We start from the raw sequence: 57671 nt of genomic DNA on the forward strand, positions 1-57671 counted from the left end.
GGCGAAGCGTCCAGTATCCTGGCTCTTCGGTCGCGAGTACGTCCGCGATCTCGCGTGCCCGCGTCGGCCTCACTTCTGACGCCGGGCCGCCCCGAACGATTCCGAAAGCAGGAAGAGCCCTGAGTACGCGCCTCGACCACCGCAACCCCCTCGTGTTCGACACGCACGAGCTGGGTCGGCGTCCCGGTGCCCTCCAGCGGCTGTCCCGCACGGTCGAGGCCCCCGCGGACCTCGGCATCGACGGAGTCATCGGCGTACCCCAGGGCTCGCCCGTCGAGCTGGAACTCCGCCTCGAGTCGGTCATGGAAGGGGTGCTTGTCACAGGCACCGCCCGTGCGGCGGCCGAGGGGGAGTGCGTAAGGTGTCTGGAGCCGCTGCGCCAGGATGTCGCGGCGGACTTCCAGGAGATGTTCTCGTACCCCGACACCGACGACCGGGGCCACCGCAAGGCGGCCGCGGACGACGATGCCGAGGACGACGAGGACATGACCCCCCTCGAGGACGGCATGTTCGACCTCGAGCCCGTGCTGCGTGATGCGGTGGTGCTCGCACTGCCGATGCAGCCGGTGTGCCGGGAGGACTGTGCCGGGTTGTGCGCCGAGTGCGGCGCCAACCTGAACGAGAACCCGGACCACCACCATGACGCCGTCGACATCCGTTGGGCGGCACTGCAGGGACTCGCCGATTCACTCGGGACCGGCGAGAAGGACAACATGGGCGGCGCCGAAGCGGGCGTCGACGAGAAGCAGGAGAAGTAGCCGTGGCTGTTCCGAAGCGGAAGATGTCGCGCAGCAACACGCGCCACCGCCGGTCGCAGTGGAAGGCTGCGGTCCCCACCCTGGTTTCGTGTGAGCGTTGCCAGGAGCCGAAGCAGCAGCACATCGCGTGCCCGAGCTGCGGCACGTACAACAAGCGCCAGGTCCTCTCGGTCTGAGCGGGCTGGTGAGAGGCACCGTGTCTAGCCACAAAATGGCGGATGACGCCAAGAAGCAGGCGGAAAACACGGCCTCGTCCCACACGCTTCTGGAAGGGCGGCTCGGGTACCACCTCGAGTCCGCCCTTCTGGTGCGTGCGCTGACCCACCGTTCGTACGCGTACGAGAACGGCGGCCTGCCCACCAACGAGCGCCTGGAGTTCCTCGGGGACTCCGTGCTCGGCCTGGTGGTCACGGACACGCTGTACCGCACCCACCCCGACCTGCCCGAAGGCCAACTGGCCAAGTTGCGGGCCGCGGTGGTCAACTCGCGTGCGCTGGCGGAGGTCGGCCGCGGCCTCGACCTGGGCTCCTTCATCCGGCTGGGCCGGGGAGAAGAAGGCACCGGAGGCCGGGACAAGGCGTCCATCCTCGCCGACACCCTTGAAGCGGTGATCGGCGCGGTCTATCTCGACCAGGGCCTCGAAGCGGCGTCCGAGCTGGTGCACCGGCTCTTCGACCCGCTGATCGAGAAGTCCTCGAACCTCGGTGCCGGCCTGGACTGGAAGACCAGCCTCCAGGAACTGACCGCGGCCGAGGGCCTCGGCGTTCCGGAGTACCTGGTCACCGAGACCGGACCGGACCACGAGAAGACCTTCACTGCTGCTGCCCGCGTCGGTGGTGTCTCGTACGGCACCGGCACCGGCCGCAGCAAGAAGGAAGCGGAACAGCAGGCGGCGGAGTCCGCCTGGCGGGCCATCCGGGCCGCCGCGGACGAGCGTGAGGCGGCGGCGAAGGCCGCGGCCGAAGTCGGCGCGGACACCGGCACGGGCATCGGTGACGACACCGCTTCCGGTGACGGTTCCGGTCCCGCTCCGGGTTCCGCTTCCGCTCCCGAAGAGGTCGCCGACACCTCTTCGGTCTCCGAAGCCCCACAGGCCACGGCCTGAGCTGTTCGCTTCCACCCCGTCGCACCTCCAGTGCGGCGGGGTTTTCCCCATGACTCCACGACCCACGACCGCGCGTCCCGCGACCCGGCGACTCACGACCCCGCGACCCGAACCCGCGACACCCCAAGTGCCGCGAACCGTGACCGCGAGACCCGTGACCGTGTGACCCGCGAACCCCGCGACCCCGCGAACCCCCGCGAAGGAGAGCCGTGCCCGAGCTGCCCGAGGTGGAAGTCGTACGGCGCGGCCTGGAGCGCTGGGTCAGCGGCCGGACCGTCTCCGACGTCCAGGTCCTGCACCCGCGCGCCGTACGGCGCCACCTCGCGGGCGGCGAGGACTTCGCCGCCCGGCTGAAGGGGCACCGCTTCGGCGTCGCACGGCGGCGCGGGAAGTACCTCTGGCTGCCGCTGGAGGACACCGACGCGTCCGTGCTCGGGCACCTGGGCATGAGCGGGCAGCTGCTCGTGCAGCCCGAGGACGCGGCGGACGAGAAGCACCTGCGGATCCGTGTCCGCTTCGACGACGAGCTCGGCACCGAGCTCCGTTTCGTCGACCAGCGGACCTTCGGCGGGCTCTCCCTCCACGAGAACACCCCTGACGGGCTTCCCCTGGCCATCGCGCACATCGCCCGTGATCCGCTGGACCCCGACTTCGACGAGGTCGCCTTCCACACGGCACTGCGCCTGCGCCGGACGACCGTCAAACGGGCCCTGCTCGACCAGTCGCTGATCAGCGGCGTCGGCAACATCTACGCGGACGAGGCGCTGTGGCGCGCCCGCCTCCACTACGACCGGCCCACCGCCGGCCTCACCCGTCCCCGGTCGGCCGAGTTGCTCGGCCACGTACGGGACGTGATGACGGCCGCGCTCGCGGTCGGCGGCACCAGCTTCGACAGCCTGTACGTCAACGTCAATGGCGAGTCCGGCTACTTCGACCGGTCCCTGGACGCCTATGGCCGTGAGGGCGAGCCCTGCCGGCGGTGCGGCACTCCGATGCGCCGCCGCCCCTGGATGAACCGGTCCAGCTACTTCTGCCCGCGCTGTCAGCGCCCGCCGCGCACGTCGCCGCCGCGCACCTCGTCGTAACGCTCCCTGGCCGCGAGCACCTCCGGCATCCGGCCCTCGACGAGCTGGATCAGCCCGAGGAGCCGCTCGGCGACGTCCCGGCCGAGCGGCGTCAGCCCGTAGTCGACGCGGGGCGGGTTCGTCGGCCGGGCCTCGCGGTGGACCAGGCCGTCCCGCTCCAGGGCGTGCAGCGTCCGGGAAAGCATCTTCTCGCTCACCCCGTGACCCGCCGCCGCAGCTCGTTGAAGCGGCAGCCGCTCTCGTACAGGGCGCCCAGCGTCAGGCTGCCCCACCGTCCCGTCACATGCTCCAGCGTGCCGCGCGAGGGGCACTGCCGGGAGAAGACGTCGAACGCCGGACGATCATCCATGCTGGCCGGCGTACTGCGGACGCACTTCGCGTCGGCCTCGAATGATCAGAAGCCGAAAAAGTGAGAAACCGGTGCCGTGACCTGCGGTTGAGTAACGGATCAACGCTGTGACCTGCGACCTAGCCGTTGACCCTGGTCAACGCTGGTAGCCGTTGCACGGCCCAGAGACGGCCCGTGGGGAAAACCCGTGCGCTTCCACCACACCGTTCGGCATAGTCCTTCTATGTCCCGCGACCGTGCCGAAGAGAAGTGGGCGGCAGCTTGCCTCCGCCAGGCATTGCCAGGTGTGCAGGTGAATCCTTATGACGACGGCAGCCGACCAGGCATGCATGACTTCAACTTGATTCGCGATGGGCACAGGTTTGCTGCCCTGGAGGTCACGTCGGCGTCCGACGCCGAATCGGTAACCCTCTGGAAGATCATGCATCGCGAGAGGCGCTGGATTCACGACAGCCTGGTCGGTGGTCGGTGGTTGGATGGTAGGGCTGCTGCCGTCAGCGAGGGTTAAGCGGGTTCGCGCCGAGTTGCCGCGCTTGCTGGCTACGCTCGAAGATCTAGGTGTCACACACCTGAGTGAGTTCGATGGTCCCTCAGCGGAGTTTGTCGAGTCGGCGGAACGTCTCGGGGTGGTGTCGGCACATCAGTCAGCGACAGACTTCCCTGGCAGCATCTACTGCACTATCACTCTGCCGCCCGAACAAGCAGGCGGATGGGTGGCGGACACCGGAGACGCGCTTGCGACCTGGATCAGCGCATGGATATGTGAACCGCCTCAGGCGGACAACCTTGGCAAGCTGAGACGGTCCCAGGCGGAGGAAAGGCATCTGTTTGTGCTCCTCCCAGGCTTCACCACTGCTCCCTTCGAGGCTTTCGAACCTCTGATGAGGCATAACGGCCCACTTCCTACCGTGGCCCCTGAGCTGCCAGACGAGATCACGCATCTATGGGTCATGAGCCAGTGGGCCTCGGGTGACGGTTTTGCCTGGGCGCCGGATGCCGGGTGGCGCCGTTTCCGGAAGCTAGTGTGAGGTCGGCGGAGCGGCTTTGGGCGGGAGCTGCCATGGGGCGAGTGATCATGGACCCGTCCACCACGACGGGGCCCATGCCCTGTGTGGTTACTTCTTGCCCTGGGTCTTGCCGGGGATCTCGGTGAGCTGGGTATTTGCTGGTCAGGTGCCGTGGGCTCGTGCGCCTGGTGGTCGCCGTTGGTCGTCATTGGCCACTGTTGAGCGACCTCGGACGGCCCAGGCAACGGCCCGTTCGGCGGCCTACGAGCTGATGGGCAACTCTCGTGCTCGCTGGCGTGCTTGGGCTCGAACCTCCTTCAGGCGACTGTGGAACGCGTTGTGGCGGTTCTGGTCGAGGTTCAGCGGGAGATCGAGCTGGGAGATGAGCTGTGACTCCAGGTCCCATGGTTCGCTCTGCTCAATCCAGCACACCCGCGCGCTGTCCGCCATCCACTGGCTCAGGGTGGCTTCGCCGGCCTTGCCGAAGGTCATCCGCTTGCCGCTGCCCACGCGGCGCAGCTCAAGGCCGAGCAGGCATCCGAGGGTGAGCCGCAGTGTCGAGCCGGCCGCGTTGCCCCGATAGTGGTAGCGCACCCGCTTGCGAAGGTTCTGCGTGCTGGTCCGGTTCGCCATGAACCGCGGGGCTATACCGACGTACAGCAGGCGCCCAGCGTCCAGGTCGGGGTGGGGCGGCTGCTCGAAGTGCCACCCGTAGACCCCTGCCGCCGCCGGTACAGGACTCGGACGAACCAAGACCTCCTGCGCCGACCACAACTGATCGGGACTGACGAGAGCGGTAGCTTCCACGGCATCTCCAGGCGCGCGACGGCTGATCGTCGCGGGCTACTGGTCGCCGCTGACAGCGTCCCTCGCCTACGTAGCTGCGTGACATCAGCTTGGGAAGCTTAGGTCTTCTGGAGGCAGGCTCTCCACTGACCTGCGGCGGAGCGGTGTTCCATGGCTGGTGGTCTGTGGTTGAGTCCCCGCTGTTCCCCGGGAGTCCCCACAGGATCTGGCACGCGTATGGCACGCTCCGTGCCTTCCTTCACACCAACGTCCCAGGCGGCATCCGCTAGCGGATGCCGGAAGGAATGCTAAAGGAGTTCGCCCTCGACCCGGCGTCGGCGCAGCACACCCCGCCCACGGGCGCCGTATGGGGCGCGGATGGAAGCGCGTCAGCTCGCGCACCACGCTGGCGCTCTCCTGTGCCTCGATTGGCCGCTGCTGGCTTGAGGCGTGTGCCGGCTCGGCGGATGCTCGCGAGTGAGGGCTTGCGATTTCTTAGGAGCGGGTTTGTGGTGACGCGGAAGCGCGGAGGTGAGTCGGCGGCTGGGGGGTGCCGCGCTGCGGCGGGTCTGGGCTCGATGTTCGGTCGAACAAATCGCTCGGGGCGTGCCAGCGAGGCCGGGGAGGGGCCGCTCACGACTGAGGTCAGGCTTGCGTTGGTGATGAATGGCGGGGTGAGCCTTGCTGTATGGATGGGTGGTGTCACGCACGAGCTTGACCTGATTCGTCGGGCGTCACGTGTGGCGCGCGAGCGCAGGGAGCCCCAGGAGGCGGATTACCGCGGCGTCGCTGATGCCGACCGGGAGGTATTCGAGTTCTGGAAGAAGCTGCTCTGGGACGCACGCAAACATGTGCGGATCGATGTCATATCTGGGACCTCGGCTGGTGGTCTGAACGGTCTACTCCTCGCGACGGCAATCGCGCGAGAAGCGCCCTTGCCGAATCTGCGGAAGATGTGGGCTGACGAGGCGTCCCTTGAGAAGCTTCTTAACCGGGATCGCCCACCGAAGAGCGTCCTCGATGGAACGAAGTTCAGCAAGCTGATCCGCGACGCGCTCAACGAGATACCTACGGGGGCGGTTCCGTCCGAGGAGACCATTACGCTGTTTGTGACTGCCACGGCGCTGGATGGACGGTCCCGCCGGTATGCAGATGGTTTCGGCAGGCAGTTCGACGTCCGGGACCACAGGCGGATGTACCGCTTCAAAAACCAGCCGCGGGGGACCACGCCGGATGATATCCGCTCTTGGAAGTACGTCACCAAAGGTGAGGGCTGGGTTTTTGAGCCGGTGGAACGCCGTCAGTTCACTCCAATCTGGCAGGATGCGCTGTTGCACGCAGCTCGCGCAACCGCGAGTTTCCCCGTCGCATTTACGCCTGTCAGCGAGTTCCCGATGCTCCGCAAGCGGAACCGGCCCGAGCCGAAGTTTGACTACCCGGCCAGCAGCGTCATGGACGGTGGAGTACTCAACAACGCTCCCTTTGCTCCCGTTTTGGAGGAGATTACAAAACGCCGGGTTCATGTACAGCCGGTAGAGCGCGTGGTCGTCTACGTCGTCCCCTCCTCAGGCTTGTTGCCCGAAGAGAAGGTGAAGTCGCAAGAGCCGCAGGATATCTCCCCTATCACCACCGCGATGAGTGCGGTGAATTTTCCTACTGAGGCCGACTTCCGCGCGGGGACCGAGGAACTCACCCGATACATAGAAAGTGCGGGACGCGGAAACACAGATGACCTTTTCAAGCGTCTGGTCAAGGGTGGCCGCAAGCAGAACGTGGAGAGTCTCCGGGCGGCAGAATCAGTCTTCGACGAGTATCAGCGGTCGCGCATCAAGGGAGCGATCTGGGAGGTACTGACCAAGCATGTGAGGCTGCAGGAAGTGACCCCGCTAGTCACCCCACATGAGCTGGACGATAGGGACATCGAGAACATCCTCAAGTGCGGGGACTTCAATCATTGCTGGTTCCCCGCTTCGAAACAGGCCCTGGGCACTGTGGATTTCGAGGAATGGACCTGGGGTGTGGTACCTGCCGAGCGCGTCCTGCAGGTGCTCGGCGACCATCTGCACGACCGTGTGCTACGGGCAAGTGAACAGCAAGAACACGAAGACTTGTTGACGGACGCTCAGAAGCATCGCTGCATGGAGGGCGCCCAGGCGATCAATAGGTACCTGCGCAAGCTGCAGGCCGTCAGAGCAGCCCTTCATGCGAAGCTGGACCCTCAGCGCGGCGCTGGGCCAGGAATTGGGCCCCGTGACGTAGTGGATCTTCTGGACAGAGCCTTCACCAGCCTCACTCTACCTAAGACGGTTGGAGCGCTCGTGAAGGGCGCAGCGGAGGCTTATCTCGAGACGGTGCGAGCGACTGGACCCTCAGTTGCCTGGACGAGTGCGGAAGAGGTCGTTTCGGCCTGCCTGGTGGTGGAGGTGCTCACGCGGGCGTTTGCGCCTTTGGCGGAGCTCTACGCGCCACTGATTCCTCGCTTCCATTTCCTGCGTCTAGGCCCAGATCAAATGGGTCCGCTATTCGATATGGATTGGTTGGCCGACATCGGCGCCCAGAAGCTGTACGGGGTGCGGTTCCGGCACTTCGGCGCTTTCTTCGATGGTGACTGGCGGCGGTCGGATTTCGCCTGGGGGCGGCTTGACGCGGCCCATCACTTGCTGCCGCTGTTGCTGCTTGATGATGTCGACCACCTTGTCGAGACCGAGCTGCATGAGATGATCCTGAAGGCGGAATTTGGCGACTCGGCTGTGGAGCTCATGCGCGAGCGTGTTCAGAAGCTTGCCAGTACTTCGGACAGCCTTCTGTTGAGGAGCGGGGGCAGGCGTGTGGTTCAGCCAGTCAGGGAGGCGGGGAGGGTGGCCATCCGGCTGGCGCCGGCGACTCTGCGGTTGCCGCTTCGTCTGCTGTGGCTCTTGACGTGGTGGATGTGGCTCCGCGCCCCGTTGTCATCAACGGTGAGAGTCTTCTTGTCGGAGCTGAGGAATCAGTGGCGGAAACTGCGGCACCGAAGGATTCCTGTCGCAGGTCCGAATATCGAGCCGGTGCAAGCGCTGACCCTGGCAAGGGCGGCGAAGATTTCGCTGCGGGTTGTAGTGGCCCTCGCTGCACTCGCACCTCTGGGTTTGGGGTTGTGGGTCGGCTACTTCCTCCTGCCCAGATAGAGGTCGGTCCGGTCCAGGAGATACGCAGGGTGCCGCCGGGACTGAGGAAGGTGTCGGCTGCTGAGGGTTATAGTGGGAGGACGGGCGGCCCCGGTCCCGTTGCGGATTGGCCCGTGACTAGCTTTCGAGGCGCTGAAGTAGCGCCGCACCTGGGCGGGACGGCGCTGAAACGCGGAATCTGCGTGCACGGCGCCCCGGGATAAAGCAGCGGAGCCGGTCGTCGGGGCACTGGCAGCGTCGATGGGGACATGCTGTCTTAGCTAAGGCGCGTCGAAAGCCGCAACGCTCGCGTGCTGTGTGCCTCTCGCGGTGCAAAGCACTAGACGCTGGGTCGCACCAAGGAGTAAGCAGCGTTACTCATCGCAGTTAGGTTCTGGGTCGATGACCGCCTTCCGCCTATCTGTAATGAAATCCGTGTCGAGTACTGCACCCAGCGCTCGCGAGCGTTTGAGGTAAGAGTTGGGCGGCTGATCATTGGTTCGGAGTGGCTAGCGGCCAGACGCATTACTGTAGGTCGGGGGAGCGGCTTTGGGCCGGAGCTGCTTTGGCGCCAGTGATCATGGCCCCGTAAGCTTCTCGCGCGTCGGGCAGTCTGTGGACCTGCCCGGTAAAGCACGACGTTGGGGCCATGATCTTCGAGGCTCGCGCCAAAGTGGCTGCCTAAAGCCGCGGAACCGACCGCCCCAGCAACGACGTACCCCTTCTCTGGCATCAGGCGGCTGCATGCTTTGAGCGCGGCACGGGCGTCGGCCGGGCTGGAGCGGGACGGAGGCAGGAGCGCAGGCCCGGCCGGCGTCCGGGCCGCGCGCGGTGAGCGGAGCGAGCCGCCTTTAGCTGCGGTGGGGAACCCAAGTCGACGTTCAGCCCATCGGCGGCCTGGTCGATGATGAACTGACCGAGCAGGCCGTAGCCGCCTACGTGGCCAAGTACGCCACCAAGGCCGCCGAGACCACCGGCACGGTAGACCGTCGCATCGGCGAGCTGGCCGAGCTGGACCGGATCGACCTGCCCGACCACACCCGACGCCTAATCGAAGCCTGCTGGCACCTCAACGACACCTACCCCGACCGGCTGCTCGCCAACTGGTCCCACATGCTTGGCTTCCGCGGCCACTTCTCCACCAAGTCCCGCGCGTACTCCACCACCCTCGGCGCTCTCCGCCAGGTCCGCGCCGACTACCGCGCCCGCCAAGAGCGCCAGGCACGAGGGCTGCCCGAGGACCTCGATGACGCGGATTGCTCCACGCTCGTGCTCGCCCACTCGACCTACGCCGGACACGGCCACACCCCCGGCGAATCCTGGCTCGCACAGACCATCGCCCGGGACATCAGGGAAGGCCGTGAGATCGCGCGCGAAGTGAAAGCCGAACTGGACACCGAGGGGGAGTGGTGACTATGAAGCGACCGCTGCCCGAGCGCTATCTGACGCCCACCGATCTCGCCGATCTGCTCGGCGTGCCGATCGAGACCGTGTACCAGTGGCGCCGTAAGCGCACCGGTCCGCGCGGCTTTCGCGTCGGTCGGCACCTCCGCTACGACCCCGAAGACGTTCGCGCCTGGGTCGAGTCGCTCATGGAAAGGGCCGCCTGATGGCCGGACACGTTCAAGATCGCTGGTACAAGACGACAACCGGCCCTGACGGCAAGTCCGTCAAGGTCAAGAGCGACCGCTTCGGCGTCGGCATGCGCTACCGCGCCCGCTACATCGGGCCGGACGGCACGGAGAAGAGTAAGAGCTTCCCGGACAAGCAGAAGCGCAAGGCCGAGACGTGGCTGGCCAGCATTGAAGCCGACATGTCGCGTGGCGACTACATCGCGCCCGAAGCAGGCAAGGTGACCTTCGAGCAGTACGCCACCCAGTGGATGGGAACCCAAATCACGGACCCTGCCACACGCGAATCCGTCGAGATGCGGTTACGGCTCCAGGCCATACCGCACCTCGGGAAGCGGCCCTTGAGCTCGTTCAACCCGACGCACCTTCGCCTCTGGATGCGAACGCTCGAAGAAGCTGGCCTCTCGGCCTACCGGCGGAGTATCTTCGCGCACGTCTCGACCGTGTTCACCGCTGCCGTTGAGGACCGGATCATCAGGGCGAACCCATGCAGCGCCCGGTCCGTCAAGGCCCCGCGGCTCGATCCCCGCAAGGTCAAGCCCTGGCCCGCCGAGCGCGTGATGGCGGTCCGCGCGGCCCTGCCCGAGAGGTACCAGGCACTGGTGGACCCGGCCGCTGGCTGCGGCCTCCGTCAGGGTGAGGTGTTCGGCCTGGCGTCGAGGACGTCGACTTCCTCGGCGGCCTGGTCCATGTGGTCCGGCAAGTGAAGCTGCTGCGCAATCGACCGGTGTTCGCGCCGCCGAAGGGTGGCAAGGAGCGGGACGTCCCTCTGCCCGAGTCGATAGCCTTCGCGCTCGCCGCTCACCTGACAGGTTTCCCGGCCGCTGAGGTGACGTTGCCCCGGAAGACTTTGGACGGTCCTCCGGTAACGGCCGCCCTTATCTTCCGCAGCCCAGAAGGACTGGCTCTCAACCGGAACCGGTTCAACGACCGCCAGTGGCGTCCAGCTCTCCGCGCCGCCGGCCTACCCACGGGGCGGGACAACGGCATGCACGCCCTACGGCACTTCTACGCATCCGTGCTGCTCGACGCGGGCGAGAGCATCAAGGCCCTCAGCGAATACCTCGGTCACCACGATCCCGGCTTCACGCTGCGGACGTACACGCACTTGATGCCGTCCAGCCAGACCCGGACGCGGGCCGCCGTGGATGCGGTCTTCGGGGCCGCCAGGCTACGGATGACGGCCCCGAGACGGCTCAGCAGGGCTGATAGCGCTCTGACCAGCGCTTATCTCAAAAGCCGAAGTTCTGCGTCCACCAAGGCCCGCCCTCGGCGAAGTGGACGCCCACGCCGAGCCGCGTGTAGTCGCAGTTGAGGATGTTGGCGCGGTGCCCGTCGCTGTTCATCCAGGACTCCATCACGGCCTGGGCGTCCGCCTGGCCGCGGGCGATGTTCTCCGCCGCCAGGCCCTCGACGCCCGCCTTCGCGCCGCGGTCCCAGGGCGTCGCCCCGTCGGGGTCGGTGTGCGAGAAGAAGCCGCGTTCGGCCATGTCCTTGCTGTACGCGCCGGCCAGCGCCGCCAGTGAGCGGGAGGCCTGCACCGGGCTGCAGCCCACCTTGGCGCGCTCGGCGTTGACCAGGCTCACCACCGTGGCCTCGGCGACCGCCTCGCGCGTGGTGTCGGTGGCGGCCGCGGCGGAGGACGGGACGGAAGAGGGAACCGAGGAGGGGACCGGAGGAGCCTTCGGCCGCTCCACGGTCCGCTCGGGTGCGGGCGCGGAGCTCTTGGCGGCCGGTTCGGAGGCGGTCTTCTTCGGCGCCGGGGCCTTCGTCTGCTTCGGCGGCGCGGAGGAGGCCGGCTTGGACGGCGTCGGCGCGGGGGCCTTGGAGGGGGCGAGGGTCCGCTCGGCGCTCCGGCTGGCGGCGGTCGAGGGGCGCTCGGGCGTGGCGCTGGATCCGCCCTGCGTGTTCAGCTCGGGGGCGCCCCCGGCGTGTACGCGCTCGTCCGAGCCGCTGCCGCCGATGGTGAAGGTGTCGCCACCGGGGAGCAGGCCGGATGCCACGGCGACGGCGCCTACCGCCATCGCGGCGGAGGCGCCGAGCAGCCCGGTGCGTACGGGTACGACGGCCCGCTTCTTCCGGTGGCGTCCCATCTCCTGTGCCTTCCTGCTTCGACGTCCCGTCCGTACGTCAAGGTCATTCGGTCACTCGTCCGAACGGGTGAGGCTCATTTCGTCGGGACTGTACGCCATGACGCGTGGGGGAGAAGTGCTCCGAGTGCAATTGGCCGGTTAGCGTGCAGCCATGAACGAAGACGCACGGCTCACCGCCTGGGTACGCGGCCGAGTACAGGGAGTGGGCTTCCGCTGGTTCACCAGGGCAAACGCTCTGGAGATCGGCGGCCTTACCGGTTTCGCCCTCAATCTGGAGGACGGCCGGGTGCAGGTCGTGGCCGAGGGTCCGAGTGAGAATTGCCACCGTTTGCTGGAATGGCTTCGCTCCGGCGACACACCCGGGCATGTGGACGGAGTCACTGAGATCTGGGACACCCCGCGCGGCGGCTACGACGGCTTCGCCATTCGTTGATGATCTTGCCCTCGCTTTCGCTCCGGTGAGCGCGCCGGGGATCCGCCGGAGCTGCCGTCGGCATGTGCGTACGGCAGAAATGGCCTGGTGGTTGCCAAGAACCGCTTGTCATGCCAGGCTGCGCGGGTAAGGATGATCCAAAGGTCCTCGAAGGATCGTCCACACGCCCCTGGACACCGCTGTGAGAGGCGCCGCCGCACCATCCGCGGCCGCAGGCCCCCGGTCGTCCCGCGATGCGGGGTGTGATCGTGTTGACCGTCAAACTTTTTGGTGAGACTCTGGAAGCCCCGCGCACCCTAGCTGTTTGGCAGTGAGAACCGCAGCGGCACCAAGCACTGCCGGACACCGCGGGTGCGAATCCCTCACGACCCACACCGCTTCGGTCGGTCACTCAGTGTGGAGGACCAAAAGTCATGGCAAAGGCGCTTCTCGGTTATGTCGGCGGTTCCGACCCGCGACTTCTCGCCGAGATGCGACGGCTTCAGCAGCGCGTCCAGGACCTCGAGTCCGAGCTCGTACGGATTCAGTCCGAGAACGATGCGCTGAACGCCGCCGCACACAGCGAGTCGCTGCTCGACGGCATCGACATCGACGTACCCAAGGCGGAGCCTGCGCTCACCTGATCCCAGCCCCCGTCGGCAAGGCCCGTATCGGCACGTGGCGGTATCGGGCAGGGTGAGAAACACTCTCGCGAGACATGCAAGGGACGCTTCGGCGTCCCTTCTTTCTTTGTCCTCCCCCCGCCGTCACCGGCGTCCCACTGATCCTTGACCTCTGATCTGCCCTGCCCATTCATGGGTCAAACGGGAAGCGGCAGGTAGAGTCCGGGGGCGTGCACCTCAAGGCTCTGACCCTGCGTGGTTTCAAGTCGTTCGCCTCCGCCACCACCCTCCGGTTCGAACCGGGAATCACGTGTGTCGTGGGGCCGAACGGGTCGGGCAAGTCCAATGTGGTGGACGCGCTCTCCTGGGTCATGGGGGAACAGGGAGCCAAGTCGCTGCGCGGCGGCAAGATGGAGGACGTCATCTTCGCCGGGACGACCGGCCGGCCGCCTCTCGGCCGCGCCGAGGTATCCCTCACGATCGACAACTCCGACGGCGCGCTCCCCATCGACTACGCCGAAGTCACCATCACCCGGATCATGTTCCGGGGCGGCAGCAGCGAATACCAGATCAATGGCGACACCTGCCGGCTGCTCGATATCCAGGATCTTCTCAGTGACTCCGGTATCGGCCGGGAAATGCACGTCATCGTCGGGCAGGGCCAGCTCGACTCCGTCCTGCACGCCGACCCCATGGGCCGCCGGGCGTTCATCGAGGAGGCCGCCGGTGTCCTGAAGCACCGCAAGCGCAAGGAAAAGGCGCTGCGGAAACTGGACGCGATGCAGGCCAACCTCGCCCGCGTACAGGACCTGACCGACGAGCTGCGCCGCCAGCTCAAGCCGCTGGGCAGGCAGGCCGCCGTGGCGCGGCGGGCCGCCGTCATCCAGGCCGACCTGCGTGACGCCCGGCTCCGGCTGCTCGCCGACGACCTCGTACGCCTCCGGGAGGCGCTGAAGGCCGAGATCGCCGACGAGGCCGCGCTCAAGGAGCGCAAGGAGCGGGCCGAGGCCGAACTGAAGGCGGCTCTCGCACGGGAGGCGGAGCTGGAGGACGAGGTACGGCGCCTCGCGCCCAGGCTCCAGCGCGCCCAGCAGACCTGGTACGAGCTGTCGCAGCTGGCCGAGCGGGTGCGCGGCACGATCTCGCTGGCCGACGCCCGGGTGAAGAGCGCCACCGCGCCGCCCGTGGAGGAGCGGCGCGGCCGCGACCCCGAGGACCTGGAGCGGGAGGCCGCCCGGATCCGCGAGCAGGAGGCGGAGCTGGAAGCCGCGCTGGAGGCGGCCGAGCGTGCCCTGGAGGACACCGTCGCCCACCGCGCCGAGCTGGAGCGGGAGCTGGCGCTGGAGGAGCGGCGCCTGAAGGACGTCGCACGGGCCATCGCCGACCGGCGAGAGGGCCTGGCCCGGCTGAACGGACAGGTGGGCGCCGCCCGCTCGCGCGCCGCCTCCGCCCAGGCCGAGATCGACCGGCTGGCCGCCGCCCGTGACGAGGCACAGGAGCGGGCGGTCGCCGCGCAGGAGGAGTACGAGGCGCTCAAGGCGGAAGTCGACGGGCTGGACGCCGGCGACGCCGAGCTCGCCGAGCGGCACGAGGCGGCCAGGCGGGAGCTGGCCGACGCCGAGGCCGCCCTGGCCACGGCGCGGGAGGACGCCACCGCGGCGGAACGGAAACGGGCCGCTCTGGCCGCGCGGCACGAGGCCCTGGCGCTGGGCCTGCGCCGCAAGGACGGGACGGGCGCGCTGCTGGGCGCCGCCGACCAGCTCGCCGGCCTGCTGGGCCCGGCCGCCGAGCTGCTGACGGTGACGCCCGGGTACGAGGTGCCGGTCGCCGCGGCCCTGGGTGCGGCCGCCGACGCGATCGCGGTACGGGACCCGGCGACGGCCGCGGAGGCGATCCGGCGCTTGCGCAAGCAGGACGCCGGGCGCGCCGCGCTGCTGCTGGGCGGCCTGCCGGGCGGGGACGAGGACGGCGTACGGGAAGAGGGGCACGTCCACGCGGCCGACCTGGTGCGCGGGCCGGAGGAGCTGATGCCCGCCGTGCGGCGACTGCTGCGGGACGTCGTGGTCGTCGCGACCCTGGAGGACGCCGAGGACCTGGTGTACGCGCGCCCCGGGCTGGTCGCCGTCACCGCCGAGGGGGACGTCCTCGGGGCGCACTTCGCGCAGGGCGGGTCGGCCGGGGCGCCCAGCCTCCTGGAGGTGCAGGCGTCGGTGGACGAGGCGGCCGCCGAGCTCGCCGAGCTGGCCGTACGGTGCGAGGAACTCGCCGCCGCGCAGGCCGGGGCGACCGAGCGGCGCCGTGCCTCGGCGGCGCGGGTCGAGGAGCTGGCCGAGCGGCGCAGGGCGGCCGACCGGGAGAAGTCCTCCGTCGCCCAGGCGCTCGGACGGCTCGCCGGGCAGGCGCGGGGCGCCGCGGGCGAGGCCGAGCGGACCGCCGCGGCAGCCGCCCGCGCCCAGGAGTCCCTGGAGAAGGCCACCGCGGAGGCCGAGGAGCTGGCCGAGCGGCTCGCGGTGGCCGAGGAGGCGGCGCACTCCGGGGACGGAGCGGAGGAGGAGCCCGACACCTCCGTGCGCGACCGGCTCGCTGCCGACGGCGCGAACGCCCGGCAGACCGAGATGGAGGCCCGCCTCCAGGTCCGCACGCACGAGGAGCGGGTCAAGGGCCTGGCCGGCCGGGCCGACTCCCTGGACCGGGCGGCCCGCGCGGAGCGGGAGGCACGCGCGCGTGCCGAGCAGCGCCGCGCCCGGCTGCGTCACGAGGCCGAGGTCGCCGCGGCCGTCGCCGCCGGGGCCCGCGGGCTCCTCGCGCACGTCGAGGTGTCCCTCGTACGGGCCGAGCGGGAACGCGCGGCGGCCGAGGCGGCGAAGGCGGCGCGCGAGCAGGAGCTGTCGGCGGCCCGCGCCCAGGGGCGGGACCTGAAGGGCGAGCTGGACAAGCTCACCGACTCGGTGCACCGGGGCGAGGTGCTGGGCGCGGAGAAGCGACTGCGGATCGAGCAACTGGAGACCCGGGCGCTGGAGGAGCTCGGTGTGGAGCCCACCGCGCTCATCGCCGAGTACGGCCCCGACCAGCCGGTGCCGCCGTCCTTGCCCGCCGAGGGCGAGGAGCTGCCGGACGACCCGGAGCATCCGCGCAATCAGCCGAGACGTTTCGTCCGTGCCGAACAGGAAAAACGCCTGAAGTCGGCCGAACGGGCGTACCAACAGCTCGGGAAGGTGAACCCGCTGGCGCTGGAGGAGTTCGCGGCGCTGGAGGAGCGTCACCAGTTCCTGTCCGAGCAGCTCGAGGACCTGAAGAAGACGCGGGCCGACCTCCTTCAGGTGGTCAAGGAGGTGGACGAACGCGTCGAGCAGGTCTTCACGGAGGCGTACCGCGACACGGCCCGGGAGTTCGAGGGGGTCTTCTCGCGGCTCTTCCCGGGCGGCGAGGGACGGCTCGTGCTGACCGACCCGGACAACATGCTCACCACGGGCGTGGACGTCGAGGCCCGCCCGCCGGGGAAGAAGGTCAAGCGGCTGTCGCTGCTGTCCGGCGGGGAGCGGTCGCTGACAGCCGTGGCCATGCTGGTGTCGATCTTCAAGGCGCGGCCGAGTCCGTTCTACGTGATGGACGAGGTCGAGGCGGCGCTGGACGACACCAACCTCCAGCGGCTGATCCGGATCATGCAGGAGCTCCAGGAGAGCTCGCAGCTGATCGTGATCACGCACCAGAAGCGGACCATGGAGGTCGCCGACGCGCTCTACGGCGTGTCGATGCAGGGGGACGGCGTCTCCAAGGTCATCAGTCAGCGGCTCCGCTGAGCCCTCCTGCCCAAAACTCTTCAAGTCCTGAAGGCAAGGCGACACGCCGTGCGCTCAGATTCACAGACCACAGACTCTTGACTTCGAAACTTGAAGGCATAGTCTCTGCAACGTTGCTTTTACCTTCAAGTGGTGGGCGGCGTGAAGTTGTGCGCCACTGGAAGGGCTCGCCCCCCATGCCCGGCGACGGCGCCGGGTACCAGGAGTTCACGTGACCAGCACAGCGCAGCCGCCGGCGTCGGGTGCCCGACAGGCCCATCCCGACCACCTCGGCCACGTCATCTTCATCACGGCCGCCGCCGCGATGGGCGGATTCCTCTTCGGCTACGACAGCTCTGTCATCAACGGCGCCGTCGAGGCCATCCGCGACCGGTACGAGATCGGCTCCGGCACCCTCGCCCAGGTCATCGCCATCGCCCTGATCGGCTGCGCCGTCGGCGCCGCGACCGCCGGCCGGATCGCCGACCGCATCGGCCGCATCCGGTGCATGCAGATCGCCGCCGTCCTGTTCACCATCAGCGCCGTCGGTTCCGCCCTGCCGTTCGCCCTCTGGGACCTCGCCATGTGGCGTGTGGTCGGCGGCTTCGCCATCGGCATGGCGTCGGTGATCGGCCCCGCGTACATCGCCGAGGTCGCCCCCGCCGCCTACCGCGGCCGGCTCGGCTCCTTCCAGCAGGCCGCGATCGTCGTGGGCATCGCCGTCTCCCAGCTCGTCAACTGGGCGATCCTCAACATGGCCGACGGCGACCAGCGCGGTGAGATCGCCGGCCTGGAGGCCTGGCAGTGGATGCTGGGCGTCATGGTCGTCCCGGCCGTGCTCTACGGCCTGCTGTCCTTCGCGATCCCCGAGTCGCCCCGGTTCCTGATCTCCGTGGGCCGCAAGGACAAGGCCAAGGAGGTCCTCTCCGAGGTCGAGGGCAAGGGTGTCGACCTGGACGCGCGCGTACTCGAGATCGAGAACGCCATGCGCCGTGAGCACAAGTCGACCTTCCGTGACCTGCTCGGCAGCCGCTTCGGCTTCCTGCCGATCGTCTGGGTCGGTATCGGCCTGTCCGTCTTCCAGCAGCTCGTCGGCATCAACGTCGCGTTCTACTACTCCTCGACGCTGTGGCAGTCGGTCGGCGTCAACCCGTCGAGCTCGTTCTTCTACTCGTTCACCACGTCGATCATCAACATCATCGGCACCGTGATCGCGATGGTCCTGGTGGACCGCGTCGGCCGCAAGCCGCTCGCCCTCGTCGGCTCCGCCGGTATGGCGATCGCCCTCGCCTTCGAGGCCTGGGCCTTCTCCGCCGACCTCGTCGACGGCAAGCTGCCGGAGACCCAGGGCGTCGTCGCCCTGATCGCGGCCCACCTCTTCGTCCTCTTCTTCGCCCTGTCCTGGGGCGTGGTGGTCTGGGTCTTCCTCGGCGAGATGTTCCCCAACCGGATCCGCGCCGCCGCCCTCGGTGTCGCCGCCTCCGCGCAGTGGATCGCCAACTGGGCCATCACCGCGAGCTTCCCGTCCCTGGCGGACTGGAACCTGTCCGGCACCTACATCATCTACACGGTCTTCGCCGTGCTCTCCATCCCCTTCGTGCTCAAGTACGTGAAGGAGACCAAGGGCAAGGCGTTGGAGGAGATGGGCTAATCCCCGCTGCCCCTCTCCTCGCTACGAGAACTGCCCCGGTTCAGGCCCCGACGGCCTTGAGCCGGGGCAGTACGTGTTCCCCGAGCAAGTGCAGGGAGCGCCACCCCTCGTCGAGGGGCATCCCCCCGCACAGCGGGTGCAGGACGAGGCTGCCGGCGTCCAGCGCCAGGCACTCCTCGGGCGTCACCACCCGGTACACGCCCTCCGCCCGCAGCTCCTGAACCGTCGACGCCCGCGACCGCACCGCCGAGCGGATGTCCTCCGACTGCCAGGAGGCGTAGGTCCGCGCCTCGTGCAGGAAGTGCTCCCCGTGCAGCGCCCACGTACGGTCCGGGTCCTGAGACAGGTGCAGCAGCGGCGTCACCGCGGCCGGCATCATGCAGAAGCCCTCCGTCCCGTGGGCGGCGCACTGCTCGTGGTAGTACGCCTCCAGCTCCGGCAGGTGCGCGCTCGGGAAGAGCGGCAGCCCCAGGCGGGCCGCACGCCGGGCCGCCGGCCGCGACGAACCGCCCACCAGCAGCAGCGGACGCGGCTGCGTGTACGGGCGCGGGGTGACCCGGACCGTACGGCCCCGGTACGTGAACTCCTCGCCCGTCCACGCCTTCAGCACCGTCTCCAGCAGCAGGTCCTGGAGCTGCCCGCGCCGCCCCCAGTCGACGCCGTGCGCCGCGTACTCCTCCGGCCGGTAGCCGATCCCCGCGACCGTGATCAGCCGTCCCCTGGACAGCAGGTCCAGTACGGCGACCTCCTCCGCCAGCCGCAGTGGGTCGTACAGCGGGCCGATCACCGCGGAGACGGTGACGGCGATCCGGCGGGTCGCGCCGAAGACCGCGCCGGCGAAGACGAAGGGGGAGGGCAGCCAGTTGTCGGCGGCGCCGTGGTGCTCCTCCGTCTGGACGGTGTCCACGCCGATGCCGTCGGCGTACGCGGCCATCTCCAGCGCAGCGCGGTAACGGTCCGCGAGCGCCTCGGGGGTCGCGCCCGGCGCGACGAGGTTGAACCGGACCACTGTGAAGGCCATGGGAAATCCCCCTCCGCCGGACGGTGAGCGCGGCGAAGGGGGAGAGTAGCTGACGTGGCGTCAGATGGAAACAGTGGCGGCTTCCGGCTCGGCGTCCACCGCCGCCCCGGGGCGGGCGGTCCGCGGCAGCACCGCGTACAGCGCCGCCGCCACCACGATCGTCACCAGCCAGCCCAGCCCGTTCGCACCGATCCACGAACCGGCCAGCGGCCCGGCGAACCAGTCGACCCTGGTGAACAGCAGACCCACCACCAGCGCCGCGCCCCAGGCGGCCATGGCCTGCCACGCGAAACCGCCCCGGTACCAGTAGGCGCTCGTCCGCCCGGTGTCCATCAGCGCCTCACCGTCGTACGACGGCCGGCGCAGCATGTCGACGCCGAAGACACCGATCCACGCCGAGAACGCCACCGCCAGCAGCGTCAGGAACGAGATGAACGACCCGATGAAGCTGGTCGCCACCACCATCAGCAGGAACCCGAACACCAGAGAGATCACCGCGTTCACGCTCACCGCCCAGGTGCGCGGCACCTTGATGCCCAGCGTCTGCGCGGTGAATCCGGCCGAGTACATCGACATCGAGTTGATCAGCAGCATGCCGATCAGCGCGATCACCAGGTACGGCACCGAGATCCACGCCGGCAGCAGCTCACCGATGAACGACACCGGGTCCTGCGCGGACGCCAGGCTCGGCGTCGACACCGCCATCACCGCACCCATCAGCACCATCGGCAGCACCACGATCCCGGCACCCCCGACCGTCGAGGCGACCATGGCCCTCGACGACGCCGTACGCGGCAGATAGCGGGTGAAGTCCGGGCCGGAGGGCACCCAGCTGATGCCGCCCGCCGCGATCGTGCCGATTCCCGCGATCATCATCGCCGTCGAACCGGCCGGCCTGGCGAAGACGGCACTCCAGTCGGTGCCGATGACCAGGTGGACCAGTACGAGGACGGAGAAGGCGCCGAAGAGGTACGTCGACCAGGTGCTGCACACGCGCAGCGCGGTGATGCCGAGCCCGGAGACCAGGAAGGTCGCCGCCACGAACAGCAGCAGCGTGACGACGATCAGCGGGGTGTTGCTCTTGATGCCGAAGAGCAGGTCGAGAACGGTGAGGACGGCGTACGCCCCCGTGACCGCGTTGATCGTCTCCCAGCCCCAGCGGGCCACCCAGATCAGCGCCCCGGGGAAGAGGTTCCCCCGCTGCCCGAACACCGCGCGGGACAGCGCCATGCCGGGGGAGCCGCCGCGCTTGCCCGCGATCGAGATCAGACCGACGATCCCGTACGACAGGACGGGGGCGGCGATCGCGACGATCAGCACCTGCCAGAAGTTCAGGCCGTTGAAGACGACCAGTCCGGCGCCCATGGTGAGCAGCAGCACACTGATGTTCGCCGCCACCCACGTGGGGAACAGCTCCCGGATGTGACCGGTGCGCTCGGCATCGGGGACGGGCTCGAGACCGCGGGTCTCTATCGCGCCTTCGGACTCGGAGGCGTGGGGCATGGATCAGCTCCGTGCGGGAGGAGGGGGGACTTCCCGCATCGTACGTTCCTCCCCAAAGAGGTCCAAACAGGGGCCTTGGGCCCGGGTGCATGCTCCGAGACCGCTCGCCGGGGCGGTCGTGGCCGATACTGGACGGGTTATGGAAATCCTCATCCTTGCTGTAGTCATCGCTCTGGTCGCGGTCGGCGCGATCAGCGGCCTCGTGGTCAGCAGCCGTAAGAAGAAGCAGCTGCCGCCGCCCCAGGCGCCGTCGAGCACGCCGACCATCACCGCTCCGCCCGCCGAGCCGCACGTCGGCGAGGAGGCGGAGACACCGCGGGAGGAACCGCGCCGCACGATCGAGGAGGTGGACCTCCCGACGGCCGAAGAGGCCCTGGAGGCCCCCGCCGCCGTCGAGGACCCGCTCGTCGCGGCCCCGCCCGCACCCGAGATCGAGATCCCGGAGCCGACCGCCGGCCGGCTGGTCCGGCTGCGCGCCCGGCTCGCCCGTTCGCAGAACACGCTCGGCAAGGGCCTGCTCACCCTGCTGTCGCGCGAGCACCTCGACGAAGACACCTGGGAGGAGATCGAGGAGACCCTCCTCACCGCCGACGTCGGCGTCATGCCGACCCAGGAGCTGGTGGAGCGGCTGCGCGAGCGCGTGAAGGTGCTCGGCACGCGTACGCCCGAGGAGCTGCGCGGCCTGCTGCGCGAGGAGCTGCTCGCCCTGGTCGGTACGGACCTCGACCGCACCGTCCACACCGAGAGCGACCTGGACACCCCGGGCATCGTCATGGTCGTCGGCGTCAACGGCACCGGGAAGACGACGACCACCGGCAAGCTGGCCCGCGTGCTCGTCGCCGACGGCAAGTCCGTCGTGCTCGGCGCGGCGGACACCTTCCGCGCGGCCGCCGCGGACCAGCTCCAGACCTGGGGCGAGCGCGTCGGCGCCCGGACCGTGCGCGGACCGGAGGCGGGCGACCCGGCGTCGGTCGCCTACGACGCGGTGAAGGAAGGTATCGCCGAGGGTGCCGACGTGGTCCTCATCGACACGGCGGGCCGGCTGCACACCAAGACCGGTCTGATGGACGAGCTGGGCAAGGTCAAGCGCGTCGTGGAGAAGCACGGCCCGCTGGACGAGATCCTGCTCGTTCTGGACGCCACGACCGGCCAGAACGGTCTCGTCCAGGCGAGGGTCTTCGCCGAGGTCGTCGACATCACCGGCATCGTGCTCACCAAGCTGGACGGCACGGCCAAGGGCGGCATCGTCGTCGCGGTCCAGCGCGAGCTGGGCGTCCCGGTGAAGCTGGTCGGCCTGGGCGAGGGTCCGGACGACCTCGCGCCCTTCGAGCCGGAGGCCTTCGTCGACGCCCTGATCGGGGACTGACCCCGCGGCGTCCGGCACGGAAACACCGACCGGGGCGGCCCCTCCCGCGCGGAGGGGCCGCCCCGGTCGTGTCGTGTCCGGGCCGCCCGGCTCACACCCCCGACCGGTGGCAGATGTACGCCAGCGTGCCCAGCAGCAGGCGGGCCTGGGGCGGGGCACCCGCGTCGAGGGACGGGGGACGCAGCCAGCGGGCGGGGCCCAGGCCCGCGTGGTCCGACGCGGGAGCCGTGATGTGGGTGCCCGGGCCGAGGCACCGCAGGTCCAGGTCCGCGTCGTCCCAGCCCATCCGGTACAGCAGCTGCGGCAGCTCCGCCGCCGCCCCGGGCGCCACGAAGAACTGCGCCCGGCCCGTCGGCGTGACGCACACCGGGCCCAGCGGCAGGCCCATCCGCTCCAGCCGGACCAGCGCCCGGTGGCCTGCCCGCTCCCCGACCTCCAGCACGTCGAAGGCGCGGCCCACGGGGAGCATCAGCGCCGCGCCCGGGAACTCCGACCACACCCGGGTGACCGCGTCGAGCGTCGAGCCCGCCGGCACCTCGGGCGCGAAGCCCAGCGGGTGCGCCCCGGGAGCCGTACAGGCCGGGTCGCCGCAGGAGCACCGGCCGGACACGGCCCGGGCACCCGGGACCACGTCCCAGCCCCACAGGCCCGTGTACTCAGCCACCACGGTGCACTCCGTGGCGCGGGCGCCGCGCCGCCGCGTGCCGGACAGGATGCGGGTGCCGCCGATCGTGAAGCCCATGTCCCCTCCAACGGTGGAAATCCCCGGTGGTTACGACCCGGAGTGTCACCGTGACGCTCCGTCGCGACCGCTCTCCAATGGGCGGCGCGCGGTGGTGCGTGGGGTGGTGCGTCCCGTGGCGCACGCCATGGCGCGCCACCGTCCGCCGACTCCCGATCGTCGTAGTGTCAAGTGAATCGCGCCTGGCCGCAGGGGAGTTCATTCGAAGGGGTGGCGAATGGTGGCGTTTATGGAAACAACCTCGCCGCACGGGTGATCGTAGGATTACTTTCAGTGCACGAACCCCGAGGGTAGTGACCGCGCAGGTGGGTATGCCGGAGGCAAGCCGGTTCCCTGTTCGAAGGGTGCAACCTCCGGACGGGCGGCCACATTTCACGGCATTCTGATACGGGTTCGCGCAACAGTGATTCGGCGGATGGGGGCCTTCCAGTGGGCGGCAGTGGCGCAGACGGTACGAATGCCGGGAAGCGCCCGAACGAGCAGCTGAGCTCGTGGTTCGTACGCAGCGGCTGGTCCAAGGGCGAGCTGGCGCGTCAAGTGAACCGCCGGGCGCGCCAGATGGGCGCACACCACATCAGCACCGACACCTCGCGTGTACGGCGCTGGCTCGACGGCGAACAACCGCGCGAGCCCATCCCGCGCATCCTCTCCGAACTGTTCTCCGAGCGGTTCGGCAGCGTCGTCGCCATCGAGGACCTCGGCCTGCGCACGGCACACCAGTCACCCTCGGTGTCCGGCGTCGACCTCCCCTGGGCGGGCCCCCAGACCGTGGCCCTGCTCAGTGACTTCTCCCGCAGCGACCTGATGCTCGCCCGGCGCGGCTTCCTCGGCACCTCCCTCGCCCTGGCCGCCGGACCCGCGCTCATCGAGCCCATGCAGCGCTGGCTCGTCCCCACGCCGGCCGCCGAACCGGCCCGCGCCGAACCGACCGCCCTGCGCCGCCCCACCCGGCTGTCGCGCGCCGAGCTGGACCTGCTGGAATCCACCACCGTGATGTTCCGCCAGTGGGACGCCCAGTGCGGCGGAGGGCTGCGGCGCAAGGCGGTTGTCGGCCAACTTCACGAGGTCACCGACCTGTTGCAGGAGCCGCAGCCCGGCTCGACCGCGAAGCGCCTGTTCAAGTGCGCCGCCGAACTGGCCGAGCTCGCCGGCTGGATGAGCTACGACGTGGGACTCCAGCCCACCGCGCAGAAGTACTTCGTCCTCGCCCTGCACGCCGCCAAGGAGGCCGGTGACAAGCCGCTGGGCTCGTACATCCTGTCCTCCATGAGCCGCCAGATGATCCACCTCGGCCGGCCCGACGACGCCCTGGAGCTCATCCACCTCGCCCAGTACGGAAGCCGCGACTGCGCCACCGCCCGCACCCAGGCCATGCTGTATGCGATGGAGGCCCGGGCGTACGCCAACATGGGCCAGCCCAGCAAGTGCAAGCGGGCCGTGCGGATGGCCGAGGACACCTTCGCCGACGTCGGCCTCGACGGCGAGCCCGAGCCCGACTGGATCCGCTTCTTCTCCGAGGCCGAGCTCAACGGCGAGAACGCCCACTCCTACCGCGACCTCGCCTATGTGGCCGGCCGCAGCCCCACGTACGCCTCGCTCGCCGAACCCGTGATGCAGCAGGCCGTCGACCTGTTCTCCAAGGACGAGGACCACCAGCGGTCGTACGCGCTCAACCTGGTCGGCATGGCCACCGTGCACCTGCTCAAGCGCGAGCCCGAGGAAGCCACCAAGCTGGCCGAGTCCGCCCTCTCCGTCGCCCGGCGGATCCGCTCCGAGCGCGTCAACACCCGACTGCGCAAGACCGTCGACACGGCGGCCCGCGACTTCGGGGACGTGCCCGAGGTGGCCAGGCTCACCGACATCCTCACCGCCCAGCTGCCCGAAACCGCCGAAGCGGTCTGAAGGACAACCGGCCCCGACTCCGGCCGCGACCGTCACCCCGTACAGCCCGACTCGGCTCCCCCATTGCCAGGTCAACAGGGTGACTGTCGCGGCCGGTCCCACGTTGTGCGCAGAGGGTACGCCCGTTACATTCCCGTGACTCTGCGCTTCACGGCCCCGTAACACACGGAGCCTCTTCGTCACTGCGGCGAAACATCGTGCGGCATCGACCGAAACCGTGCTGCGTAAATCTCGGGCTCATAACCGGCCACCCCTCATAGCCGGCGCAACCCCGGCTTCGCCCCGCACAGGCCGACCGACGACGAGGAGACGCCGATGCCCCCAGGCATCACGACCCTTGCCGCAGACGCACCCACGCTGTCTGCAGCCAACACCGGGTTCATGCTCATCTGTTCCGCCATGGTGATGCTGATGACACCGGCCCTCGCCTTCTTCTACGGAGGCATGGTCCGCGTCAAGTCCACCCTCAACATGCTGATGATGAGCTTCATCAGCCTCGGGATCGTCACGATCCTGTGGGTGCTCTACGGCTTCAGCATCGCCTTCGGCACCGACTCGGGCTCCATCGTCGGATGGTCGTCCGACTACGTCGGGCTCAGCGGCATCGGAATCACCGAACTGTGGGACGGCTACACCATCCCGGTGTACGTCTTCGCCGTCTTCCAGCTCATGTTCGCGATCATCACGCCCGCCCTGATCAGCGGCGCCCTCGCCGACCGGGTCAAGTTCACCGCCTGGGCGCTGTTCATCGCCCTGTGGGTCACCGTCGTCTACTTCCCCGTCGCCCACTGGGTGTGGGGGGCCGGCGGCTGGCTCTTCGAGATGGGCGTCATCGACTTCGCGGGCGGCACCGCCGTCCACATCAACGCCGGCGCCGCCGCCCTGGGCGTGATCCTGGTCATCGGCAAGCGCGTCGGTTTCAAGAAGGACCCGATGCGCCCGCACAGCCTCCCGCTGGTCATGCTGGGTGCCGGTCTGCTGTGGTTCGGCTGGTTCGGCTTCAACGCCGGCTCGTGGCTCGGCAACGACGACGGCGTCGGCGCGGTGATGTTCGTCAACACCCAGGTCGCCACCGCCGCCGCCATGCTTGCCTGGCTCGCGTACGAGAAGATCCGCCACGGCGCCTTCACCACCCTCGGCGCCGCCTCCGGCGCGGTCGCGGGCCTCGTCGCCATCACCCCGGCCGGCGGCTCCTGCTCGCCGCTCGGCGCGATCGCCATCGGCGCCGTCGCCGGTCTGCTGTGCGCCATGGCCGTCGGCCTGAAGTACAAGTTCGGCTACGACGACTCCCTCGACGTCATCGGCGTCCACCTCGTCGGCGGTGTGGTGGGCTCCCTGCTGGTCGGCTTCTTCGCCACCGGCGGCGTCCAGTCCGACGCCAAGGGCCTCTTCTACGGCGGCGGCCTGGAGCAGCTCGGCAAGCAGGCCACCGGAGTCTTCGCCGTACTCGCCTACTCCCTGATCGTCTCCGCCCTGCTCGCCTTCGTCATCGACAAGGTGATGGGCATGCGCGTCAGCGAGGATGACGAGGTCCGGGGCATCGACCAGGTCGAGCACGCCGAGACGGCGTACGACTTCAGCGGGGCCGGCGGTGGCGCCGGTTCGCGGAAGACCCTGACCGACGCCCTGCCCGCAGCGGAGAACAAGAAGGTGGACGCATGAAGCTCATCACCGCGGTCGTCAAGCCCCACCGGCTGGACGAGATCAAGGAGGCCCTCCAGGCCTTCGGCATCCAGGGCCTGACCGTCACCGAGGCCAGCGGCTACGGACGGCAGCGCGGCCACACCGAGGTCTACCGGGGCGCCGAGTACACCGTCGACCTCGTCCCGAAGATCCGCATCGAGGTGCTGGTCGAGGACGAGGACGCCGAACAGCTCATCGACGTGGTGGTGAAGGCGGCCCGTACCGGCAAGATCGGTGACGGGAAGGTGTGGAGCGTCCCCGTCGAGACGGCGGTACGCGTCCGCACCGGCGAACGCGGCCCCGACGCACTCTAAGGAGCCCCACGGGTGACGAGTACCGAAGTGACCGACGAAGACTCGGGACCCAGCGGCTACGCGGCGGCCCGGCTGCGCCTCCTCACCGAGGAGGCGCGGTCCGGGCCGCCGCGCCGTGCCGCCCTGGCACGGCTCACCGACGACTGGCTCACCGCCCTCCACACGGCCGCCGCCCCGCCCCGGGGCACCGCCCTCGTCGCCGTTGGCGGCTACGGACGCGGCGAGCTCTCCCCCCGCAGCGACCTCGACGTGCTCCTCCTCCACGACGGCACCGCCGACCCGGCCACCGTCGCGGCGCTCGCCGACCGCATCTGGTACCCGGTGTGGGACCTGGGCCTGGCCCTCGACCACTCCGTCCGCACCCCCGCCGAGGCCCGCAAGACCGCCGCCGAGGACCTCAAGGTCCAGCTCGGCCTGCTCGACGCCCGCCCCATCGCGGGTGACCTCGGACTGGTCGCCGGATTGCGTACCACCGTCCTCGCCGACTGGCGCAACCAGGCCCCCAAGCGGCTCCCCGAGCTCGACGAGCTGTGCCGGGAACGCGCCGAACGCCAGGGGGAGCTCCAGTTCCTCCTCGAACCCGACCTCAAGGAGGCCCGGGGCGGCCTGCGCGACGCCACCGCGCTGCGGGCGGTCGCCGCCTCCTGGCTCGCCGACGCCCCGCGCGAAGGGCTCGCCGAAGCGCGCCGCACCCTCCTCGACACCCGCGACGCGCTCCACCTCGTCACCGGACGGGCCACCGACAGGCTCGCCCTCCAGGAGCAGGACCAGGTCGCCGCCGCCCTGGACCTGCTCGACTCCGACATCCTGCTCCGCCAGGTCTACGAGGCCGCCAGGACCATCTCGTACGCCGGTGACGTCACCTGGCGCGAGGTCAACCGGGTGCTGCGCGCCCGCTCCGTACGCCCCAGGCTGCGCAAGATGCTGGGCGGCAAACCGCCCGTCCCACGCACCCCGCTCGCCGAGGGGGTCGTCGAGATGGACGGCGAGGTCGTCCTCGCCCGCACCGCACGACCCGAACGCGACCCTGTCCTGCCACTGCGGGCCGCCGCGGCGGCCGCCCAGTCCGGCCTGGCCCTCTCCCTGCACGCGGTACGCCACCTCGCCGCCACCGCCAAACCGCTGCCCGAGCCATGGCCCGCCGACGCCCGCGAGCAGCTCGTCACCCTCCTCGGCGCGGGCGAACCCACGGTGCCCGTCTGGGAGGCGCTGGAGGCCGAAGGGCTGATCAGCCGCCTGATCCCCGACTGGGAGCGGGTCCGCTGCCGCCCGCAGCGCAACCCCGTCCACACCTGGACCGTCGACCGCCACCTGGTCGAGACCGCCGTACGCGCCTCCGCGCTCACCCGCCGCGTCGGCCGCCCCGACCTCCTCCTGGTCGCCGCGCTCCTCCACGACATCGGCAAGGGCTGGCCCGGCGACCACTCCGTGGCGGGCGAGACCATCGCCCGGGACGTGGCCGGCCGGATCGGCTTCGACAAGGCCGACGCGGGCGTGCTGGCCACCCTCGTACGCCACCACCTCCTCCTCGTCGAGACCGCCACCCGTCGCGACCTGGACGACCCGGCCACCATCCAGTCCGTCGCCGCGGCCATCGGGTCACCCTCGACCCTTGAGCTCCTGCACGCCCTCACCGAGGCCGACGCCCTGGCCACCGGCCCCGCCGCCTGGTCCTCCTGGCGCGCCTCGCTCGTCGCCGACCTCGTCAAGCGGGTCGCGGGCGTCCTCGCGGGCGACACCCCGCCGGCCCCGGCGCCCGTCGCACCCGGCGCCGAGGAGGAACGCCTCGCCGTCGAGGCCCTCCGCACGGGCGAACCCGTGCTGACCCTCCACGCCGAGCACCCCTCCGACCACACCGAACCCGAACCGGTCGGGGTCGAGCTCCTCATCGCCCTGCCGGACCAGCCGGGTGTCCTGCCCGCCGTCGCCGGGGTCCTCGCCCTGCACCGCCTGACCGTCCGCTCCGCCGACCTCCGGGCCATCGAGCTGCCCACCGAGCTCGGCCCTGCCGCCGTCCTCGTACTGAACTGGCGTGTCGCGGCCGAGTACGGCTCCCTCCCGCAGGCCACCCGGCTGCGCGCCGACCTGGTCCGTGTCCTCGACGGCTCCCTGGACATCGCCGCCCGCCTGGCCGAGCGCGAAGCGGCCTACCCGCGCCGCCGCGGCGTCACGGCGCCGCCACCCCGAGTCACGGTCGCGGCGGCGGGCTCGACCCTGGCCACGGTCATCGAGGTCCGCGCCCATGACGCGCCCGGCCTGCTGCACCGCATCGGCCACGCCCTCGAAACGGCCGCAGTCCGCGTCCGCAGCGCCCACGTCTCGACGCTGGGCGCCAACGCGGTCGACGCGTTCTACGTCACGGACGCGGCCGGCGCCCCACTCCCTTCGGAAGAGGCCGCGGAGGTGGCCCGCGCCCTGGAGGCCGATCTCCGGAACCGGTAGCCCCGGGACCGCTTCCGGGCGGGGCTGATGCTCAGCCGCGCGAGGCGGATACCCTGGGGGACGACCATCCGCCTTCCCCCTCGTTCTCGGCTCCGCTCGAACAGGGGGGACCCCCACCGACACCTGAGGATCCGCGACCACCGTGTTCGATACCCTCTCCGACCGCCTTGCAGCGACCTTCAAGAACCTCCGGGGCAAGGGGCGCCTGTCCGAGGCGGACATCGACGCCACCGCCCGCGAGATCCGTATCGCACTGCTGGAAGCCGACGTGGCGCTGCCCGTCGTGCGTGCCTTCATCAAGCAGGTCAAGGAGCGGGCGCTCGGTGCCGAGGTCTCCCAGGCGCTCAACCCCGCCCAGCAGGTCATCAAGATCGTCAACGAGGAGCTCATCGGCATCCTCGGTGGCGAGACCCGCCGTCTGAGGTTCGCCAAGAACCCGCCGACCGTGATCATGCTGGCGGGTCTCCAGGGTGCCGGTAAGACCACCCTCGCCGGAAAGCTCGGCAAGTGGCTCCAGGGCCAGGGACACGCGCCGCTCCTCGTCGCCTGTGACCTCCAGCGCCCGAACGCCGTCAACCAGCTCTCCGTCGTCGCGGAGCGCGCCGGTGTCGGCATCTACGCCCCCGAGCCCGGCAATGGCGTCGGCGACCCGGTCCAGGTCGCCAAGGACTCGGTCGAGTACGCCAGGACCAAGCAGTACGACGTGGTCATCGTCGACACCGCCGGCCGTCTCGGTATCGACCAGGAGCTGATGCAGCAGGCCGCGGACATCCGCGACGCCGTCAGCCCCGACGAGGTCCTCTTCGTCGTCGACGCCATGATCGGTCAGGACGCGGTCAACACGGCCGAGGCCTTCCGCGACGGTGTCGGCTTCGACGGGGTCGTGCTGTCCAAGCTCGACGGTGATGCCCGTGGTGGTGCCGCCCTGTCGATCGCGCACGTCACGGGCCGCCAGATCATGTTCGCCTCCAACGGCGAGAAGCTGGACGACTTCGACGCGTTCCACCCGGACCGCATGGCGTCCCGCATCCTCGGCATGGGCGACGTGCTCTCGCTGATCGAGAAGGCCGAGCAGACCTTCAGCCAGGAAGAGGCCGCCAAGATGGCCTCCAAGCTGGCGAGCAGCAAGGGCAAGGACTTCACGCTCGACGACTTCCTGGCCCAGATGGAGCAGGTCAGGAAGATGGGCTCCATCTCCAAGCTGCTCGGCATGCTCCCGGGCATGGCCCAGATGAAGGAGCAGATCAACAACATCGACGAGCGTGACGTGGACCGTACGGCCGCGATCATCAAGTCGATGACCCCGGGCGAGCGCCACGATCCGACGATCATCAACGGCTCCCGCCGTGCGCGCATCGCCCGCGGTTCCGGTGTCGACGTCAGCGCGGTCAAGTCGCTGGTCGAGCGGTTCTTCGAGGCCCGCAAGATGATGTCGCGCATGGCCCAGGGCGGCGGCATGCCGGGCATGCCCGGGATCCCCGGCATGGGCGGCGGTCCGGGTCGGCAGAAGAAGCAGCAGAAGCAGGCCAAGGGCAAGCGCAAGAGCGGCAACCCGATGAAGCGGAAGGCCGAGGAGCAGGCCGCGGCGGCGCGCCGCGAACAGGCTCAGCAGGGTGGCGCGTTCGGCCTCCCGGCCGGGCAGCCCGGGCAGGACTTCGAGCTGCCGGACGAGTTCAAGAAGTTCATGGGCTGATCAGCGGCCTTGAGGGGGCGTCCACCCGGGGGGTGGGCGCCCCTTCGTCCGTCCGGGGTACCACCCTTCGACGTCCAGGTGTGGGTATGCCCGTAATGCCGCTTTCGCTCGCCTCTCGCATCATGGCTGCGTGGCCAATTCCGTACCCCCGCGCGACCGCACCGACCAGCCCTGGCGCTCCGAGGGCGCACCGCCCCCGACCCCGCCCCGCAGGAAGACCCCGGGATGGGTCTGGCTGCTGCTCGCCGCGGTGGCCGTCTTCGTCCTCACCAATCTGGCCCTGTCCTTCTTCGGCGACGGCGACGAGCGGACCATCTCGTACACCGAATTCAGCAGGCAGGTTTCGGACGGGAACGTCACCAAGATCTACTCAAAGGGCGACGCCATTGAGGGTGAGCTGAAGAACGAGCAGCGCTTCACCACCCAGCGGCCGGCGTTCGCCGACGACAACCTCTGGGCCGAGCTGACGAGGCAGAAGGTCACCGTCACGGCCGAGCCGGTCGTCGACAGGCCGAGCTTCCTCGCCAACCTGCTGTTCTCGCTGGCGCCGATCCTGCTGCTCGTCGTGCTGTGGCTGTTCCTCGCCCGGCGGATGAGGGGCGCCGGGCTGGGGGCGGGCGGCATGCTCGGCCGCAAGGCCCCGCCCAGGCCGGTCGAACTGGAGGTGGGGCGGCGGACCACCTTCGCCGACGTCGCGGGGATCGACGAGGTGGAGGGCGAGCTCAACGACGTCGTCGACTTCCTGAGGAACCCGCAGGCCTACCGGAGGATGGGCGCCAAGATGCCGCGCGGCGTGCTGCTGTCCGGCCTGCCCGGCACCGGCAAGACGCTGCTGGCCCGGGCGGTGGCGGGCGAGGCGGGCGTGCCGTTCTTCTCCGCGTCCGCCTCCGAGTTCATCGAGATGATCGTGGGCGTCGGCGCGTCCCGCGTCCGGGAACTGTTCAACGAGGCCCGCAAGGTCGCGCCCGCGATCATCTTCATCGACGAGATCGACACCATCGGCCGTATCCGGGGCGGCGGCGCGGCCATGGGCGGCCACGACGAACGGGAACAGACGCTGAACCAGATCCTCACCGAGATGGACGGCTTCTCCGGCTCCGAGGGCGTCATCGTCATCGCCGCCACCAACCGCGCCGACGTCCTGGACCCGGCACTGACGCGCCCCGGCCGGTTCGACCGGATCGTCCATGTCAGCCCGCCCGACCGGGGCGGCCGTGAGGCCATCCTCCGGATCCACACCCGCGACATCCCGCTGGCCGAGGACGTCGACCTCACCCAGGTCGCCCGCACCACACCCGGCATGACCGGTGCCGAGCTGGCCAACCTCGCCAACGAGGCCGCCCTCCTCGCGGTCAAACGCCGCCAGCACCAGGTCACCCGCTCCGACCTGTCCGACGCGCTGGAGAAGGTACAGCTCGGCGCCGAACGCGCCCTGGTCATGCCCCTGGAGGAGCGCCGCCGCACCGCGTACCACGAGAGCGGGCACGCGCTGCTCGGCATGCTGCAACCCGGCGCCGACCCCGTCCGCAAGGTCACCATCGTCCCGCGCGGACGTGCCCTGGGTGTCACCCTGTCGACGCCGGACGCCGACAAGTACGCGTACACCGAGGAGTACCTGCGCGGCAGGATCATCGGCGCCCTCGGCGGAATGGCGGCCGAGCACGTCGTCTTCGGCGTCGTCACCACGGGCTCGGAGAGCGACCTGGAGCAGGTCACCAACATCGCCCGTGGCATGGCGGGCCGCTGGGGCATGAGCGAACGGGTCGGCCGGCTCAGCGCCATCCCCGGCGACGCGCAGCAGGCCTACGGGCTGTCGGCGGCCCCCGCGACGCTGGACGCCGTGGCCCACGAGATGCGCCGCATCGTCGACGAGTGCTACGAGAGCGCCTGCCGGCAGCTCCAGGAGCACCGCGCCCGACTGGACGCGCTGGCGGCGGCGCTCCTGGAGAACGAGACGCTGGAGGAGGAAGCGGCCTACCGGGCGGCCGGCATCCCCCGTACCACCAAGGACTGATCCGTCGGCGTCAGGGCGTCCCGTGACGCGGGGCGTCCTTGCTCAGGGCGTCCTGGCGACGAGGTAGCGGAACACGTTGGGCATCCAGACGGTCCCGTCGGCGCGCACATGCGGATGGAGGGCCTCGGTGACCTCCTTCTCGACCGTCGCCTGGTCCGAGGCCGCCACCGCCGGGTCGAACAGGCCGGTCGAGAACAGCCCGCGCACGGCGCTGTCCATGTCCGCGTACCCGAACGGGCACGCCACCCGTCCCGAGCCGTCCGGCCTGAGCCCGGCCCGCGCGGCCACCTCCTCCAGGTCGTCCCGGAGGGCCGGGCGCCACGTCGCGCCCGTGCGCAGCCGCTCGGTCAGCCGGCCCGCCACCCGGAGCACCGCCGAGGTGGCGCACCGCTCCGGCGGGCCCCAGCCCGCCAGCACCACCGCGCTGCCCCGCTCCGCCAGCCGCACGGCCGCGGAGAGCGCGGGCGCCAGCCCCTCGGAGTCCCCCGCGGTGCAGCCGATCGGCTGGAAGGCGGTGATCAGGTTGTACTCCGGACGGGTGGGATCGGCGGCATCGGCCGACCCGCCGTACAGCAGCCTCGTCTCGCCGCAGCCGTGGGTCTGCCGCCCACTCGCGTCGGGGAGCAACCGCTGGCGGGCCAGGTCCACGCGCGCGTGGTCCGTGTCGACGCCCGTGACCTGAGCGCCGCGCGCGGCGGCCATCAGCAGGGCGAGGCCCGAGCCGCATCCGAGACCGAGCAGCCGCGTTCCGGTACCGACCTCCAGGTGCTCGTACACCGCTTCGTAGAGCGGGACCAGCATCCGTTCCTGGATCTCCGCCCAGTCGCGGGCACGGCCGGGCGCATCCGAAGCCGGAGGGGCCGAGGCCGGGTGGGGGTGGTGCTGGACGAGCATAGGTGTCATCGAAAGCGCCCCAATCCGCCGAGAGGTCCATCTGTGCGTCTGTGCCCTGATTGACAGCCCCCGTGTACGTGCGCTCGCACTCCCCGTAGCCAGGGAACTCCGCATCCGCCCCCAAGTCCAGGGGTCGGGGCGCAATGCTTGCGTGCCCCGGTCGTGCGCCCCCGAGTGCGGCACGAACCACCTCCCATAGTGGAGGCGGTCGGTGATTCCCGCCATGCCAGGACGGTGACCCGGCTCCTTGCGCCCGTCCTGGCCTGCGGGGGAACCGGCCGCGGGCCGTGGGGGGACGGGGCGGCGCCGAGCCGTGCGGACAGCCCCGGTACTGTCGCCTGTGCACGGGCGGGCGCCCTGCTCCGTGCGCCCCCTTGACCGGGGCGGCGACCGGCGCCCGAAAATGGTCTGCGCGCCGGGGCGTACGCGCCGCTACGTACCACCTTGTTGGGAGCTGCGCGGCTTCTCCGCAGATCAGCGCACTGGCCCTCGTCAGGACGCATCAACGGCAACTGACTGGTACGTGCAAATTATTTGAGATGCCCCGGAATGGAACCCGGGGGCACTCCGGCTCGTTGTCACGACGTGAGCACGACACCACCTGTTCTCGCCGCAGAGCTGGCACAGGCGTGGGCCGACATTCAGCGGCACCACCCCGAGCTGCCCGATCTAGCCGCGCCCGAATCCCTGATCGGAGAGTCGTCGTCCGCGTGTGGCGCCGAGCTCTCCTTCGAACGACTGCTCCACGAGGCAGTCCACGGCATCGCCGCCGCGCGAGGCGTCCGCGACACTTCGCGCGCCGGTCGCTACCACAACCGCAGATTCCTGGCGATCGCCGAGGAGATGGGCCTGGACCATTCCGAGGAGCCGCACCCCAGCAGCGGCTTCTCCCTGGTCACGCTCAGCCCCGAGGCCAAGCGCCGGTACCGGCCGACGATCGAGCGGCTGCAGCGCGCCCTCAAGGCGCACACGGTCGCCACGGCGGCGGACACCAAGCGCTCCTTCCGCGGGCCGGCCGCCCGGCACGGCTCCTCCGGTGGCGGCGTGCGGGTCAAGGCCGTGTGCGACTGCGGTCGCAACGTACGCGTCGTGCCCTCGGTCCTCGCGCAGGCGCCCATCGTGTGCGGCGGCTGCGGGAAGCCCTTCCGCATCCCGGAAGCCGTGGGCGCGGCGAGCTGACCCCGCGTGATGTGGCACAATGGCTAGCTGTACTCGACAGTCGAACAGGACCCCTCTCTCCTCCGGCTGACGCGTCCATCGGGCACTCGAGTACCGCAACCCCACGCGGCATCCCGTTGTGCCCAACCACGTCAAGACCAGGAGACACCACACCCGTGGCAGTCAAGATCAAGCTGAAGCGTCTGGGCAAGATCCGTTCGCCTCACTACCGCATCGTCGTCGCCGACTCCCGTACCCGCCGTGACGGCCGGGCCATCGAGGAGATCGGCCTGTACCACCCGGTGCAGAACCCGTCGCGCATCGAGGTCGACTCGGAGCGTGCGCAGTACTGGCTGTCCGTCGGCGCCCAGCCGACCGAGCCGGTCCTCGCGATCCTGAAGCTCACCGGCGACTGGCAGAAGGCGAAGGGCCTCCCGGCCCCGGAGAAGCCCCTGCTCGCCCCGGCGACCAAGGAAGACAAGCGCGCCTCCTTCGACGCCTTCGCCAAGGCGCTCGAGGGCGACGAGACCAAGGGTGAGGCCATCACCCCGAAGGCGAAGAAGGCCGACAAGAAGGCGGACGAGGCCGAGGCCGCGTCCACCGAGTCGACCGAGGCCTGAGCATGCTCGAGGAGGCTCTCGAGCACCTCGTGAAGGGCATCGTCGACAACCCCGACGACGTGCAGGTCGCCTCGCGCAACCTGCGCCGGGGGCGCGTGCTGGAGGTCCGGGTCCACCCCGACGACCTCGGCAAGGTGATCGGCCGCAATGGCCGCACCGCCCGCGCCCTGCGAACCGTCGTGGGCGCCATCGGCGGCCGGGGCATCCGCGTCGACCTCGTCGACGTGGACCAGGTCCGCTGAACACGTTGGCTGTTTTACCTTGAAATGCGCCGGCACGGGCCGGGGAGGGCTACGGCCCACCCCGGCCCGTTGTCGTACGACAGGAGAGATGAAGACGTGCAGCTGGTAGTCGCACGGATCGGCCGCGCCCACGGCATCAAGGGCGAGGTCACCGTCGAGGTGCGTACGGACGAGCCCGAACTGCGGCTCGCGCCCGGTGCCGTACTGGCCACCGACCCGGCCTCCGCCGGGCCGCTGACCATCGAGACCGGCCGCGTCCACAGCGGCCGGCTGCTGCTGCGCTTCGAAGGCGTACGCGACCGCAACGCCGCCGAGGCGCTGCGCAACACCCTCCTCATCGCCGACGTCGACCCGGACGAGCGTCCGGACGAGCCCGACGAGTACTACGACCACCAGCTCATCGACCTGGACGTCGTCCTCGCCGACGGCACCGAGGTCGGCAGGATCACCGAGATCTCCCACCTGCCCTCGCAGGACCTGTTCGTGGTGGAACGGCCGGACGGCACCGAGGTCATGATCCCGTTCGTCGAGGAGATCGTCACCGACATCGACCTCGACGAGCAGAAGGCGGTCATCACCCCGCCGCCAGGACTCATCGACGACCGCGCGGAGATCGCCTCCTCCAGGGACGCGGAGGACTCCTCCGAGGCCGCGAAGGACGAAGCCTGATGCGGCTCGACGTCGTCACGATCTTCCCCGAGTACCTGGAACCGCTGAACGTCTCCCTCGTCGGCAAGGCACGCGCGCGTGGCCGGCTCGACGTCCATGTGCACGACCTCCGCCGGTGGACCTACGACCGGCACAACACGGTCGACGACACCCCCTACGGCGGCGGCCCCGGCATGGTCATGAAGACCGAGCCCTGGGGCGACGCCCTGGACGACGTACTGGCCTCCGGCTACGACGCCGGCGCCCACGGGCCGGTGCTCGTCGTCCCCACACCCAGCGGGCGGCCCTTCACCCAGGAACTCGCCGTCGAACTCTCCCAGCGCCCGTGGCTGATTTTCACCCCCGCGCGGTACGAAGGCATCGACCGCCGCGTCATGGACGAGTACGCCACCCGGATACCGGTGTACGAGGTGTCCATCGGCGACTACGTCCTCGCCGGCGGGGAAGCCGCCGTCCTGGTCGTCACCGAAGCCGTGGCGCGCCTGCTGCCCGGCGTCCTCGGCAACGCCGAGTCCCACCGGGACGACTCCTTCGCCCCCGGCGCGATGGCCAACCTGCTGGAAGGCCCCGTCTACACCAAGCCGCCCGAGTGGCGCGGCCGTGGCATCCCCGACGTGCTGCTCAGCGGGCACCACGGCAAGATCGCCCGGTGGCGCAGGGACGAGGCGCTGCGGCGGACCGCCCGCAACAGGCCCGACCTGATCGAGCGCTGCGACGCCTCCGCGTTCGACAAGAAGGACCGCGAAACCCTGTCCCTGCTGGGCTGGGCACCCGAACCCGGTGGCCGATTTTGGCGCAGGCCCCAGGACGTGGAAGAATAGGCAGCTGCTGTCCGTCCGGCGTGCGCCCCTGCCACAGGGGGACACGACGCCCGTCCGACGCGATCAGCTCCCCTTTTCTCATCTCGATGTTCCGTTGATGACCTGTGGCATCAGCGAGGAAGCAGACACACATGGCTCACGTGCTCGACGCCGTCAACTCCGCGTCCCTGCGGACCGACGTCCCGGCGTTCCGTCCCGGTGACACCGTGAACGTCCACGTTCGCGTCATCGAGGGCAACCGCTCGCGTATCCAGCAGTTCAAGGGTGTCGTCATCCGCCGCCAGGGCGCGGGCGTCAGCGAGACGTTCACCGTCCGCAAGGTCTCCTTCTCCGTCGGCGTCGAGCGCACCTTCCCGGTGCACAGCCCGATCTTCGAGAAGATCGAGCTCGTGACCCGCGGTGACGTCCGTCGCGCCAAGCTCTACTACCTGCGCGAGCTGCGCGGCAAGGCCGCGAAGATCAAGGAGAAGCGCGACAACTGAGCTCCGGCTCACCCCCGTCGCGCCTCGGTTCCGGACTGAGCGTCACAGGAGGGCCGGATACCATCTGGCTCCGATGGACACCGAAGCACAGCACACAGAGCGCGACCGGTCCTCCGACACGGAGGAGCGGTCGCGCTCCGTGCTTTTCCGGCGGCGGGCCGGGCTGACCGGCCTCGCCTGCGCGGTCTTCCTGCTGCTGGTCAGCCACTTCGTCATGCAGCCCTTCCAGATCCCCAGCGGGTCCATGGAACCCACCCTCCGGATCGGGGACCGGGTGCTCGTGAACAAGTTGGCGTACCGTTTCGGTTCCGAGCCCGGGCGCGGGGACGTGGTCGTCTTCGACGGCACCGGGTCCTTCGTCCGGGAGGCGCCGGAGCGGAATCCGGTCGCCGGACTGCTGCACGGGGCGGCTGCGGCACTCGGCCTCGCCGAGCCCGCCGACACCGACTTCGTGAAGCGCGTCGTGGGGGTGGGAGGCGACCGCGTGAAGTGCTGCGACAAGGGGGGAAGAGTCGAGGTGAACGGCGTACCCGTGAGCGAGGGCTACCTTTACCCCGGTGACGCGCCCTCGCAGGTGCCCTTCGACATCGTCGTGCCCCAGGGCACCCTGTGGGTCATGGGGGACCACCGCAGCCACTCGCGCGACTCCCGCGACCACCTCGGCTCCCCGGGCGGCGGCATGGTCCCCGTGGACCATGTGATCGGGCGCGCCGACTGGATCGGCTGGCCGTTCGGGCGCTGGTCGGAGGTGGGGCCGACGGGCGCCTTCCGCGACGTACCGGAGGCGGGAGCCGTTGGCGGGGGCCATGGGTAACCGCGGCAAGCAGGGGAGCCACCGGGCCGACACCCGGCTGCCCACCGGCTCACGGCCCACGGACGGTGCCCGGCCCCTGCCCGGACGTGCGGAGCGGCGCAAGCTGGCCCGCAAGGTCAAGCGACGCAGGCGCCGTTCGGCCGTCAAGGAGATTCCCCTCCTCATCACCGTGGCGCTGCTCATCGCGCTCGTCCTGAAGACCTTCCTGGTGCAGGCCTTCGTCATCCCATCGGGCTCCATGGAGCAGACGATCCAGATCGACGACCGGGTACTGGTGGACAAGCTCACCCCGTGGTTCGGCTCCAAGCCGCAGCGCGGGGACGTCGTCGTCTTCAAGGACCCGGGCGGATGGCTCCAGCAGGAGCAGACACCCAAGAAGGACGACCCGGTGGGCGTCAAGCAGGTCAAGCAGGCGCTGACCTTCATCGGTCTGCTGCCGTCCGAGGACGAACAGGACCTGATCAAACGGGTCGTGGCGGTCGGCGGGGACACCGTCAAGTGCTGTGACGCGGACCGAAGGGTCACCGTCAACGGCGTACCGCTCACCGAGCCGTATCTGAACCCGGGGGACGTCCCCTCCACCATCCCGTTCGAGGTGAAGGTGCCGGCGGGGCGGATCTTCGTGCTGGGTGACCACCGGTCGAACTCGGCGGACTCACGCTTTCACCTGAACGAGGCGTTTCAGGGAACGGTCTCGGAAGAGGAGGTCGTCGGGCGGGCGGTCGTCATCGCCTGGCCCTTCGACCACTGGCGCAGACTGGAGGAACCGGACACCTTCGCGTCCGTTCCGGACTCGCGGACCGGGACTGCGCCCGCGTTCGGCGCGTCGCATAGTGTGTCCTCTCGGAATGTGAACGGATTGACCGGGCTCCCGACCCCTGCGGAACTCCCGCTCGTTATGGGAGTGGTGGGCCTGCCCCTGCTGTGGGGCCGGCGGTTGCACGGAGTGAGGAGTGGATGTGGGGGATTTGGCGGTCGGCGCACGATCCGGACACGACGAGCCCGAGGAGAGGCCCGATCAGTTCGGACGGCCTTCCTCTTCAGGCCCCGTCGAGGAGCCCCCGTCCACGACCGGTCCGGCTGAGGGCGACAGCGCCGACGACGGCGGTCCCCAGGAGCCCAGGAGGCCGCGTTCCTTCTGGAAGGAACTGCCCCTGCTGATCGGTATCGCGCTGCTGCTGGCGCTGCTGATCAAGACGTTCCTGGTACAGGCGTTCTCGATCCCCTCGGACTCGATGATGAACACGCTCCAGCGTGGCGACCGGGTGCTGGTCGACAAGCTGACCCCGTGGTTCGGGTCCGAACCGGAGCGCGGCGAGGTCGTCGTCTTCCACGACCCGGGCGGCTGGCTGGAGGGCGAGCCCACCCCCGAACCCAACGCGGTGCAGAAGTTCCTGAGCTTCATCGGCCTGATGCCGTCCGCCGAGGAGAAGGACCTGATCAAGCGGGTCATCGCGGTCGGCGGTGACACCGTGAGCTGCAAGAAGGGCGGCAAGGTCGTCGTCAACGGCAAGCCGCTGGACGAGACCTCGTACATCCACCCCGGCTCCACGCCGTGCGACGACGAGCCGTTCGGGCCGATCAAGGTGCCCGAGGGCCGCATCTGGGTGATGGGCGACAACCGCCAGAACTCCCTGGACTCCCGCTACCACCAGGAGCTGCCCGGCAGCGGCACGGTCGCCAACGACCAGGTCGTGGGTCGCGCGGTCGTGGTGGCCTGGCCGGTCACCCGCTGGTCCACGCTGCCGGTGCCGGACACGTTCGACCAGCCGGGGCTGAACGCGGCGGCGGTGGCGTCGAGCGCCGCCACGCAGATGGCCGGGCCGGGTGCGCTGGGCCTCGCCGCGGCGCTGCCGGTCGTCCTGTGGCTGCGGAAGCGGCGGGACGGCTGATCCACCGCACGCCCCCCGGTCCGCCCGTTGGGCATACCGCCGAGTAGGGAACCGCGGGTAGGGTGCCGTTCCAGATCGTCGATCTCCGAACGTGGGGAGCGCTGGGATGGGCAAGAACGACACGACGGACGACGGCCGCGGCCGTCTCGGCAGCGCGCTGTCGGGGCTGGCCGTGGCCGTCGGCTGTGTGCTCTTCCTCGGCGGATTCATCTGGGGTGCGCTCGAGTACCAGCCGTACACCGTGCCGACGGACTCCATGTCCCCGACCGTCGACGCCGGTGAGCGGGTGCTGGCGCAGCGGATAGACGGTGCCGACGTGCGGCGCGGTGACGTCGTGGTGTTCAAGGACGCGGCCTGGGGCGACCTGCCGATGGTCAAGCGGGTCGTCGGCGTGGGCGGTGACAAGGTCGCCTGCTGCGACAGCGCCGGCCGCCTCACCATCAACGGCGACGCGGTCGAGGAACCGTATCTGCGCTCCGAGGGGCCCGCTTCCTCGGCGCCGTTCTCGGCGTCGGTGCCCGACGGGCAGCTGTTCCTGCTCGGTGACGAGCGCGGCTCCTCGCAGGACTCCCGCGTCCACCTCCAGGACCCCGGGCACGGCTCGGTGCCGCGCGCGGCGGTGAGCGCCCGGGTGGACGCCGTGGCATGGCCCCCGGCCGAGATGGTGGACCGGCCGCAGAGCTTCGCAGAGCTGCCCGGCGGCGTGTCGCGGCCCGGTCCGGTCAAGCTGGTGGCCGGGTCGGTGGCGGCCGGAGCGGTGCTGATCCTGTCCGGCGCGGCGTACGGCCCGATCGCGGGCCGGCTGTCCCGTGCGGGCCGGGGCCGGGCGGGGGTGGCCGCGCATGGCTGAGGAGACGCCGCTGCGACAGGTGGCCCGGGTGGTGCTGCTGGACCCGCAGGACCGGATCCTGCTACTGAACGGCTATGAGCCGGACGACCCCTCCGACACCTGGTGGTTCACGCCCGGTGGAGGGGTGGAGGGCGACGAGACCCGCGAGCAGGCGGCGCTGCGCGAGCTCGCCGAGGAGACCGGCCTCACCGACGTGGAGCTCGGGCCGGTGGTGTGGCAGCGGGTCTGCTCCTTCCCCTTCGCGGGGCGGCGCTGGCATCAGGACGAGTGGTACTACCTGGCCCGTACGACCCGGACCACGGTGGCCCTCGGCGCGCTGACGGAGCTGGAGACCCGCAGTGTCGCGGGGCTGAGGTGGTGGACCTCCGCCGAACTGTCGGCGGCCCGTGAGACGGTGTACCCGACACGACTCGCCGAGCTGCTGCGCACGCTGCTCGACGAGGGACCCCCTGCTACGCCCGTGGTCCTGGCCCCCGAAATCGTTTAGGGGCCCAGGACACTGGAGCACAATGGGGGCACGCACGGCTGAAGGGGAACATGCCATGAGCGCCGAGGACCTCGAGAAGTACGAGACCGAGATGGAGCTGAAGCTCTACCGGGAGTACCGCGATGTCGTCGGTCTGTTCAAATACGTGATCGAGACCGAGCGTCGCTTCTACCTCACCAATGACTACGAGATGCAGGTCCACTCGGTGCAGGGCGAGGTGTTCTTCGAAGTGTCCATGGCGGACGCGTGGGTCTGGGACATGTACCGGCCGGCACGGTTCGTCAAACAGGTGCGGGTCCTGACCTTCAAGGACGTGAACATCGAGGAGCTCAACAAGAGCGATCTGGAGCTGCCCGGCAGCTGAGGCGCTCGGCATCGTTCACCGGTGTGGGTGACCGAGTTTTCCACAACCGGCCGGTTGTCCACCAAGATCCACAAGTCCGGCACCGACGCGTCACAGTCGGTGACGGAGGTGGTGCCGGATGAACGCGACGGGGGCACTGGGGCGGTACGGCGAGGAGCTTGCGGTCCGCCGGCTCGGCGCGGCGGGGATGGTCACCCTCGCCCGCAACTGGCGGTGCGGGCGGGCCGGGGAGATCGACATCGTCGCCCGGGACGGCGACACGTTGGTGATCTGCGAGGTCAAGACCCGCAGAGGCGGCGGTTTCGAACACCCCATGGCGGCGGTGACGCCCGCCAAGGCCGAGCGGCTGCGGCGGCTGGCCGCCTGCTGGCTGGAGCGGCACGGTGGGCCGCCGGCGGGCGGGGTGCGCGTCGATCTGATCGGGGTGCTGCTGCCCCTGCGCGGCGCGCCCGTCTTGGAGCACGTGCGGGGGGTGGCCTGAATGGGGTTCGCACGGACGTGCTCGGTGGCCCTGGTGGGCGTCGAAGGCGTGGTCGTCGAGGTCCAGGCCGACCTGGAGCCCGGTGTCGCGGCGTTCGCGCTGGTCGGTCTGCCGGACAAGAGCCTCACCGAGAGCCGGGACCGGGTGCGGGCGGCCATCGTCAATTCGGACGCCGAGTGGCCGCAGAAGAAGCTGACGGTCGGGCTCAGCCCGGCCTCCGTACCCAAGGGCGGGTCGGGATTCGACCTCGCCGTCGCGGCGGCCGTGCTGGGCGCCGCCGAGCGCGTCGATCCCCGGACGATCGCCGACCTCGTCCTCATCGGAGAGCTGGGCCTCGACGGGCGCGTCAGACCCGTGCGGGGCGTGCTGCCCGCGGTCCTCGCCGCCGCGGAGGCCGGCTACCGGCAGGTCGTCGTCCCGGAGCAGACGGCGGGGGAGGCCGCGCTGGTGCCCGGGGTCTCCGTCCTCGGCGTCCGCACGCTGCGGCAACTGATCGCCGTGCTCGCGGACGAGGCGGTACCGGAGGAGGAGCCCGACGAGCCGGGACGACCCGACGCGATGCTGGCCGGACTTCTGGTCCCGGGCGCCGGAGTGGGCACCGGACTCAGCCCCGACCCGGCCGACGGGCCCGACCTGGCGGACGTCGCCGGGCAGCGGACGGCGCGCGTCGCCCTGGAGGTCGCGGCAGCCGGCGGACACCACCTGATGCTGTCCGGGCCGCCGGGCGCGGGCAAGACCATGCTGGCCGAGCGGCTGCCGAGCGTCCTGCCGTCGCTGACCCGCCAGGAGGCCCTGGAAGTCACCGCGGTCCACTCCGTGGCCGGTCTCCTGCCACCGGGCGAACCACTGGTGCACCGGCCGCCGTACTGCGCGCCCCACCACTCCGCGACCATGCAGTCCCTTGTCGGAGGCGGCAACGGGTTGCCGAGACCGGGCGCCGTCTCTCTCGCTCATCGCGGGGTGCTGTTCCTCGACGAGGCGCCCGAGTTCTCGGGCAAGGCGCTGGACGCACTGCGCCAGCCCCTGGAGTCGGGCCACGTAGTGGTGGCGCGCAGCGCGGGAGTGGTCCGGTTACCGGCACGGTTCCTGATGGTGCTGGCCGCGAACCCGTGCCCCTGCGGGCGGCACACCCTGCACGGGGCGGGATGCGAGTGCCCCGCATCGGTGATCCGCCGCTACCAGGCCAGGCTGTCGGGCCCGCTGCTCGACCGGGTCGACCTGCGCGTCGAGGTGGAACCGGTCACCCGCGCGGACCTGCTGGCCCAGGGAGGACGCGGCGAGTCCACGGACGCGGTCGCCGGGCGGGTGCTCGACGCCCGGGCCCGTGCCGCCGCCCGACTGGACGGCACACCCTGGAACGTCAACTGCGAGGTGCCCGGCCATGAGCTCCGCACCCGCTGGCACGTCGCCCCCGGCGCCCTCGCCCCCGCCGAACGGGACATCGAACGAGGTCTGCTCACCGCGCGAGGGCTGGACCGCGTCCTGCGGGTCGCCTGGACCATCGCCGACCTCGCGGGCCGCGACCGGCCCGGCCCCGAGGACGTCAACCTGGCGCTGGAGCTCCGCACCGGAATCGCCAGGGGGGTGCCCATGCCGGCCGGGGGCGCACGGTGAGCCCACGCACGGTGGGCCGACCGGCGTCGGCCGCCCGGAAGGGGCGGGGTGGCTGTGGGATGCCCTGACAGGTGGGGCGCGAGAGGCGCAGGCGGACCGGTGGGGGCCACAGGAGCCACACGGACCGGAAGTCATGGACCGGGGGAGGGGAAGCGGCATGGCTGAGAGGGTGACCGAGCGGGAGCGGTGGGCGCGAGCGGCGTTGACCCGGGTCGTCGAACCGGGTGATGAGCACGCCGGGCGATGGCTGCGCGAGCTGGGAGCGGTGGAGCTGTTGAGACGGCTGACGTCCATGGCCCACGAGGACGACGCTCTCACCGGGGCGACCGAGCAGCGCATCCAGGGACTGCGGATGCGGGCGGCGCGGGCCGAGCCGGAGCGGGACCTGGCGGCGGCGGAGGCGTGCGGCGGGCGGTTCGTCGTGCCGGGCGACCCGGAGTGGCCGAGCCAGCTCGACGATCTGGGGAACACCCGGCCCGTCGGTCTGTGGGTGCGCGGCCGGTCCGACCTCCGGCGCTGGGCGCTGCGCTCCGTCGCCGTCGTCGGGGCACGCGCCTGCACCCCGTACGGGGCGCACATGGCGGCGACCCTCGCCTCGGGGCTCGCCGAGCGCGGCTGGGTCGTCGTCTCCGGCGCGGCCTTCGGCGTCGACGGCGCCGCCCACCGGGGCGCGCTGGCCGCCGGCGGGGCCACCGTCGCCGTGCTGGCCTGCGGTGTCGACACGGCCTACCCGCGCGGGCACGCCGAGTTGATCGGGCGCATCGCGGAACAGGGCCTGGTCGTCGCCGAGTTGCCACCGGGCGCCCATCCGACCCCGAGCCGGTTCATCCTCCGCAACCGAGTGATCGCCGCGCTCACCCGGGGCACGGTCGTCGTCGAGGCCGAGTACCGCAGCGGCTCCCTGGTGACCGCCCGCGCCGCGCAGCAACTCGGACGGTTCACCATGGGCGTCCCCGGCCCGGCCACCAGCGGCCTCTCCGCAGGTGTGCACGAGCTGCTGCGCGGCGACGCCGAGCTCGTCACCGACGCCGTGGAAGTCGCGGAGCTCGTCGGCGACATCGGAGACCTCGCCCCGCCCCGGCGCGGGCCGGTCCTGCCCAGGGACCTCCTGGACCGGGTCAGCGCCCGCGTCCTGGAAGCGCTCCCCGCACGCGGAACAGCCGCCACGTGTACCGACATCGCGCATGACGCCGGCACGACCGTTGACGAGGCGCTCGGCAGACTGTACGAACTCCACTCCCTGGGTTTCGTCGAACGCCGGGGCGAAGGCTGGCAGTTGACGGCCGAGGCGGTACGTCGCCCGAACGCACGGCGAGGCGGTCCTTGACCCGCAGCAATCGGGTGAAAAGGTGAGGGGCGATGACCTCCGCAGCTCTCTCGGCGACGCCGGAGGGGCCGACGTGCGCGCAGTCGGCCCCATGGGCCCCATTCGAAATTGCGGCCGACGGCACGGCTCCGTGGAGCCACGATCCAGTGGCCTTCGCTCATTGCGACTCCACAGTCACGCTACGCTCACCAGAATTACCCCCTCCGCATCCCGCCACCATCCCCCCGTCCCCCCTCACACCCAGCAGAACGGCTCAAGGCGACGCATGCCCCAGCACACCTCCGGGTCCGACCGCGCGGCGGTGCCCCCCGCTGCCCGGAGCACCGTGCGCCCGCCCGCACCCTCGTCGCTCGACGAGCTGTGGCGGTCGTACAAGGACACGGGCGACGAGCGGCTGCGGGAACAGCTGATCCTGCATTACTCGCCGCTGGTGAAGTACGTCGCGGGCCGGGTGAGCGTCGGTCTGCCGTCCAACGTGGAGCAGGCGGACTTCGTGTCGTCCGGGGTCTTCGGACTCATCGACGCGATCGAGAAGTTCGACATCGGGCGGTCGATCAAGTTCGAGACGTACGCCATCACCCGGATCCGCGGCGCGATGATCGACGAACTCCGGGCACTGGACTGGATCCCACGCTCCGTGCGGCAGAAGGCGCGAGCCGTGGAGCGCGCGTACGCCACCCTGGAGGCCCAGCTCCGGCGCACCCCCTCGGAGAGCGAGGTCGCCGCGGAGATGGGCATCGCCCTGGAGGAACTGCACGCGGTTTTCAGCCAGTTGTCACTGGCGAACGTCGTCGCTCTGGAGGAGCTGCTGCACGTCGGCGGCGAGGGCGGGGACCGGCTCAGCCTCATGGACACCCTGGAGGACACCGCCGCGGACGACCCCGTCGAGGTGGCCGAGGACCGCGAGCTGCGGCGGCTGCTCGCCCGTGCCATCAACACGCTCCCGGAGCGGGAGAAGACCGTCGTCACGCTCTACTACTACGAAGGACTGACCCTGGCCGAGATCGGCAACGTGCTGGGCGTCACGGAGAGCCGTGTCAGCCAGATTCACACCAAGTCGGTGCTCCAGCTGAGGGCAAAGCTGGCCGATGTAGGGCGGTGACCCGGAGGGGGCGGTCGTAAAGTGGAGCCGTGCCCAGGATTCGAGCGGCCTCCGTGGCCGAGCACCGGACCATGCAGCGCGGCGCCCTGCTGGACGCCGCGCGTTCCCTGCTGTCCGAAGGCGGGACGGAGGCGCTGACCTTCCCCGCCCTCGCCGAGCGCACCGGCTTGGCCCGGTCGTCCGTCTACGAGTACTTCCGCTCACGCGCCGCCGTCGTCGAGGAGCTGTGCGCGGTGGACTTCCCGGTATGGGCGGCGGAGGTCGAAGCGGCGATGCAGCGGGCGGAGACACCCGAGGGCAAGGTCGAGGCGTACGTCCGCACCCAGCTCGACCTCGTCGGTGACCGGCGCCACCGGGCGGTCGTCGCGATCTCCGCGAGCGAATTGGACGACGGGGCGCGGGAGAAGATCCGCGCCGCGCACGGCGGGCTCGTCGCCATGATCGTCGAGGCGCTGGCCGAGCTGGGCCAGGAGCAGCCGCGGCTGGCCGCAATGCTGCTCCAGGGTGTGGTCGACGCGGCGGTCCGCCGCATCGAGCTCGGCGCGGCGGAGGACCCGGCCGCCATCGCCGAAACGGCCGTCTCGATGGCGCTCCGGGGCGTGCGGGGCGCGTAGCTCTCGCCCGAGGGGCCGCTGGGGGCTCGCTGCCGGGGCGCCTTATGTGGTGGCGCTTGCTGTCGGGGCGCCGCTTGCTGCCGGGGCGCCTTGTGCGGTGCGGGCTTGCTGTGGGCCGCTTTCTGCGGCGAGGGCTCGTCGCCGGGCTGCTTTTGGCAGTGCGGGTTCGCCGCCCCGCTTTTTGCAGCGCAGGTTCGCCGCCGGTCGGGGTGCAGCGCGGTTCGTGGTGCGGTGCGCTTTGTGGTGCGGCGCGGTTCGTGGTGCCGGTTCCGCCTCGGTAGGGGCTGGTGCGGGTTCCGGCGCGTGGGTGCGGTGAGCGGCCGTGGGGCAGGGGTGCGTGCTGGTTGTGGGCTCGCCGCCGAGGGGGGCGTGGCGGTTCTGCGGGGGACGCGGCGGGTGGTGGGGTGGGGCCCTCCGGGGCTCGTCTCCTCGCGGTCGGCGGCCTCGGGCTCCTCGCTCGGTGCCCGCCCGGTGCCGCCGACCTCCGCGGGGACGACCCCGCACGGCCCCACCCCGGCCGGACGCCGGGTGCGGATCAGGCCGGATCGGTGAGGGGCAGCAGGCGCGAGGGCGGGCGGCGCAGGAGCGACAGGGGGTTGAGGTAGGTGTCGCCTCTGCGGAGGCCCCAGTGGAGGCACGTCGACGCGCAGTGGGCGCGGGCGGCCGCGGAGACGACGCCCACCACCTGGCCCGCCGTGACGTCCGTGCCCTGGCGGACCAGGGGGCGGACCGGCTCGTAGGTGGTCCGCAGGGGCGGGGCGCCCGTGGACGGGTGTGTGATCGACAGGACGCCCCGGCCCGCCACCGGGCCCGCGAACGTGACCCGGCCGGCCGCCGCCGCGCGGACCTCGGTGCCCGGCGGGGCGGCCAGGTCCACACCGCGGTGGCCCGGACCGTACACGGAGGCGGGAGGCTCCCAGCCCCGCACGATCGCCGGGCGCGGCGGGCCCACCGGCCAGACGGCGGTGAGGGGGACGAGTGCGGACAGCAGCAGGGCGAACAGCGTGGAGTACATGCGCAGAATGTGGCGCGGACGCACGCGACCGCGCTGATCATGGACCCGATCTGTGGACTACCGGCCGGTTGTGGACAGCGCCGTCACCCGGCGCTGCCGAGGTCCCGTACACTTCTTCTGGCGACCCGGGCCACCGGGTCGACTTCGCACGCCCCGCCACCACCGTCAAAAGTCGTGGCAGCGCTCTTCGGTCCACTCGTGGCACGGCGCGTCGGGGCGTCAGGACATAACCGAGAACCAAGGAGATACGGCCATGGCCGTCGTCACGATGCGGGAGCTGCTGGAGAGCGGCGTCCACTTCGGTCACCAGACCCGTCGCTGGAACCCGAAGATGAAGCGCTTCATCTTCACCGAGCGCAACGGCATCTACATCATCGACCTGCTCCAGTCGCTGTCGTACATCGACCGCGCCTACGAGTTCGTCAAGGAGACCGTCGCGCACGGCGGCTCCATCATGTTCGTCGGTACCAAGAAGCAGGCCCAGGAGGCGATCGCCGAGCAGGCGACCCGCGTCGGCATGCCCTACGTCAACCAGCGCTGGCTGGGCGGCATGCTCACCAACTTCTCGACCGTCTACAAGCGCCTTCAGCGCCTGAAGGAGCTCGAGGCGATCGACTTCGAGGACGTCGCGGCCTCGGGTCTGACCAAGAAGGAGCTCCTGGTCCTCTCGCGCGAGAAGGCCAAGCTGGAGAAGACCCTCGGCGGTATCCGCGAGATGCAGAAGGTGCCCAGCGCCGTCTGGATCGTCGACACCAAGAAGGAGCACATCGCCGTCGGTGAGGCGCGCAAGCTCCACATCCCGGTCGTCGCGATCCTCGACACCAACTGCGACCCCGACGAGGTCGACTACAAGATCCCGGGCAACGACGACGCGATCCGCTCCGTCACCCTGCTCACCCGCGTGATCGCCGACGCCGTCGCCGAGGGCCTCATCGCCCGCTCCGGCGCCGCGACCGGCGACCAGAAGCCGGGCGAGAAGGCCGCCGGCGAGCCGCTGGCCGAGTGGGAGCGCGACCTGCTCGAGGGTGGCGAGAAGAAGGCGGACTCCGACGAGGCCGCCGAGAAGCCGGCCGAGGCCGCTGCCGAGGCGCCCGCCGCCGAGGCCGCTCCGGCCGACGAGGCTCCGGCCGCGGACGCCGAGCAGGCCTGACCCTCAGGGTTCGGATCGACGGCGGGGGCACGCGTGGCCCCCGCCGTCCACCCGTAGATCTTCGTAGATCTTCCAGACTTCGAAAGAGACTTACAGATCATGGCGAACTACACCGCCGCTGACGTCAAGAAGCTCCGCGAGCTCACCGGCGCCGGCATGATGGACTGCAAGAAGGCGCTCGACGAGTCCGAGGGCAACGTCGACAAGGCCGTCGAGGCGCTGCGCATCAAGGGCCAGAAGGGCGTCGCCAAGCGCGAGGGCCGCTCCGCCGAGAACGGCGCCGTCGTCTCCGTGATCGCCGACGACAACACCTCCGGTGTCATCGTCGAGCTGAAGTGCGAGACCGACTTCGTCGCCAAGGGCGAGAAGTTCCAGAGCGTCGCCAAGGCCCTCGCCGAGCACGTCGCCAAGACGTCCCCCGCCGACATCGAGGCGCTGCTGGCGTCCGAGATCGAGGCCGGCAAGACCGTCCAGGCGTACGTCGACGAGGCCAACGCCAACCTCGGCGAGAAGATCGTCCTGGACCGCTTCGCGCAGTTCTCCGGCGGTTACGTCGCGGCCTACATGCACCGCACCATGCCCGACCTGCCCCCGCAGATCGGTGTCCTCGTCGAGCTCGACAAGGAGAACGCCGAGGTCGCCAAGGGCGTCGCGCAGCACATCGCCGCCTTCGCCCCGAAGTACCTCTCCAAGGACGACGTCCCGGCCGAGGTCGTCGAGGCCGAGCGCCGCGTCGCCGAGGAGACCACCCGCGCCGAGGGCAAGCCCGAGGCCGCGCTCCCGAAGATCGTCGAGGGTCGCCTCAACGGCTTCTTCAAGGACGCCACCCTCCTGGGTCAGCCGTACGCGCTCGACAACAAGAAGTCCGTCCAGAAGGTCCTGGACGAGGCCGGTGTCACCCTGAAGCGCTTCAGCCGCATCAAGGTCGGCATCTGAGCCGGTACGCGCTCGACACGGGATCCCGCTAGGGTTTTCCCAGTGGACGGTCGGTCGCGTGAGCGCCGGCGGCCACAGATCTGACGAGGAGGCCATTGCCGTAGGGACAACAGCACCCACCGGCAATGGCCTTCTTCGTATGTGCACGAGGAGATCTCCATGAACCAGGGCGCCGCACAGGGCGACGACAACACCGGTAAAAAGGTCGGCCGCTTCATGCTGAAGCTGTCCGGCGAGGCGTTCGCCGGCGGTGGTGGTCTCGGCGTCGATCCCGACGTCGTACACGCCATCGCACGCGAGATCGCCGCGGTCGTCCGCGACGGCGCGGAGATCGCGGTCGTGATCGGCGGCGGCAACTTCTTCCGCGGCGCGGAGCTTCAGGTACGCGGCATGGACCGGGCCCGCTCCGACTACATGGGCATGCTCGGAACGGTCATGAACTGCCTCGCCCTCCAGGACTTCCTGGAGAAGGAAGGCATCGACTCCCGGGTCCAGACCGCCATCACCATGGGGCAGGTCGCGGAGCCGTACATCCCGCTGCGGGCCGTGCGCCACCTGGAGAAGGGCCGCGTCGTGATCTTCGGCGCCGGTATGGGCATGCCCTACTTCTCCACCGACACCACCGCGGCCCAGCGTGCCCTGGAGATCGACGCGGAAGCTCTCCTCATGGGCAAGAACGGGGTGGACGGGGTCTACGACTCCGACCCCAAGGCCAACCCGGACGCGGTGAAGTTCGACGCGCTGGAGTACGGCGAGGTGCTCTCCCGCGACCTCAAGGTCGCCGACGCCACCGCCATCACCCTCTGCCGCGACAACAACCTCCCGATCCTCGTCTTCGAGCTGCTCGCGGCGGGCAATATCGCGCGAGCGGTGAAGGGTGAGAAGATCGGCACTCTCGTGAGCGACCAGGGCACCAGGACCTGATCCCGGGTCCCGGGGGCTTTCCCGGGGTGCCCCGCGAGGGGATGGACAAAGCCCTGCCGGTCGGACACCGTGCAGGGAACAGACGCGACGCAGGTTCCGCAGCCCTTTGTACGCCGGGCCTACTCATAGACACGCAGGAGCAAGTGGTGATCGAAGAGACCCTCCTCGAGGCAGAGGAGAAGATGGAGAAGGCCGTCCTGGTCGCCAAGGAGGACTTCGCCGCGATCCGGACCGGCCGCGCGCACCCGGCCATGTTCAACAAGATCGTGGCCGACTACTACGGTGCCGTCACGCCGATCAACCAGCTGGCGTCGTTCTCCGTGCCGGAGCCCCGCATGGCCGTGGTGACCCCGTTCGACAAGAGCGCGCTGCGCAACATCGAGCAGGCCATCCGCGACTCGGACCTCGGCGTCAACCCGAGCAACGACGGCAACATCATCCGTGTGGTGTTCCCCGAGCTCACCGAGGAGCGCCGCCGCGAGTACATCAAGGTCGCCAAGGGCAAGGCCGAGGACGCCAAGGTGTCCATCCGTTCGGTCCGCCGCAAGGCCAAGGACACCATCGACAAGGCGATCAAGGACGGCGACATCGGCGAGGACGAGGGCCGCCGCGCGGAGAAGGAGCTCGACGACACCACCGCGAAGTACGTCGCGCAGGTGGACGAGCTGCTCAAGCACAAGGAAGCCGAGCTGCTCGAGGTCTGATGAACGACTCTTCCTGGGGGGCCCCGCCGAGAGGCGGTCAATGGGGTCCGCCCGACCAGGGGTACCACCCGGGGTTCGCTCCGGCCGCCCCGGCGGGTCCCGCCTACGACGGGCATGAGGCACAGCAGACTCGGCCCATGCCCATCGTGCCCGACGTTCCCGCCGGTGGAGACTCCGGTGGAGACCAGGACGACCGCGACCGGGGGACCGCTCCGCTGAGCGGTCCCCCGTTCCGTGACGAGATGCCACCGCAGCAGCCGTACCAGCCGCCGCGGCGGGAGAATCCGCAGGAGCCCATGCCCAGCTCGCAGTCGGGAGCGCCGCAGCCTCCGGAGCAGCCCGGTCCCCACGCCGATCCGCAGGCGGGCCGGCAGGCCGGTCGGCAGGCCGCTTCGCCGCGGAAGCAGAAGAAGCGGGCCGGCCGGGACCTGCGGGCGGCCATAGGGGTCGGCGTCGGTCTCGGTGCGGTGATCGTCGCGTCGCTCTTCATCGTCAAGGCCGTGTTCGTCGGCGTGATCGCCGTCGCCGTCGTGGTCGGGCTGTGGGAGCTGACCTCCCGCCTTCAGGAGCGCAAGTCCATCAAGGCCCCGCTTGTGCCGCTCGCCGTCGGCGGTGCGGCCATGGTCGTGGCCGGGTACGTACGCGGGGCCGAGGGCGCCTGGGTCGCCATGGCGCTGACCGCCCTCGCGGTACTCGTGTGGCGGATGACCGAGCCGCCCGAGGGCTACCTGAGGGACGTCACGGCCGGTGTCTTCGCCGCGTTCTACGTGCCGTTCCTGGCCACGTTCGTGGCGCTGATGCTCACCGCGGACGACGGTCCGTGGCGGGTGCTCACCTTCCTGCTGCTGACCGTGGTCAGCGACACCGGTGCGTACGCGGTCGGCTGGCGGTTCGGCAAGCACAAGCTGGCGCCGCGTATCAGCCCCGGCAAGACCCGCGAGGGGCTCCTGGGAGCGGTGGCGTTCGCGATGGCGGCGGGCGCGCTGTGCATGGAGTTCGCCATCGACGGCGGAAGCTGGTGGCAGGGCCTGCTCCTGGGCCTCGCCGTCGCGGCCAGCGCCACGCTGGGCGACCTCGGCGAGTCGATGATCAAGCGGGACCTGGGCATCAAGGACATGGGCACGCTGCTGCCCGGTCACGGCGGCATCATGGACCGGCTGGACTCGCTGCTTCCGACCGCGCCGGTGGTGTGGCTGTTGTTGGTGATCTTCGTCGGAACGGGCTGAACCGCGGTCCGGTTACCCTGGAAGGGCTCGTCGCATCGTCGCGGCGGGCCCTTTCGGCCCCGCGACCCGCGCGGGGATCATCCGGTGAGGTCTCCCGGCTCACGTACCGCGGCCTCGTCTTTACTGAGGAGTACCAGGTCATGCCACGCCCCGCACCGGGAGAGCTCACCTTCGTCGCCCCGCGGGGAGCCAAGAAGCCGCCGCGGCACCTCGCCGACCTGACGCCCGCCGAGCGCAAGGAGGCCGTCGCCGCCATCGGTGAGAAGCCGTTCCGCGCCAAGCAGCTCTCCCAGCACTACTTCGCGCGGTACGCGCACGACCCGGCCGCGTGGACGGACATCCCCGCCGCCTCCCGCGAGAAGCTCGCCGCGGAGCTGCTGCCCGACCTGATGTCCGTGGTCCGGCACATCTCCTGCGACGACGACACCACCCGCAAGACGCTGTGGCGCCTGCACGACGGGACCCTCGTCGAGTCCGTCCTCATGCGGTACCCCGACCGCGTCACCATGTGCATCTCCTCGCAGGCCGGCTGCGGCATGAACTGTCCGTTCTGTGCCACCGGCCAGGCAGGGCTCGACCGGAACCTGTCGACCGCCGAGATCGTCCACCAGATCGTCGACGGAATGCGGGCGCTGCGGGACGGCGAGGTGCCGGGCGGACCCGCGCGGCTCTCCAACATCGTCTTCATGGGCATGGGGGAGCCGCTCGCCAACTACAAGCGCGTCGTCGGCGCCATCCGCCGCCTCACCGACCCCGAGCCCGACGGCCTCGGGCTCTCGCAGCGGGGCATCACCGTGTCGACGGTCGGCCTTGTCCCGGCCATGCTCCGCTTCGCCGACGAGGGCTTCAAGTGCCGCCTCGCCGTCTCGCTGCACGCCCCCGACGACGAGCTGCGCGACACCCTCGTACCCGTGAACACGCGCTGGAAGGTCCGGGAGGTGCTGGACGCCGCCTGGGAGTACGCGGAGAAGTCCGGCCGCCGCGTCTCGATCGAGTACGCCCTCATCCGCGACATCAACGACCAGGCATGGCGGGGCGACCTCCTCGGCCGGCTGCTCAAGGGCAAGCGTGTCCACGTCAACCTGATCCCGCTCAACCCGACCCCCGGCTCCAAGTGGACCGCCTCCCGCCCCGAGGACGAGAAGGCGTTCGTCGAGGCGATCGCCTCCCACGGCGTACCGGTCACCGTCCGTGACACGCGTGGACAGGAGATCGACGGTGCCTGTGGACAGCTCGCGGCGGCGGAACGCTGACCTTGTAGTCTGAGCTCGAACACATCTGCATATTCCGACAGGGGAGCGCCACAGCGCTGAGAGTGCGACGCCGTCAGGTCGCAGACCCTCTGAACCTCGCCCAGGTCATTCTGGGTAGGAAGTTCGGTCGTTACTCAAGCTGTTGCGCCCTGCCCACCGCACGATCGCGGTGGGCGGGGCCGCGTCTCTTCCTGGTCACACCCAGGAGGAATCTCAGTGAGCACCACCAAGAAGATCGCGGTCGGCACCGTCGCCGCCGCGCTGGGCGTCACGACGCTCGTCGCCTGTGGCGGAGAGCCGGACAAGGCGTCCGACAGCGGTACGAAGTCGAAGACCGTGACGCTCGTCAGCCACGACTCCTTCAACGCCTCCCCGGCCGTCCTGAAGGAGTTCACCCAGCAGACCGGCTACACCGTCAAGGTCCTCAAGAGCGGCGACGCCGGCGAGGCCGTCAACAAGGCGATCCTCACCAAGGGCGCCCCGCAGGGCGACGTCTTCTTCGGCGTCGACAACACCCTCCTCTCCCGTGCCCTCGACAACGGGCTCTTCGAGCCGTACGAGGCCAAGGGCCTGGACCGGGTGCCCGACGCCGTACAGCTCGACAAGGACAAGCACCGCGTCACACCCGTCGACACCGGCGAAATCTGCGTCAACTACGACAAGAAGTACTTCGCGGACAAGAAGCTCGCACCGCCGCAGACCTTCGACGACCTCGCGAAGCCCGCGTACAAGAACCTCCTCGTCGTCGAGAACCCGGAGCGGTCCTCGCCCGGCCTGGGCTTCCTGCTCGGCACCGCCGCCCAGTACGGCGACGACGGCTGGCAGGACTACTGGAAGAAGCTGAAGGCCAACGGCGTCAAGGTCGTCGACAGCTGGGAGCTCGCCTACAACCAGGAGTTCTCCGGCTCCGCCGGAGGCAAGAAGGCCAAGGGCGACCGGCCGCTCGTCGTGTCCTACGCCTCCAGCCCGCCCGTCGAGGTGCTGTACTCCGAGCCCCAGCCGGCCGAGGCGCCCACCGGCGTCTCCACCGGCACCTGCTTCCAGCAGACCGAGTTCGCCGGACTGCTGACCGGTGCGAAGAACGCCGAGGGCGGCAAGGCCCTCATCGACTTCCTGATCGGCAAGAAGTTCCAGGAGGACATGCCGCTGCAGATGTTCGTGAACCCGGTGGCGAAGGACGCGAAGCTGCCCGAACTGTTCACGAAGCACGGCGCCACGGTCGCCAAGCCGCACACCCTCGCCCCCGAGAAGATCGCCGAGAAGCGTGACGGGTGGATCCAGTCGTGGTCCTCGCTCGTCCTGAAGTAACCGCCCGCACCGGCGGGGCGCTGCGGGCGGGGCTCATGGCCCTGCCCGTGGTGTTCTTCGCGCTCTTCTTCGCCTACCCCGTCGCCGCGATCGTCGGGCGCGGGCTGAAGACGGACGACGGCGTCTGGCAGTTCGGGCGGCTCGGTGAGGTACTGAGCCGCCCCGACATTCTCGACGTCCTGTGGTTCACCACCTGGCAGGCGCTCGCCTCCACCGCGCTCACCCTGCTGATCGCGCTGCCCGGCGCCTACGTCTTCGCCCGCTTCGCATTCCCCGGCAAGCAGCTCCTGCGGGCCGTCGTCACCGTGCCGTTCGTGCTCCCGACCGTCGTCGTGGGCACCGCGTTCCTCGCGCTCCTCGGGCGGGACGGACTGCTCGACGAGCTGTGGGGCGTGCGGCTGGACACCACGGTGTGGGCGATCCTCCTCGCGCACGTCTTCTTCAACTACGCGGTCGTCGTCCGTACCGTCGGTGGCCTGTGGTCACAGCTGGACCCCCGCCAGGAGGAGGCCGCCCGGGTGCTGGGCGCGTCGCGCTTCGGCGCGTGGCGGCGGGTGACACTGCCCGCGCTCGGCCCCGCCGTGGCCGCCGCCGCGCTGATGGTGTTCCTCTTCACGTACACCTCCTTCGGCATCGTCCAGATCCTCGGCGGGCCCGCCTACCGGACGCTGGAGGCGGAGATCTACCGGCAGACCGCGCAGCTCCTCGACCTGCCGACGGCCGCGGTCCTGACCCTGGTGCAGTTCGCCGCCGTCGGGGCCATCCTCGCCGTCCACGCGGGGACGGTACGGAGGCGGGAGACCGCGCTCAAGCTGGTCGACGCGGGCCTGACCGCCCGGCGGCCGCGCGGCGCGGGGCAGTGGGCCCTGCTCGGCGCCGTGCTCGTGACGATCGTGCTGCTGCTCGTGCTGCCGCTCGCGATGCTGGTGGAACGGTCCTTCGACGGCGGCCTCGGCTACTACCGCGCGCTCCAGGACGTGGACGCGGGCGGCGGGACGTTCCTCGTGCCGCCGGCCGAGGCCATCGGGAACTCCCTGGAGTACGCCTTCGCCGCCACCGCGATCGCCCTTCTGATCGGTGGGCTCGCCGCCGCCGCGCTCACCCGGCGTGCCGGCCGGCTCGTGCGCGGCTTCGACGCGCTGCTGATGCTGCCGCTCGGGGTGTCCGCCGTGACCGTCGGATTCGGGTTCCTGATCACCCTGGACGAGCCGCCGCTCGACCTGCGCTCCTCCTGGATCCTCGTGCCGCTCGCCCAGGCCCTGGTCGGCGTCCCCTTCGTCGTACGCACTATGCTGCCCGTGCTGCGCGCCGTGGACGCCCGGCTGCGTGAGGCGGCGTCGGTGCTCGGCGCGACTCCGTGGCGGGTGTGGCGCGAGGTGGACCTGCCGCTGGTACGACGGGCGCTGCTGGTGGCGGCGGGGTTCGCGTTCGCCGTGTCGCTGGGCGAGTTCGGGGCGACCGTGTTCATCGCCCGGCCCGACAACCCGACCCTCCCGGTCGCCGTGGCCCGCCTCCTCGGGCGGCCCGGCGAGCTCAACTACGGCCAGGCCATGGCCCTCTCGACGATCCTGATGGTGGTGTGCGCGGTGGCCCTGCTGCTGCTCGAACGTATCCGTGTCGAC

General features: G+C 70.2%; 50 protein-coding genes and 3 pseudogenes (1 of these 53 cut by a window edge). 45 read left to right on the forward strand and 8 right to left on the reverse strand.

Annotated elements, in window-relative coordinates; genetic code table 11:
* Positions 1-152: 152 nt before the first annotated feature.
* The 4 genes from ACZ6C1_RS02580 (at position 153) to mutM (ending at position 2948) form a co-directional block, all read left to right on the forward strand.
* Positions 153-758 (forward strand): YceD family protein, encoded by a 606-nt coding sequence (locus ACZ6C1_RS02580; RefSeq protein ID WP_469236922.1) that lies wholly within the window; start codon positions 153-155, stop codon positions 756-758.
* Between the two features lie 2 nt (positions 759-760).
* A complete protein-coding gene (gene rpmF / locus ACZ6C1_RS02585) occupies positions 761-934 on the forward strand; it encodes a 50S ribosomal protein L32 (protein WP_030496967.1) in 174 nt (57 codons plus the stop codon).
* An 8-nt stretch (positions 935-942) separates the two neighbouring features.
* Positions 943-1863 carry a ribonuclease III gene (rnc, locus tag ACZ6C1_RS02590; RefSeq protein WP_469236924.1) on the forward strand — a complete coding sequence of 307 codons (921 nt, stop codon included), beginning with the start codon at positions 943-945 and terminating at the stop codon, positions 1861-1863.
* Between the two features lie 209 nt (positions 1864-2072).
* Positions 2073-2948 (forward strand): bifunctional DNA-formamidopyrimidine glycosylase/DNA-(apurinic or apyrimidinic site) lyase, encoded by an 876-nt coding sequence (gene mutM, locus ACZ6C1_RS02595; RefSeq protein ID WP_469236925.1) that lies wholly within the window; start codon positions 2073-2075, stop codon positions 2946-2948.
* Here the strand turns inward: mutM and ACZ6C1_RS02600 are convergent.
* Positions 2906-3297 (reverse strand): annotated as a pseudogene (locus tag ACZ6C1_RS02600) (winged helix-turn-helix transcriptional regulator). The gene mutM and the pseudogene ACZ6C1_RS02600 sit on opposite strands and share 43 nt — an antisense overlap.
* Positions 3298-3520: 223 nt before the next feature.
* Between ACZ6C1_RS02600 and ACZ6C1_RS02605 the strand changes: the two are divergent.
* Positions 3521-3805 carry a hypothetical protein gene (locus tag ACZ6C1_RS02605; RefSeq protein WP_469236927.1) on the forward strand — a complete coding sequence of 95 codons (285 nt, stop codon included), beginning with the start codon at positions 3521-3523 and terminating at the stop codon, positions 3803-3805.
* 760 nt (positions 3806-4565) lie between these two features.
* On the opposite strand, the gene ACZ6C1_RS02610 is transcribed toward ACZ6C1_RS02605, so the two are convergent.
* Positions 4566-5057 carry a GIY-YIG nuclease family protein gene (locus ACZ6C1_RS02610; protein ID WP_469236929.1) on the reverse strand — a complete coding sequence of 164 codons (492 nt, stop codon included), beginning with the start codon at positions 5055-5057 and terminating at the stop codon, positions 4566-4568.
* Positions 5058-5668: 611 nt separating this feature from the next.
* Here ACZ6C1_RS02610 and ACZ6C1_RS02615 point away from each other — a divergent pair.
* The 4 genes and pseudogenes from ACZ6C1_RS02615 to ACZ6C1_RS02630 all read left to right on the forward strand — a co-directional run bounded on the left by ACZ6C1_RS02615 (position 5669) and on the right by ACZ6C1_RS02630 (position 11073).
* Entirely contained in the window at positions 5669-8254 is a 2586-nt protein-coding gene (locus ACZ6C1_RS02615; protein ID WP_469236930.1) for a patatin-like protein, read from the forward strand.
* A gap of 834 nt (positions 8255-9088) precedes the next feature.
* A pseudogene (locus tag ACZ6C1_RS02620) lies at positions 9089-9646 on the forward strand (replication initiator); the annotation flags it as partial.
* A gap of 2 nt (positions 9647-9648) precedes the next feature.
* Positions 9649-9843: a helix-turn-helix transcriptional regulator gene (locus ACZ6C1_RS02625; RefSeq protein WP_469237170.1), complete on the forward strand. Its 195-nt coding sequence runs from the start codon at positions 9649-9651 to the stop codon at positions 9841-9843.
* Positions 9843-11073 (forward strand): annotated as a pseudogene (locus tag ACZ6C1_RS02630) (tyrosine-type recombinase/integrase). The gene ACZ6C1_RS02625 and the pseudogene ACZ6C1_RS02630 overlap by 1 nt, the downstream one beginning before the upstream one ends.
* Before the next feature lie 23 nt (positions 11074-11096).
* Here ACZ6C1_RS02630 and ACZ6C1_RS02635 read toward each other — a convergent pair.
* Positions 11097-11957, reverse strand: a complete 861-nt coding sequence (locus ACZ6C1_RS02635; protein WP_469236932.1) for a CAP domain-containing protein — start codon at positions 11955-11957, stop codon at positions 11097-11099.
* Positions 11958-12108: 151 nt separating this feature from the next.
* On the opposite strand from ACZ6C1_RS02635, the gene ACZ6C1_RS02640 reads away from it, so the two are divergent.
* From ACZ6C1_RS02640 to ACZ6C1_RS02655, 4 genes are all read left to right on the forward strand, one after another.
* Positions 12109-12390, forward strand: a complete 282-nt coding sequence (locus tag ACZ6C1_RS02640) for an acylphosphatase (RefSeq protein WP_469236933.1) — start codon at positions 12109-12111, stop codon at positions 12388-12390.
* Positions 12391-12803: 413 nt separating this feature from the next.
* On the forward strand, positions 12804-13013 hold the full coding sequence (locus ACZ6C1_RS02645) for a hypothetical protein (RefSeq protein ID WP_073754570.1): 210 nt from the start codon (positions 12804-12806) through the stop codon (positions 13011-13013).
* Between the two features lie 209 nt (positions 13014-13222).
* Positions 13223-16792, forward strand: a complete 3570-nt coding sequence (smc, locus tag ACZ6C1_RS02650) for a chromosome segregation protein SMC (protein WP_469236936.1) — start codon at positions 13223-13225, stop codon at positions 16790-16792.
* Positions 16793-17003: 211 nt separating this feature from the next.
* The gene (locus tag ACZ6C1_RS02655; RefSeq protein ID WP_469236938.1) at positions 17004-18422 is read left to right on the forward strand and encodes a sugar porter family MFS transporter; all 1419 of its coding nucleotides are present in this window, start codon (positions 17004-17006) and stop codon (positions 18420-18422) included.
* A gap of 40 nt (positions 18423-18462) precedes the next feature.
* Here the strand turns inward: ACZ6C1_RS02655 and ACZ6C1_RS02660 are convergent, their stop codons facing one another.
* Both ACZ6C1_RS02660 and ACZ6C1_RS02665 read right to left on the reverse strand, forming a co-directional pair.
* Positions 18463-19443: an LLM class flavin-dependent oxidoreductase gene (locus ACZ6C1_RS02660; RefSeq protein ID WP_469236939.1), complete on the reverse strand. Its 981-nt coding sequence runs from the start codon at positions 19441-19443 to the stop codon at positions 18463-18465.
* Positions 19444-19503: 60 nt separating this feature from the next.
* Positions 19504-20946: a cytosine permease gene (locus ACZ6C1_RS02665; protein WP_469236941.1), complete on the reverse strand. Its 1443-nt coding sequence runs from the start codon at positions 20944-20946 to the stop codon at positions 19504-19506.
* A 139-nt stretch (positions 20947-21085) separates the two neighbouring features.
* Here ACZ6C1_RS02665 and ftsY point away from each other — a divergent pair, with 139 nt between their 5' ends.
* Entirely contained in the window at positions 21086-22312 is a 1227-nt protein-coding gene (gene ftsY, locus ACZ6C1_RS02670) for a signal recognition particle-docking protein FtsY (RefSeq protein WP_469236943.1), read from the forward strand.
* Positions 22313-22403: 91 nt separating this feature from the next.
* On the opposite strand, the gene ACZ6C1_RS02675 is transcribed toward ftsY, so the two are convergent.
* Positions 22404-23054, reverse strand: coding sequence for a bifunctional DNA primase/polymerase (locus ACZ6C1_RS02675; RefSeq protein ID WP_469236944.1), 651 nt, complete (start codon positions 23052-23054; stop codon positions 22404-22406).
* Positions 23055-23483: 429 nt separating this feature from the next.
* On the opposite strand from ACZ6C1_RS02675, the gene nsdA reads away from it, so the two are divergent.
* The 6 genes from nsdA to ftsH all read left to right on the forward strand — a co-directional run bounded on the left by nsdA (position 23484) and on the right by ftsH (position 33102).
* On the forward strand, positions 23484-24956 hold the full coding sequence (gene nsdA / locus ACZ6C1_RS02680) for a transcriptional repressor NsdA (protein ID WP_469236946.1): 1473 nt from the start codon (positions 23484-23486) through the stop codon (positions 24954-24956).
* Positions 24957-25271: 315 nt separating this feature from the next.
* A complete protein-coding gene (locus ACZ6C1_RS02685; protein ID WP_469236948.1) occupies positions 25272-26618 on the forward strand; it encodes an ammonium transporter in 1347 nt (448 codons plus the stop codon).
* A complete protein-coding gene (locus ACZ6C1_RS02690; protein ID WP_037689863.1) occupies positions 26615-26953 on the forward strand; it encodes a P-II family nitrogen regulator in 339 nt (112 codons plus the stop codon). The genes ACZ6C1_RS02685 and ACZ6C1_RS02690 overlap by 4 nt, the downstream gene beginning before the upstream one ends.
* Positions 26954-26965: 12 nt before the next feature.
* On the forward strand, positions 26966-29395 hold the full coding sequence (locus tag ACZ6C1_RS02695; RefSeq protein WP_469236950.1) for a [protein-PII] uridylyltransferase: 2430 nt from the start codon (positions 26966-26968) through the stop codon (positions 29393-29395).
* A gap of 142 nt (positions 29396-29537) precedes the next feature.
* Complete coding sequence (ffh, locus tag ACZ6C1_RS02700; protein WP_469236951.1) at positions 29538-31088, forward strand: signal recognition particle protein; 1551 nt, start codon at positions 29538-29540, stop codon at positions 31086-31088.
* Between the two features lie 130 nt (positions 31089-31218).
* Positions 31219-33102 (forward strand): ATP-dependent zinc metalloprotease FtsH, encoded by a 1884-nt coding sequence (ftsH, locus tag ACZ6C1_RS02705; RefSeq protein WP_469236953.1) that lies wholly within the window; start codon positions 31219-31221, stop codon positions 33100-33102.
* 42 nt (positions 33103-33144) lie between these two features.
* Here ftsH and ACZ6C1_RS02710 read toward each other — a convergent pair whose 3' ends face one another.
* Positions 33145-34005 (reverse strand): methyltransferase domain-containing protein, encoded by an 861-nt coding sequence (locus tag ACZ6C1_RS02710; protein ID WP_469236954.1) that lies wholly within the window; start codon positions 34003-34005, stop codon positions 33145-33147.
* A 576-nt stretch (positions 34006-34581) separates the two neighbouring features.
* On the opposite strand from ACZ6C1_RS02710, the gene ACZ6C1_RS02715 reads away from it, so the two are divergent.
* From ACZ6C1_RS02715 to ACZ6C1_RS02795, 17 genes are all read left to right on the forward strand, one after another.
* Positions 34582-35175, forward strand: coding sequence for a hypothetical protein (locus ACZ6C1_RS02715; protein WP_198944041.1), 594 nt, complete (start codon positions 34582-34584; stop codon positions 35173-35175).
* Between the two features lie 155 nt (positions 35176-35330).
* Complete coding sequence (gene rpsP / locus ACZ6C1_RS02720; RefSeq protein ID WP_469236956.1) at positions 35331-35774, forward strand: 30S ribosomal protein S16; 444 nt, start codon at positions 35331-35333, stop codon at positions 35772-35774.
* A gap of 2 nt (positions 35775-35776) precedes the next feature.
* Complete coding sequence (locus ACZ6C1_RS02725; RefSeq protein ID WP_005311361.1) at positions 35777-36016, forward strand: RNA-binding protein; 240 nt, start codon at positions 35777-35779, stop codon at positions 36014-36016.
* Between the two features lie 96 nt (positions 36017-36112).
* Positions 36113-36685 (forward strand): ribosome maturation factor RimM, encoded by a 573-nt coding sequence (gene rimM, locus ACZ6C1_RS02730; protein WP_469236957.1) that lies wholly within the window; start codon positions 36113-36115, stop codon positions 36683-36685.
* The gene (gene trmD / locus ACZ6C1_RS02735) at positions 36685-37506 is read left to right on the forward strand and encodes a tRNA (guanosine(37)-N1)-methyltransferase TrmD (RefSeq protein WP_469236958.1); all 822 of its coding nucleotides are present in this window, start codon (positions 36685-36687) and stop codon (positions 37504-37506) included. Before rimM ends, trmD begins: the two co-directional genes overlap by 1 nt.
* A 131-nt stretch (positions 37507-37637) precedes the next feature.
* Complete coding sequence (rplS, locus tag ACZ6C1_RS02740) at positions 37638-37988, forward strand: 50S ribosomal protein L19 (protein ID WP_064070301.1); 351 nt, start codon at positions 37638-37640, stop codon at positions 37986-37988.
* Between the two features lie 73 nt (positions 37989-38061).
* The gene (gene lepB, locus ACZ6C1_RS02745) at positions 38062-38802 is read left to right on the forward strand and encodes a signal peptidase I (protein ID WP_469236960.1); all 741 of its coding nucleotides are present in this window, start codon (positions 38062-38064) and stop codon (positions 38800-38802) included.
* Entirely contained in the window at positions 38795-39886 is a 1092-nt protein-coding gene (gene lepB / locus ACZ6C1_RS02750) for a signal peptidase I (RefSeq protein ID WP_469236961.1), read from the forward strand. Before lepB (ACZ6C1_RS02745) ends, lepB (ACZ6C1_RS02750) begins: the two co-directional genes overlap by 8 nt.
* Positions 39771-40694, forward strand: a complete 924-nt coding sequence (gene lepB / locus ACZ6C1_RS02755; protein ID WP_469237173.1) for a signal peptidase I — start codon at positions 39771-39773, stop codon at positions 40692-40694. Before lepB (ACZ6C1_RS02750) ends, lepB (ACZ6C1_RS02755) begins: the two co-directional genes overlap by 116 nt.
* 106 nt (positions 40695-40800) lie before the next feature.
* Positions 40801-41544, forward strand: coding sequence for a signal peptidase I (gene lepB / locus ACZ6C1_RS02760; protein ID WP_469236962.1), 744 nt, complete (start codon positions 40801-40803; stop codon positions 41542-41544).
* Positions 41537-42031 (forward strand): NUDIX hydrolase, encoded by a 495-nt coding sequence (locus tag ACZ6C1_RS02765; RefSeq protein WP_469236964.1) that lies wholly within the window; start codon positions 41537-41539, stop codon positions 42029-42031. Before lepB (ACZ6C1_RS02760) ends, ACZ6C1_RS02765 begins: the two co-directional genes overlap by 8 nt.
* A 55-nt stretch (positions 42032-42086) precedes the next feature.
* Entirely contained in the window at positions 42087-42395 is a 309-nt protein-coding gene (locus ACZ6C1_RS02770; protein ID WP_005311352.1) for a DUF2469 domain-containing protein, read from the forward strand.
* Between the two features lie 118 nt (positions 42396-42513).
* The gene (locus ACZ6C1_RS02775) at positions 42514-42876 is read left to right on the forward strand and encodes a YraN family protein (RefSeq protein WP_469236966.1); all 363 of its coding nucleotides are present in this window, start codon (positions 42514-42516) and stop codon (positions 42874-42876) included.
* Complete coding sequence (locus ACZ6C1_RS02780; RefSeq protein ID WP_469236967.1) at positions 42877-44490, forward strand: YifB family Mg chelatase-like AAA ATPase; 1614 nt, start codon at positions 42877-42879, stop codon at positions 44488-44490. It abuts the gene before it with no gap.
* Positions 44491-44647: 157 nt separating this feature from the next.
* A complete protein-coding gene (gene dprA, locus ACZ6C1_RS02785; protein ID WP_469236968.1) occupies positions 44648-45817 on the forward strand; it encodes a DNA-processing protein DprA in 1170 nt (389 codons plus the stop codon).
* Between the two features lie 265 nt (positions 45818-46082).
* Complete coding sequence (whiG, locus tag ACZ6C1_RS02790) at positions 46083-46919, forward strand: RNA polymerase sigma factor WhiG (RefSeq protein ID WP_469236969.1); 837 nt, start codon at positions 46083-46085, stop codon at positions 46917-46919.
* Positions 46920-46972: 53 nt separating this feature from the next.
* Entirely contained in the window at positions 46973-47533 is a 561-nt protein-coding gene (locus ACZ6C1_RS02795; protein ID WP_469237175.1) for a TetR/AcrR family transcriptional regulator, read from the forward strand.
* Between the two features lie 535 nt (positions 47534-48068).
* On the opposite strand, the gene ACZ6C1_RS02800 is transcribed toward ACZ6C1_RS02795, so the two are convergent.
* Entirely contained in the window at positions 48069-48548 is a 480-nt protein-coding gene (locus ACZ6C1_RS02800; protein ID WP_469236970.1) for a M23 family metallopeptidase, read from the reverse strand.
* 253 nt (positions 48549-48801) lie between these two features.
* Between ACZ6C1_RS02800 and rpsB the strand changes: the two genes are divergently transcribed.
* The 8 genes from rpsB to ACZ6C1_RS02840 all read left to right on the forward strand — a co-directional run.
* Positions 48802-49698: a 30S ribosomal protein S2 gene (gene rpsB, locus ACZ6C1_RS02805; RefSeq protein ID WP_469236972.1), complete on the forward strand. Its 897-nt coding sequence runs from the start codon at positions 48802-48804 to the stop codon at positions 49696-49698.
* Positions 49699-49797: 99 nt separating this feature from the next.
* Complete coding sequence (tsf, locus tag ACZ6C1_RS02810; protein WP_189551678.1) at positions 49798-50634, forward strand: translation elongation factor Ts; 837 nt, start codon at positions 49798-49800, stop codon at positions 50632-50634.
* A gap of 159 nt (positions 50635-50793) precedes the next feature.
* Positions 50794-51558 (forward strand): UMP kinase, encoded by a 765-nt coding sequence (gene pyrH / locus ACZ6C1_RS02815; protein WP_469236973.1) that lies wholly within the window; start codon positions 50794-50796, stop codon positions 51556-51558.
* 146 nt (positions 51559-51704) lie between these two features.
* Entirely contained in the window at positions 51705-52262 is a 558-nt protein-coding gene (frr, locus tag ACZ6C1_RS02820; RefSeq protein ID WP_469236975.1) for a ribosome recycling factor, read from the forward strand.
* A complete protein-coding gene (locus ACZ6C1_RS02825) occupies positions 52262-53488 on the forward strand; it encodes a phosphatidate cytidylyltransferase (protein WP_469236977.1) in 1227 nt (408 codons plus the stop codon). The genes frr and ACZ6C1_RS02825 overlap by 1 nt, the downstream gene beginning before the upstream one ends.
* Positions 53489-53628: 140 nt before the next feature.
* Positions 53629-54741: a dual-specificity RNA methyltransferase RlmN gene (gene rlmN, locus ACZ6C1_RS02830; protein WP_469236978.1), complete on the forward strand. Its 1113-nt coding sequence runs from the start codon at positions 53629-53631 to the stop codon at positions 54739-54741.
* Between the two features lie 216 nt (positions 54742-54957).
* Positions 54958-56049, forward strand: a complete 1092-nt coding sequence (locus tag ACZ6C1_RS02835) for a thiamine ABC transporter substrate-binding protein (protein ID WP_469236979.1) — start codon at positions 54958-54960, stop codon at positions 56047-56049.
* 35 nt (positions 56050-56084) lie between these two features.
* Positions 56085-57671: the 5' portion of an ABC transporter permease gene (locus ACZ6C1_RS02840; protein WP_469237177.1), read on the forward strand. It continues 18 nt past the right edge of the window; only the first 1587 of its 1605 coding nucleotides appear in the window; its start codon is at positions 56085-56087; the stop codon falls past the right edge of the window.

Source organism: Streptomyces sp. NPDC041796 (assembly GCF_055590785.1).

What these genes read in the sequence shown, in the direction of transcription:
- ACZ6C1_RS02605 (WP_469236927.1), top strand. Translation starts at nt 3,521, where the DNA reads ATGTCCCGCGACCGTGCCGAAGAGAAGTGGGCGGCAGCTTGCCTCCGC.
- ACZ6C1_RS02615 (WP_469236930.1), top strand. Translation starts at nt 5,669, where the DNA reads ATGTTCGGTCGAACAAATCGCTCGGGGCGTGCCAGCGAGGCCGGGGAG.
- ACZ6C1_RS02625 (WP_469237170.1), top strand. Translation starts at nt 9,649, where the DNA reads ATGAAGCGACCGCTGCCCGAGCGCTATCTGACGCCCACCGATCTCGCC.
- ACZ6C1_RS02635 (WP_469236932.1), bottom strand. Translation starts at nt 11,957, where the DNA reads ATGGGACGCCACCGGAAGAAGCGGGCCGTCGTACCCGTACGCACCGGG.
- ACZ6C1_RS02640 (WP_469236933.1), top strand. Translation starts at nt 12,109, where the DNA reads ATGAACGAAGACGCACGGCTCACCGCCTGGGTACGCGGCCGAGTACAG.
- ACZ6C1_RS02645 (WP_073754570.1), top strand. Translation starts at nt 12,804, where the DNA reads ATGGCAAAGGCGCTTCTCGGTTATGTCGGCGGTTCCGACCCGCGACTT.
- ACZ6C1_RS02660 (WP_469236939.1), bottom strand. Translation starts at nt 19,443, where the DNA reads ATGGCCTTCACAGTGGTCCGGTTCAACCTCGTCGCGCCGGGCGCGACC.
- ACZ6C1_RS02665 (WP_469236941.1), bottom strand. Translation starts at nt 20,946, where the DNA reads ATGCCCCACGCCTCCGAGTCCGAAGGCGCGATAGAGACCCGCGGTCTC.
- ftsY (WP_469236943.1), top strand. Translation starts at nt 21,086, where the DNA reads ATGGAAATCCTCATCCTTGCTGTAGTCATCGCTCTGGTCGCGGTCGGC.
- ACZ6C1_RS02675 (WP_469236944.1), bottom strand. Translation starts at nt 23,054, where the DNA reads ATGGGCTTCACGATCGGCGGCACCCGCATCCTGTCCGGCACGCGGCGG.
- ACZ6C1_RS02685 (WP_469236948.1), top strand. Translation starts at nt 25,272, where the DNA reads ATGCCCCCAGGCATCACGACCCTTGCCGCAGACGCACCCACGCTGTCT.
- ACZ6C1_RS02690 (WP_037689863.1), top strand. Translation starts at nt 26,615, where the DNA reads ATGAAGCTCATCACCGCGGTCGTCAAGCCCCACCGGCTGGACGAGATC.
- ACZ6C1_RS02710 (WP_469236954.1), bottom strand. Translation starts at nt 34,005, where the DNA reads ATGACACCTATGCTCGTCCAGCACCACCCCCACCCGGCCTCGGCCCCT.
- ACZ6C1_RS02725 (WP_005311361.1), top strand. Translation starts at nt 35,777, where the DNA reads ATGCTCGAGGAGGCTCTCGAGCACCTCGTGAAGGGCATCGTCGACAAC.
- trmD (WP_469236958.1), top strand. Translation starts at nt 36,685, where the DNA reads ATGCGGCTCGACGTCGTCACGATCTTCCCCGAGTACCTGGAACCGCTG.
- rplS (WP_064070301.1), top strand. Translation starts at nt 37,638, where the DNA reads ATGGCTCACGTGCTCGACGCCGTCAACTCCGCGTCCCTGCGGACCGAC.
- lepB (WP_469236960.1), top strand. Translation starts at nt 38,062, where the DNA reads ATGGACACCGAAGCACAGCACACAGAGCGCGACCGGTCCTCCGACACG.
- lepB (WP_469236961.1), top strand. Translation starts at nt 38,795, where the DNA reads ATGGGTAACCGCGGCAAGCAGGGGAGCCACCGGGCCGACACCCGGCTG.
- lepB (WP_469236962.1), top strand. Translation starts at nt 40,801, where the DNA reads ATGGGCAAGAACGACACGACGGACGACGGCCGCGGCCGTCTCGGCAGC.
- ACZ6C1_RS02765 (WP_469236964.1), top strand. Translation starts at nt 41,537, where the DNA reads ATGGCTGAGGAGACGCCGCTGCGACAGGTGGCCCGGGTGGTGCTGCTG.
- ACZ6C1_RS02770 (WP_005311352.1), top strand. Translation starts at nt 42,087, where the DNA reads ATGAGCGCCGAGGACCTCGAGAAGTACGAGACCGAGATGGAGCTGAAG.
- ACZ6C1_RS02775 (WP_469236966.1), top strand. Translation starts at nt 42,514, where the DNA reads ATGAACGCGACGGGGGCACTGGGGCGGTACGGCGAGGAGCTTGCGGTC.
- ACZ6C1_RS02780 (WP_469236967.1), top strand. Translation starts at nt 42,877, where the DNA reads ATGGGGTTCGCACGGACGTGCTCGGTGGCCCTGGTGGGCGTCGAAGGC.
- dprA (WP_469236968.1), top strand. Translation starts at nt 44,648, where the DNA reads ATGGCTGAGAGGGTGACCGAGCGGGAGCGGTGGGCGCGAGCGGCGTTG.
- whiG (WP_469236969.1), top strand. Translation starts at nt 46,083, where the DNA reads ATGCCCCAGCACACCTCCGGGTCCGACCGCGCGGCGGTGCCCCCCGCT.
- ACZ6C1_RS02800 (WP_469236970.1), bottom strand. Translation starts at nt 48,548, where the DNA reads ATGTACTCCACGCTGTTCGCCCTGCTGCTGTCCGCACTCGTCCCCCTC.
- rpsB (WP_469236972.1), top strand. Translation starts at nt 48,802, where the DNA reads ATGGCCGTCGTCACGATGCGGGAGCTGCTGGAGAGCGGCGTCCACTTC.
- tsf (WP_189551678.1), top strand. Translation starts at nt 49,798, where the DNA reads ATGGCGAACTACACCGCCGCTGACGTCAAGAAGCTCCGCGAGCTCACC.
- pyrH (WP_469236973.1), top strand. Translation starts at nt 50,794, where the DNA reads ATGAACCAGGGCGCCGCACAGGGCGACGACAACACCGGTAAAAAGGTC.
- ACZ6C1_RS02825 (WP_469236977.1), top strand. Translation starts at nt 52,262, where the DNA reads ATGAACGACTCTTCCTGGGGGGCCCCGCCGAGAGGCGGTCAATGGGGT.
- rlmN (WP_469236978.1), top strand. Translation starts at nt 53,629, where the DNA reads ATGCCACGCCCCGCACCGGGAGAGCTCACCTTCGTCGCCCCGCGGGGA.